Here is a 57,671-nt window from a genome sequence, read left to right as displayed (position 1 = left end):
AATTGCCCAAACTGCTGACCGGATTATTCACATTGAAGACGGGCAGGTGGTCTAAAATGAAAATGATCAATTCGGTGGCTTGGGCCAACACTAAATATCACCGCAGTAAAAACCTGCTTTCCGGAATTGCTATTATTTTGACTACGTTGCTGGTTTTTTTGATTTTGACAATGGGTTTAGGGGTTGTGCATACCCAAAACGCAGCGGTCAATGAAGTTTTCCCCACCTTCCATGCCATGTTCCGCGGCTTCTCAGAGGAGAAAAAGGATCAGCTGGCGCAGCATGCTGCCTTGGAAACGTATGGCTTGCGTCAAGATGTCGGACGATCAACGCTAGGTGATACCCAGGTCGTTATGCTTTACATGGATCAAAATGCTTTGGACCTAAACAAAGTAGTCATGGATGGACGGGCGCCAGAAAAAGAAAACGAAGCGGCTCTTTCAACATCCACCCTAAAAGCCTACGGTTATGAGGGAGCGAAAATAGGTGATAGTGTTCTCCTACCTTTTCAACCATATACGAAAGATGGAACGGGGATCGAAGAGCAGCAAACCTTTACGATTTCCGGTTTAATTGAAGAGACAGGAACTTCTAATAATGCTAAACAAAAAGTCTACTCCATGATGGTATCAAAATCATTTATGGAAACATATATTCCAGTTGATCAGCGGGATTATCGGGTGCTTCTGCGCCTGACACCAGAAGAAGCCCGAACAACTGATGGCATTGAAGCAGCCACCAAGGAAATCGGCAAAAGCTTTGACGTACTGGAAAGTGATATTGTGACAAATGATGACTATTTGTTTGCCAATTACACCGATCCGGCTTTCTATAGTGGGATGGCCATCATCGTGGTCATTATCTCCGTCGCCGGCGCTTTAACGATTTACAGTATTTACTATGTGTCCTTAATCAGTAAAGTCCAAGAGTTCGGTAAGCTGAAGGCCCTAGGTGCAACCAAAAAACAAGTGCGTCAAATTGTTTTAAAGGAAAATCTGCTGGTAGCAGCGATTGCGATTCCCGTTGGTTTAGTTATCGGGAGTGCAGGAGTCTTACTGTTTTTTGAAAAATTAGTTGAAGCCTTCGACTTAGGAGGAGACATCCTGACCACTACGATGCGGCAGGTATTGTCTAATGGAGAAGTTCAGCTGATTGTTCCTTGGATCGTGGCATTAAGTATCGGAATTTCCCTTTTGACAGTGATCATCGCTTCTTTAAGACCGATGCGCTTAGCCAGCAAAATTATGCCGATTGAAGCCATCCGTTACACCGGTCAAAATGAAACCAAGCGTAAAAAACGCAAAGGGTTTATCGATCTAAACCTTGAGCGTCTAACCGGTGCCAACTTATCAAGAAACAAAAAGCGAACCATCATAACGATCGTTTCGCTGGGATTAATCGGGATTTTATTTGTGACAGTCTCAACCGTCTTCAATTGTATGGACCCGCAGGATATTGCTCGGCAGGAAATGGCGGAAGACTTCCGGCTGGAGCTGGACACCTGGGGCGGCGATCAGATGGCGCCGGAGCGGGATTGGAATAACCTGCAGCAAAATAATCCATTAACGCCAGAAACCCTCCAGCAAATTGCCGCAATTCCCGGCGTTGAAGAAGTAGACCCTCATATAACCATCCATGGAGAAATCCCTGAATTTAAAGAATTAAATGCAGGGAAATCATTGAATGTTTCCATTGGAGGGATCACTCAGGATCAGATGGATGAAGTGCATGCTAATTTAGACAAAGGCGATGTCACCTATGAAGATTTAGCCGGAAAAGATACTTTAATTGCCTGTGGGTTTATTTCCCATAATTATCCTGAGCTGGAAATTGGTGAAACTGTCGATGTGACTATTTTCGATGGCAACGAAAGCTTCGTCAAAAAGATGACGATTGTTGCAGCGGGTGATTTCCCAAAAAGCCTCGATAATTACAATACTCTCTTGGCCTCGGAAGAAACCATCAAAGGCTTCTCAAACAATAATTTAACTAGCCATGTAGATATCAAGGCGGATCAGGATCAGCTGTCGGAAGTTAAACAACAGCTGGAAGCCATCAAAGCCGAAAGCGAGTTTTATGAATTAGACAGCTTCGAGGATCGGCTGGAAATATGGGAATCAGGCACGTTGATAATGCGAGGTGCCGGCTACGCCATTTTGCTAGTTCTGGCAATTGTCGGGATCATGAATCTAGTTAATACGACAATTGATAGTATCTTAAGTCGAAAAAAAGAGCTGGGGATTATGCAGGCGATCGGCATGTCTAACAGTCAAATGAAGAAGATGCTGCGGCTGGAAGGGATGTTTTACGCTGGTGGGATTGTCCTGCTGGCGGCCGGATTGGGCAGTATCATTGGTTATCTAGTGTTCTTATATGTTGAAGCCGAAGGGATTATGCAGATAAGAACCTACAGTTATCCCTTCCTGCAGGTGATTCTGCTGATCGTTGTCGTCGTCTTCGTTCAGCTGATTTTGACAGCAGCCACCATTCACCTAGTCAATAAAGAAACCGTCATTACCCGGATTCAAGCTTCTGAATAATGGAACACCTTGCCGACTATCTCACTGATAGTCGGTTTTTCGATTTATCTAAGCGGATTTGTGTGGCATAATAAAGAAAAAATCGAGGAGCGTCCTATGCGTTTAGATAAATATTTAGCCGAAGCCGGCCTTGGCAGCCGCAAAGAAGTCAAACAGTACATTAAAAAAGGTCAAGTGACCGTCAATGACCAGGTAGAGAAAAAGGACAAAGCCCAAGTTGATCTTTTGAAGGATGTAGTGGTTTTTGGCGGTGAAGTAATCAAGTATCAAGAATTTTACTATTATTTGTTAAATAAACCGGCTGGTGTCGTTAGTGCCACCGAAGATAAAAAGGAACGAACGGTGATGGATTTATTTGTGGAAGCTGATTATCGCAAAGATTTATTTCCAGTGGGGCGTTTGGATAAGGATACGGAAGGCTTTTTGCTGATTACCAATGATGGACAGCTGGCTCATGAGTTATTGTCCCCTAAAAAACATGTGGAGAAGGAATATTTGGCTCAAGTTAAGGGAATCATGAATGAGCAAGACCAACAAACCTTCATCAATGGAATTCAGATGGATGGGGAGTTTACTTTACCAGCCAAGTTGATGATTGACGAAATCGATAAGGAAAAGCAAATTTCAACAGTGCGGATTGTTTTAAAAGAAGGCAAGTTCCATCAGGTCAAGCGGATGGTGAAGGCTTGCGGTAAAGAAGTGACCTATTTGAAACGAATCCGAATGGGCGGACTAGTTTTACCTGTAGACCTAGCTAAAGGTGATTACCGTGAATTAAGCGGGGAAGAATTGGACCAATTGAAAGCTTCAAAATAATTGTCCGCCGAATGAAGTGCTATACTTAAATAGAGGTGATCGAAAATGGAAATGGATTTGTCTATCACAGAAATCATGCTTCGCTTACTCATTGCCATGGTAATGGGTGGCGCAATCGGTATTGAACGAGAGTACCGCAATCGACCAGCCGGTATTCGAACCCATATCTTGGTTTGTATGGGGGCCACCATCATTGCTTTGATCCAAACTGAAATCGCCAGCAATTCTCTGCGCTATGCGATTGAAAATCCGGAACTGGCCGGTGTTGTTCGCTCCGATGAGGCGCGTCTGATTGCCCAAGTTGTCAGCGGGGTAGGTTTCTTAGGTGCTGGAACGATTATCGTCACCAATCGTTCGATTACCGGATTGACCACCGCAGCTTCCATTTGGGCGGGGGCTGGATTAGGTTTAGCCATCGGAATGGGTTATTATAATATCGCCCTTGCCAGTTTTGTTGGCGTCATGCTGGCATTGACGGTAGTGAAGAAAATTATCAAGGTTCATGCTATCAAAAAACTAGAGATTCGCTTTATCCACCGGGAAGAGACAAAAGAGTTTATCATGAACTACTTCGAAAGCAAAAAGATCGAGGTGGAAAATGTCGACTTCAATGTGGATTTTCGCAATGATTATCGGATTTACACCAACGTCTACACAATTGATCTGCCAAAGGGGTTGTCCTACACCGATGTGATTGAGGATTTGTCTATGTACAAAAATATTACGAAGCTGCGATTGATTAATGTATAAAAAAAGGCATTATGGAGGATTGATAGTCACAATCTTCCATAATGTTTTTTTGCATGGACGGCTTCCATTAACGTTCTGGAGAGGGCCAATTTATTTATTCTAAACCAATCAAGTAATCTTCATCATTCATGGCTTCCACTTGGCCTAGTAAATAGCCGTTCCCAACTTGGGAGAAGAAATCATGGTTGCTGGTGCCAGTTGAGATTCCATTCATTACGATTGGATTCACGTCATCAGCCGTGTCTGGAAATAGTGGGTCCATTCCAAGGTTCATCAAGGCTTTGTTGGCATTGTAACGCAGAAAGGTCTTCACTTCTTCGGTCCAACCGACTTCATCGTACAATTCTTCGGTATAGCGTTCTTCGTTTTCGTACAATTCATACAATAAATCGTACATCCATTCCTTCAAACGTTCTTGTTCTTCAATCGGTTGTTCATTGAAGCCCCGTTGAAATTTGTAACCGATATATGTTCCGTGAACTGATTCGTCGCGGATAATCAGTTTAATAATTTCCGCAACATTTGCCAGCTTGTTGTTTCCTAAATAATAAAGTGGGGTATAGAACCCAGAATAAAATAGGAAGGTTTCTAAAAAGACACTGGCAATTTTTTTCTCAAGCGGCGTACCGTTTTTGTAAATTTCATTGACGCGTTCAGCTTTTTTTTGCAAATAGACATTGGTATTGGTCCATTCAAAGATGTCATCAATTTCTGCTTTGGTATTCAAGGTACTAAAAATTGATGAATAGCTTTTGGCATGAACAGATTCCATGAATTGGATATTGTTCAGAACGGCTTCTTCATGAGGCGTACGAACGTCAGCCCGCAGCTGTTCCATTCCGCTTTCTGATTGAACTGTATCCAAAAGAGTTAAGCCGCCAAAAACATAGCCTACCACTTTTTTCTCCAAATCAGATAGCTTGCGCCAGTCATCCAAATCGTTGGATAAAGGAATCCGAGTATCTAACCAAAATTGCTCCGTCAGCTTCTCCCAGGTGGATTTATCAATCACGTCTTCAATTTCATTCCAGTTAATGGCTTTGTAATAAGTTTCTGCCATGTAGTTTCCTCCTTGATCTTGCTTTATACTGCTAAACATCACGAATCTAGTTGTAGATTCGTGATGTAGGGGTGTTGTTTGCTTACGGTTGTGCTGCTAGTTGTGGAACTTACTGGCAGCTAACTCCGTGTAAAAGAATTGATTTTTCGAAAACCACGAAAAATCAGTCTGATTGTCGAACGCATACCATCCTGCTAGACATGTTCATCAAGGGATGAATGGTATATTTATTATCAGTCTCTTTTACAATACTAAACTGCGAAAAGCAGGACTGGTAATTAAATCACACAACTTTCACATTGGTTTGAACCGATCTCTTCGGCGTCTTCAGTGAAGGTACGTACGTAGTAGATGGATTTGCAACCTTTGTAGAAGGCGTAGTTACGTAAAATGTTCAAGTCACGGGTTGTTTGCTTCGTTTCATTTTTCCATTCATACAAGCCGCGTGGAATTTCAGAACGCATAAACAAAGTTAAGCTCATGCCTTGGTCGATGTGTTGTTGAGCTGTTGCATATACATCAATCACTTTTCGCATATCCATGTCATAAGCAGAAGTGTAGTATGGCAAGGTTTCATTATTCAAGAAAGGCGCTGGATAGTAGATTTTGCCAATTTTCTTTTCTTGACGCTCTTCAATCAAGCGAGTGATTGGGTGCAAGCTAGCACTCGTGTCATTAATATAAGAAATTGAGCCGTTTGGTGCAACAGCTAAACGATTTTGGTGATACAAGCCGTCTTTTTGAATGGCTGCTTTTAGTGCTTCCCAATCTTCTTTGGTTGGCACAAAAATATCCTTGAAGATTTCTTTAACTTTATCAGTTTTTGGCAAGAACTCATTAGTCAAATATTTGTCGAAGTAAGTACCATCGGCATATTTTGATTTTTCAAAGTTATGGAACACTTGCTTGCGTTCTTTGGCAATTTGGTTGCTTTCCATTAAAGTCCAGTAGTTCAATAAGGTAAAGTAAATGTTGGTGAAATCAATGGATTCCTTGGAACCGTAAATCATCTGGTTTTTAGCAAAATAGGTATGCAGACCCATTGCTCCCAAACCAATCGTATGGTTCAAGCTGTTGCCGTTTTGGATCGAAGGAACCACATCAATAGTTGATGCATCGGTAATATAAGTTAAACCGCGAACCATCGTGCGCACAGACTGACCGAAGTCCGGGCTATCCATTAAGTTCACAATATTAGTAGAACCTAAGTTACATGAAATGTCTGTTCCTAACTCATCGTATTCTTGACGATCGTTAATAGCTGATGGTGTTTGGACCTGTAAAATTTCTGAACACAGGTTACTCATTACAATTTTGCCATCAATCGGATTGGCTTTATTCGCCGTATCGATATTGATGATATAAGGGTAACCAGATTCCTGCTGTAATTTAGACAATTCATTTTCAAGATCACGGGCACGAATTTTTTTCTTGCGAATATTTGGGTTTGCGACTAAGTTATCGTACTCTTTGGTGATATCTACGTAAGAATAAGGCACACCGTATTCTTTTTCGATGCCGTAAGGGCTGAACAAATACATATCTTCATTTTTACGGGCCAATTCGTAGAACTTATCTGGTACCGTTACACCTAATGACAATGTTTTTACGCGAATTTTTTCATCGGCATTTTCTTTTTTGGCAGATAAGAAGACTTCAATGTCGGGATGAAACACGTCCAAATAAACCACACCGGCCCCTTGACGTTGACCTAATTGATTAGAATAAGAAAAGCTGTCTTCGAACAATTTCATCACTGGAACCACACCGCTAGCTGCTCCATCATAGCCTTTGATAGGTGCGCCGGCTTCTCGCAAGTTGGATAAGTTAATCCCTACGCCGCCACCGATACGTGACAGCTGCAATGCTGAGTTGATCGAACGGCCAATACTGTTCATGTCATCAGTTACTTGAATTAAGAAACAAGACACCAATTCGCCACGACGTTTTCTGCCGGCATTCAAAAATGATGGGGTAGCTGGCTGGTAACGTTGATGAATCATTTCATCGGCCAAGCGCATTGCCAATTCTTCGTCGCCGTTAGCGAAATACAACGCATTATAAGCCACACGATCTTCATAGCTTTCCAAGTACTCAGTGCCTTCATTGTTTTTCAAAGCATATTGAGAATAGAACTTGTAAGCAGCCATAAAGGATTTAAAGGTAAAATTTTGTTCATCTAAATAGGTAAACAAACGATCAATAAATGCTGGTGAATAGTTAGCAACAAATTCTTCCTCTAAATAATCCTGTTCTAATAGGTAAGAAATTTTTTCCTGCACCGTGGCAAACTTGTGAGTGTTCGGCTCCACATTTTCTTTAAAGAAAGCATCTAGGGCTTCCTTGTCCTTGTTCAACGGGATTTGTCCATTGACGGGACGGTTGATTTCATTATTTAGTTTAAAGTAGCTTACGTCTCCTATGTCTTTTAGGCTCATTTCGTCACATCTTTCCTTATTCATAGTTTTGGACCAATTCTTCTAATGAAAAATTAGTCCATCATTGTCTTGCATCTATTCGTTTAAAAGAAGAAACTTTGCAATCTTCTGACTGCAAAGTTTACAGGTTAAGCTAAGGCTTTTAGTTGATCAGGTCTAAAACCGATGATCGCTGATTGACCGCCAAACACGACTGGCACACTTTGGAATCCTTGATCTTTCAAGAAATCTAATGCCGCTGGCTCATTATCAATATTTACTTCTTCAAAGGGAATGCTATTGTCAGATAAATAACGTTTTGTCATTTTACACTGCATACAATTATTTTTCGAATATACTTTAACCATAAAAAGGCCTCCTTTTTTCTACACTTCTTAGTATAAAAGATGTACCAGAAAAGTCAATCATAAGATACTACATCTTGTGCCGGTGGGAAGTCCATACACAATAGTTTGTGTTTTTTGGAAAAGCGTGAAAACGCCATATTTCAGAGATTATAGTCACTTTAAACAAAGAATGAGGTCAGTCAATGTTTTTTTACTAAGTGAAAAAAATTTAGAATAACTAGTTCTGAATATTCATAACTATAAAATCGCTAATTTGTCAACTGAAATGCTCAAGATTTTATTGACTTCTAATGACAATAATTGTATTCTAAATGAGAAAGATTATCATTATTAATGAAAACAAGTGGAGGGCGCCATGACAACGTTAGCAGAAACCCCGTTAAATAAAGTTGTACAAATTGAAAACATTCAGCTGGATGCTGAGTTGAAACGCCGTATGCAAGATTTAGGCATGACTGTCGGAACGAAAGTGGCGGTTGTGAATCATTCGGATGATAATAGTATTGTTTTATTACATAATGCTCGAGTTGCCTTGGATCAGTCTTTATTGATGAAGATAGTTGTGAATGAAGTAATAGAAGAACAGCGAGCTTGGGTATCGTTAGACCAGCTGGCTGTAGGCGATACTGGACAAATTGTGACGGTTCATGGTACTGGTGCAGTGAAGCGCCGTTTAATGGATATGGGTTTGACTAAGGGAACTGAGGTAAAAGTAGTAAAATTAGCTCCTCTCGGTGATCCGATGGAAATTCGAGTTCGCGGATATGAATTAAGCTTACGGAAAAATGAATCTGAGATGGTTGTTGTAGCTAGGGAGGCGAGATAGATGGCAGAATTGCATATTGCTTTAGCCGGAAATCCCAATAGTGGGAAGACCAGTACCTTTAACATCTTAACCGGTACCAATCAGTTTGTAGGAAACTGGCCCGGAGTAACAGTAGAACGTAAAGAAGGAAAGTACAAAAAGCAACAAGAAATAATTATTGATGACCTGCCCGGTATTTATTCTTTATCACCCTACTCACCCGAAGAAGTGGTGGCGCGGGACTATTTATTATCAAATATACCGGATGCCATTTTAAATATTGTCGATGGCACCAATCTAGAACGAAATCTTTATTTAACGACCCAGCTGATTGAAACAGGAATTCCGGTAGTCGTTGCTGTTAACATGATGGACCTGGTTAAAAAAGATGGCAAACAGATTAACCTCGAAAAACTGTCTTATGCTTTGGGCGTTCCTGTAATTGGCATCAGTGCACTGAAAAATTGGGGGCTGGATAAAGCGGTGGAACAAGCGATTGAATCTGCTAAGAATCCACAAGAAGAACTAACTTTCCCTCATTATGATAAACGAGTAGAGGCAGCCTTAAGTGAAATTACCAACGTCTTAGGCAATACGGTTTTAGAAAAATACAGTCGTTGGTACAGTGTAAAACTGTTTGAACGAGATGTTCGAGCTCAGGATGAATTAGCCCTAAGCAGTATCCAACAAAAAGAAATCGAAGAAACAATCAAAATCACGGAACGAATCATCGGTGATGATGCTGAAACCATTATCATTAATGAACGTTATGATTTTATTACGCATTTAAGAGCTTTATGTATGGTAGATAATGAAGAGTTTAAACTTTCACTATCGGATAAAATTGACCGCATTGTGACCAATCGTTTCTTGGCGTTACCAATTTTCGCTTTTGTAATGTGGTTAATTTACTACATTTCCATCCAAACGATCGGGGTTATGGGAACAGATTGGGTCAACGATGTTCTATTCGGCGAAGCTGTGCCGAACTTTGTTGGCAATGTCTTGGCATCATGGAATGTCGCCGATTGGATGCAAAGCTTGATCTTAGACGGAATTATTGCCGGTGTCGGAGCTGTTTTAGGTTTCTTACCACAATTAATGGTCTTGTTCTTCTGTTTAGCTTTGTTGGAAGACTGCGGCTATATGGCTCGGATCGCTTTTGTGATGGACCGGATTTTCCGTAAATTTGGTTTGTCAGGTAAATCGTTTATTCCCATGTTGATTGCCACTGGTTGTGGTGTCCCTGGGGTAATGGCGAGTCGTACGATCGAAAACGAAAAGGATCGTCGCATGACGGCGATGTTAACGACTTTCATGCCTTGTTCAGCGAAATTACCGATCATTGCGTTAGTTGCGGGTGCTTTCTTCCCTAATAGCAGCTGGGTAGCACCATCGGCTTACTTTATTGGGATGGGTGCCATTGTGTTATCAGGGATCGCCTTGAAGAAAACTAAATTATTCGCTGGGGATCCAGCACCATTCATCATGGAATTACCGTTGTACCATATGCCAAGAATTAGCAATACGTTGCGCTATACGTATGATCATAGTAAAGCCTTTGTTAAACGGGCAGGGACAATTATCTTTGTTTCTAGTATTATTATCTGGTTTATTTCCAGCTATAACTTCTCATTACAATCAGTGGATGAGAATGATAGTATCTTAGCCTTTCTAGGCGGAATAATTGCGCCGATCTTTGCGCCATTAGGCTGGGGAGACTGGCGGGGCGCTGTGGCAGCCATTACTGGTTTAGTCGCGAAGGAAAATGTTATCGGCACCTTTGGTATTTTGTACCGACATGCTGAAGTAGCTGAAGATGGTGTAGAAATATGGACAGCATTACGTGCTGCCTATACACCAGTTGCCGGCTATTCGTTCTTAGTATTCAATCTACTGTGTGCGCCTTGTTTTGCTGCTATGGGTGCGATTCACCGAGAAATGGGTGATATGAAGTGGACGGTTCGCGCGATTGCTTACCAATGTGGACTTGCTTATGTCGTCAGCTTCATTATTTATCAAATCGGTCATGTGATCTTTGAAGGTGGAAATATCGGTTTTGGAGTGGTTCTTGCTGTTGCTTTAGTTGTTGTGCTGTTATACTTCATAGTAAGAAGACCAGTTAATCGCACACCAATTGTGACGATTGAACACATCAAAGAGGTGAAAGAAGAATGGCAACCTTAGTCCTATCCGTATTGATTTTTGGCAGTGCCGGTGTCATTGTGTATCGTAAAATAAAAAATGGCAGTTCCTGCGAAGAGTGCACTTGCAGCTGTCCAGTCAAAAGTGAACAAGAGAAGTAATGCTCTATGCCGCAGCGAGAAAAAAATCTCCTGCGGCTTTTTATTTTGCTATATATAATAGTAGAAAAGGTGACTATCATATATTTCTGCTAAAAACCATGACTCGTTATGTTTAGTTGTGGCTTTTTTCATTTTATCGGTAAGTAAATAGTTACTTCATTCTCCGCTGGATCAGTCGTGTTTGGGTCAGTCACGTATAATTCGATCGCCGGACCGACTACTTGCAGATGCTGTTCTTCAACCCACTGACTTAACTGCATATAAACTTCCGTCAGCCGTTCATAATGTCCTTTGTAATGAAGCTTTGCGCAAGGACGGGAGAGTAATTCGTAGGTTTTATCATTCGGATCCGCTACTGGGACACCAAACTCCATGTCATAGTGATCCGGTGTATACTCTGGACTATGATAGATGGACAGAGGTGGACCAATAGGAATCATGCCATCTTGAGCAATTGTCTCGAAAACTTCTGTCATCAGCACGCTGAAATCCTGTACATTCAATACACGGCGGACGGAAAAAATGGTCATTTGCGGACTATCTACGCATTCAATTTGCTCTTGATGTTGCCTATAAAGTTCGCCATCTGACAAAGCAGACAAATCTTTCTCAATCAACGTCTGCAAAGAAGTATAGGTAAGAATTTTTTCGTCAATTTCAGCCTGCTTTCGTTCCAAGGTGACCTTTAGTTGTGCAGGATCAGCTAGGATCTTTTTAATCTCATCTAATGAACATTCATAGTTTCTTAGCTTTTGAATCAGGAAAACGGTCGCCATCTGATTACTACGATAGTAGCGATAACCATTATGTGGATCGATGGCTGCCGGTTTTAGCAGTTGAATTTCATCGTAATAACGAAGTGTTTTAGTAGTGATTTGAGCAATTTTTGAAAATTGACTAATGGTTAACATGAGGGTTCCTCATTTCTTTCTTAGTTGGCTTTTTCATTATACAGCTTCCAGCTACAGGAAGGTCAAGAGGTACTTTTTTCAAAAGAGTCATGAGCAAATGGTCTGATCCCCACATGATTCAGTGGTAAGATAAGAAGAGAGAACGAAATGATTTTGGTCTACTCGAAAAATAGTTTAGTAGAATAGGCCTTTACTATAAAACAAAATGAGGGAGCGATTTGATGGATTTTGATGTATTATTTCTTGGTAGCGGGCAAGGGGCTTGGAATGGTGCTATTCCAATGGCAAAAGCTGGATTGAAAGTCGGGGTAATTGAAGAAGGTTTATTTGGCGGGGTATGTACTAACCGAGGCTGTAATGCGAAAATTACGTTAGATCGTCCAGTTGAACTGCTGCGTCAAGTTGAGCAGTTGAAAGGGCGCGGTTTTGATCGCTTACCTAGTTTGAACTGGCATGATTTAATGGCGCATAAGCATGAAGTCATTGATTCTTTAGCTGAAGGCAATAAGCAAAAATTGGAAAATGCTGGAGTGCAAACAATTATCGGTCGGGGAACCTTCGTGGATAGTCATACGATCGAAGTTGCAGGTAAAGATTATACCGCAGATAAAATTGTCATTGTTACCGGGCAATTACCTCATCGCTTGGCTATTCCTGGGAATGAGCTGTTTCATGACAGCACTGACTTTTTAGTGATGGAAGAAATGCCGGAACGAATGACCTTTATCGGTGGCGGTTATATTGCAATGGAATTTGCTACAGTTGCTAATGCATTCGGTAGTGATGTCACAGTGATTTTACGAGGAACGAAAGTATTACGAGATTTTCACCAGCCGTATGTAGAAGAAGTAGTCAAGGATTTGAAGCGCCGTGGGGTAAAATTTCAATTTGATGTCACGCTGGAATCTGCTGAGAAAACCGAGCAAGGCATTGTTTTACACGGTAAGGAAGGTTATCGACATACTACGGATTATGTATTAGATGCCACTGGTCGTATTCCCCAAACGCAGAACATGAATTTTGAAGGTATTGGTTTAGAATTTGATCCGATCAAGGGAATTTCTGTCAACGATCATTTAGAAACCAACGTTAAAGATGTATATGCCACGGGCGATATTTTAGATAAAGCACAACCCAAAATTACGCCAGTAGCAGCGTACGAATCCCAATATTTAGCCCATTTATTTACGGGAGATACCGACCAGGCAATCGCTTATCCGCCCATTGCCTACAATGTCTTTACTTCTCCAAGAATCGCCTCAGCTGGAGTGACACCAGAAGAAGCGCAGGCAAATCCAGACGAGTACACAGTGACTGCTGTCGATTATGTGGGCAAAGATTGGTTCCACCAAGTAGGTAACGATGACATTAATAAGATCACCTTTGTTTACAACAAAGAAGGCTATATGGTGGGAGTAACCAATGTCGGTAATGACGCAGTAGAAACAGTGAATGGTCTGTTAGATGTCATGAATGCTAAAATGAAAGCACCGGAGCAAGAAGAATTGATTTATATTTTCCCAAGTATTGCTCATTCTTATATGAAGTATATTTAAAATTAGCTTGTTGAAAGGTGAAAATAAACGGCTCCTAAAAACATCTGTTATTTGTAGGTTATTCTTGATATAATGGAGAAAAGTTTCGTAGGAGGTTGTTTATTGAAGAAAGAACGCTGGCTCACCTTTGCGGATGTTGCCTTTTTCATTGGTGCGTTAGTTGTTGTATTGATGGCTCGCCATTTTATTTTTACCCCGATTGAGGTTATCGGTGCCTCGATGAATCCCAATTTAGAAGACAGTGAACGTCTTTTTGGATTAAAGGTGGGGGAGATTAAGCGCCAAGATATTGTTTCCTTCCGTGCACCTGATGCAGAAGATAAAAATTATATCAAACGGGTCATTGGCTTGCCTGGGGATGTAGTGACCTATGAAGCAGACCAACTGTACATTAACGGCGAAAAAGTGGCAGAGCCTTACTTGGATCATTTCAAGGCAGAAATGCCAGCGGGACTTCAGCTAACCGAGGACTTCACCGCTACTGTACCAGAGGAAACTTATTTTGTTATGGGAGATAATCGCCAGAATTCCAAAGATAGTCGGATGATCGGTGCCATTGACCAAGATGAGATCATTGCCAATGCTAAATTGAAATTTTGGCCGCTAAATAAACTTGGAACAATTGAATAAACGAAAAAAATAGCAGACCAAATGCGGTCTGCTATTTTTGTTATTACGTCTCTTAATGATTCAGACTACTACTTTGAACAAAGAATTGTGAATGTTCATAGTGATAAATCGTTCGTGAGAAGTCAAAGGGGGTACCCGAAGATAAATAGAACAGCTCTTCAGTAAACAAGCCGGGATCTCCAGGTTTCAATTCAAGCAAGCTGCTATTAGCTTCGTCGAGTTTGATCACATGCAGGTATTTGTCAGAAAAACCGATCGTCAATTTCAGGGCTTCATTCAAATAGTTAAAAATGGAACTCACCGCAATTTCTTCATTCAAATAAGTCACGATATCAATTTTAAAGAACGATTCTTCTACACACAGAATTTGTTCATTAATGTAACGAATCCGTTTGACACGATAAACTTCTTCACCTTCCTGGCAAAGCAGACTCTCCTTTACTTCCAAATCAGGCAACACTTTTTCTAAAGACAAGACCTTGGCGGTAATGTCAAAATGATCTAGGTTAGTAGTGAAGCCTTGGTTTTCAATCATGCTGATATAGCCCAAACGATTTCGCCTTCGGACAAAAACCCCGCTGCCTTGAATCTGATAAATTGCCCCGCGACCTTCTAAAATGTTCAGTGCCTTAACAATCGTACTTTTACTTACGCCATATTTACGAATTAATTCTTCAAACTTAGGCAGCTTTGTTCCTTGTTGTAAATCATCTTCAACGATAGTTTTTTCAATATCCGCCGCAATCTCCATGTATTTCAGCATTTTACAATCTCCCCGTTCATTTTTCTTCTATATTATAATACCACAACAAAATAATATTTTACAGGTCTTGACAAATTGTGCATTCACAATTACACTATGAGTGTACAATAAAAGACGGAGGTTGTTTAAGTGAGTAAAGTAAGAGATTATTCGAAATTGGCCCAAGATATTATCGATATCATTGGTACAGACAAAATTGCAAACGTTACCCGGTGTGCTACTAGACTGCGTTTGGTATTAACAGAGATTCCCGAAGATGCGAAGGAAAAAATTTCGCAACTGCCAGGTGTCATTTCGGTCGTTATCAACAATGGTCAATTCCAAATCGTAATCGGTACACATGTGGGGGACGTGTACGATGCTGTTATGCAATTAGTGGATATAGATGCAGATTCTGGAGTAGAAGAACCTAAGGGTAGTATTCTAAATCGAATTATTGCAACGATGTCAGCAGTATTCGCACCATTTATTTATATATTAGCAGCAGCTGGTATTTTGCAAGGTGTACTTATTTTAATTAATTTAGCTTTTCCAGCTTTTGCAACCACTGATACTTATCGCGTGTTCAGCTTTATTTCATGGGCACCATTTACCTTCTTACCGATTTTTATTGCCATTACGGCTTCAAAACACTTTAAAGTAAATATGTACATTGCGGTTGCTTGTGCGATGGCATTGGTTTCACCTGACTGGGCAACCATGGCCGCTGAAATTGCTGGCGGACAAAGCCTAACTTTCATGGGAATTCCATTGTCAGAAACAACGTATACTTCATCAGTATTACCACCACTTATCTTGGTTTGGCTGTTGTCTTACTTAGAAAAAGGGATTGAAAAGATTTTACCTGCTGTAGTTAAACCGTTGTTTACACCGTTATTATGCCTAGTAATTATGGTTCCTTTAACTATTCTAATATTAGGTCCAGCATCATCAATGACGGCAACTGCAATTGCTAATGGATATAACTTCTTAGTATCGGTCGCTCCAGCATTAGCCGGCGCAATTATCGGGGGCTTCTGGCAAGTAGTCGTAATCTTCGGGGTTCACTGGGGAATTACCCCAATGGTTCTAGCTAACTACGAAATGTATGGTCGGGATTCTTTCCAAGCGTTCCAAACGATTGCCGTAGTTGCACAGGTTGGTGCGGTACTAGGGGTATTCTTGAAAGCTAAAAGCAAAGAATTAAAAAATGTTTCTTTATCTGCTTTTATTACTGGGATCTTCGGGATTACTGAACCAGCTATTTACGGCGTAACTTTACGTTTCAAAAAACCATTTATCTTTGGTTGTATTTCAGGAGCAATCGGCGCAATTGTTGCTAGTTTCTTCCAACCTTACTACTTTGCGTATGCTGGTCTGCCAGGAGTGTTAACGATCGTTAATGGTATTGACAGCAGTGTTCCCACTTCATTTATCGGAATTGCGATTGGTTGCGGGATTGCTATCGTTGGACCAGTAGTCTTAACGCAAATCTTTGGTTTTGGTGAAACAATTGAAGAAGATGTAAAAATGAGTCAAGAAATTGAACAAGATACAACCGTTCCTAATACACTGATTTCTCACCTAGTCTGTGCACCACTAAAAGGCGAAGTAATTAGCTTAAAAGATGTGCCGGATGAAGTATTTGCTAGTGGTGCAATGGGTAACGGAATTGCGATCAAACCAACTGATAATAAAGTATATGCACCTTTTGATGGCGTAGTTACCAGCTTATTTGCTTCAAAACATGCGATTGGTTTAACTTCAGACGAAGGCGTTGAAGTATTAATCCACGTTGGCTTAGATACTGTAAACCTTGAAGGCAAACCATTTAATTGCTTAATTGAACAAGATCAAACCGTTAAAAAAGGCGATGTGTTGATGGAAATTGATTTAGCTGCCATTGAAGAAGCGGGCTATTCAACCATTACACCGATCATCATTACAAATACAGCAACTTATGAATCAGTAGCAGAAGAACAACTAGGCAGCGTATCATTTGGCGATGCCGTACTGAAAATAAACTAAACTAAACTTTGGAGGAACAACATGAATAAAGACTTTTTATGGGGCGGCGCATTAGCCGCTCACCAATTTGAGGGCGGCTGGGATGCAGACGGCAAAGGAGCAAGCGTAATCGACGTGATGACTGCTGGTGCTCACGGTGTACCAAGAGAAATTACGGAAACAATTGAAGAAGGCAAATTTTATCCCAACCATGAAGCGATTGATTTTTATAACCGCTACAAAGACGATGTGAAATTATTTGCGGAAATGGGTTTAAAATGTTTACGTACTTCAATTGCCTGGACACGCATTTTCCCTATGGGTGATGAAGAAACACCAAATGAAGCAGGTCTACAGTTTTACGATGACTTATTCGATGAATTATTAGCAAACGGCATTGAACCAATTATTACGTTGTCTCACTTTGAATTGCCTTTGCATTTAGCTCGCGAATACGGTGGTTTCCGCAACCGCAAAGTGATCGACTTCTTTGAAAAATTTGCCATTACTTGTTTTGATCGTTACAAAGACAAAGTAAAATACTGGATGACCTTCAACGAAATCAACAACCAAATGGATACGAATAATCCGATTTTCTTATGGACTAACTCGGGCGTTATTGTTGAAGAAGGCGAAAACGCCAAAGAAGTAATGTACCAAGTAGCCCATAATGAATTAGTAGCTAGTGCCAAAGCAGTCATTGCCGGCAAGAAAATCAACCCTGATTTTGAAATCGGCTGTATGATTTCTCATGTGCCAATTTATCCTTATTCATGTAACCCAGCAGATATTATGGCAGCTGAAGAAGCAATGCACCAACGTTTCTTCTTTGCTGATGTTCATGTTCGCGGCTACTACCCAACCTATGCGTTGAAAGAATTCAAGCGTGAAGGTTATCAAATCGACATTCGCGATGAGGACTTGGAAGTATTAAAAGAGGGAACCGTTGATTACATTGGTTTCAGCTACTACATGTCAACAGTTGTTAAAGCGGATGTCAACAACAATAATTTGGATAACGTAGTCAATGGCGGCCTACCAAACGGGGTGGAAAATCCTTATATCGAAAGCAGCGATTGGGGCTGGGCGATTGATCCAGAAGGTCTGCGCTATACCATGAATCGTTTGTACGATCGTTACCAATTGCCACTGTTTATCGTAGAAAACGGCTTTGGTGCCATCGATCAAGTAGAAGAAGATCATTCAATTCATGATCAAAATCGGATCGATTACTTAACTAAGCATATTGAAGCGTTGAAAAAAGCTGTCGATTATGACGGGGTTGAATTGTTAGGCTACACACCTTGGGGCATCATCGACTTAGTATCCTTCACCACCGGCGAAATGAAAAAACGCTACGGCATGATCTACGTTGATCGTGATAACGAAGGCAACGGAACGATGGAACGCTACAAAAAAGATTCTTTTGACTGGTACAAACAAGTCATCGAATCAAATGGAGAAAAACTATAAATTTGTTTACAGGATGGGACTTTCTAAGGAAGGTTCCATTTTTTTGTGCGGCTCATAGCAAAAAAAGAATACTGATGCTGAGGAGGAAGGTTATTAGACAAAAAGGAGTCATCACCATGCGTTCCTTCTTACTGTTGGTTAAAAAAGCATTCGAAAAAATCGCAAAAAATAGAAATATAGTAGCTACGATTATAACGTTTCTGTCCAAACTCGTCAGCCCTGTTAAGTTCAGAAAGCCTCCATAATTCAGGTAGCAGATACCAATGACACTCCAAACAGTAACGAATAGTACACTGATTATTCTCATAGAATAAGGGAGCACGACATGTTTCCCACCCAGCACATATTCACCCAAGGGAAAACCGGAGACTAGCAGTAAATGAAGCAGTGCGTTGGCGAAAAAACCGACCGCTGCAACCAAACTAAGAAATGCTAACATAACTATTTTCCTCCTTTACTGATTTTTTTCAGTATATAATAGGTAGAAACCAAGTACAATTACGCACAAATAAGTAAGATACTAACCGGGGGGTAAGCAAGTGGGCACAGAAAAAAACAATCACTGTATAGTAGAGGATCATGGGTTTGAGCAGCTTGAGCAGATCTTAGCTGTTATTGGAGGTAAGTGGAAAATTCAAATTATCTACCATTTGGGCCAAAAGCACACGCTACGCTACGGACAGTTGAAAAGGCTACTACCAGAAATCAGCCATAAGGTGCTGTCCGCTCAATTGAAGGATTTAGAAAAAAGTGGATTAATTCAGCGGATTGAATACCTAGAGATTCCTCTGCGGGTAGAATACCTGCTGACCGAATCAGGAGTCGGGCTTATTCCTGTTTATGAAGCAATGAGTAAGTGGTGTGAAGAAAACAGCAGCTTACTGCAAAATCCATAGATAAAAAACCAGACTCAAATTTCAAGTCCGGTTTTTATTTATCTTTGTTTAGTAAGTTGGCATTTTTGCTTCGTAAGCGGTAATGGCATCTTCATGTGCCAATGTAATTGCGATATCATCCAAGCCGTTAACTAATTTATGCTTCCAAGTTGGATCAATCGGAAATTCATAGCTAGCTGTTGGTGTCACAATTGTTTGATTAGGCAAATCAATCGTGATTTCTGCATCAGCAGGTAATTCACTCAATTCTTTTCGAGCATCAGCCGGCATACGAATCGGCAGTAAACCGTTTTTCAATGCGTTCATATAGAAAATATCGCTGTAGCTGCCAGCTATTACTGCATGGAAGCCATAATCCTGCAAAGCCCAAGCTGCATGTTCTCGTGATGATCCTGAACCAAAGTTTTCGCCAGAAACTAAAATGGTCGCAGCTTTGCGTTCTGGTGCATTTAAGATAAAGTCAGGATTCAATGAACGATCATCCAAATAGCGCCATTCATCAAACAAATGCTTGCCGAAGCCTTTTTTATCCACTTGTTTCAAGTAATTTTTCGGAATAATTTGATCAGTATCAATATTATCCTGCATAAAAGGAACCGTTGTCCCGGTATAAACAGTAAATTTCTCCATTAGATTGCCTCCTTGCGAATGTCAACAAAAGTTCCGTTCAAGGCAGCTAGTGCCGCCATTGCCGGACTGCATAGATGAGTACGTGCGTCTTTTCCTTGGCGACCTTTGAAATTCCGATTAGATGTTGATGCACAGTGAACACCAGGTGGTACACGGTCAGGGTTCATTCCTAGACACATTGAGCAGCCAGGCTCCCGCCAATCAAAGCCAGCCTCGATAAAGATTTTATCCAAGCCGATTTTTTCCGCTGCTTTACGTACTGGACGTGAACCGGGCACGACAATGGCTGTAACATTTTCGTTAACCTTTTTACCTTCAACGATTCGAGCTGCTTCCTGCAAATCAGAAAGACGACCGTTCGTACAAGAGCCGATAAAGACATAACCGATTTCGATATCAGATGGTTTTTGACCTGGCTTCAAATCCATATATTCATAGGCTTTTTTGTATTCTTCAGTTTTAGGCTCTGGGAAGGTGCCGTCAACTGGTACACCCATTTCTGGATTGGTTCCCCACGTAACGAAAGGCACTAATTCATCTGCATCCAAAGTCAAAATCGTATCGTATTTTGCATCTTCATCAGTGTACAATTCTTTCCAGTCGTTAATTGCCGCTTCCATATCCTTCGGCGCATATTCGCGACCTTCGACATAAGCGAAGGTTTTTTCATCTGGAGCAATCAAGCCAATTTTTGCACCGCCTTCAATCGACATATTACAAATTGTCATGCGTTCTTCCATTGATAGTGAACGAATCGTTTCGCCGTAAAATTCGGCTGCATAGCCAACGCCAAAGTCTGTTCCATATTTTGCGATCAAAGCCAAGATAATATCTTTTGCATAGACGCCTTTAGGCAATTCGCCGGTAACCTTGACACCCATGTTTTTAGGTTTGTCTTGCCATAGTGATTGGGTAGCAAAAACGTGTTCCACTTCACTTGTACCAATCCCGAATGCCAACGCACCGAAAGCCCCGTGAGTAGCGGTATGAGAATCCCCGCAGACAATCGTTTTGCCTGGTTGAGTCAGACCAGTTTCCGGTCCAACCATATGAACAATCCCCTGACGGTCGCTGCCGTTATCACAAAGCGTTACGCCAAATTCTTCACAGTTTTCTCTCAACGTATCGATTTGTTTTTTCGCTACTAGATCGGTAAAGTTAAAAATATCGACAGTTGGTGTATTGTGGTCCATTGTTGCAAAGGTACGATCTGGTCTGCGCAATTGACGACCTGCCTCGCGAATGCCCGCAAAGGCTTGTGGAGAAGTCACCTCATGAATCAAATGCAGATCGATATAAAGCAGTTGTGGAGCACCTTCTTCGCCGTAAACCACGTGGCGGTTCCATAGTTTGTCAAATAGTGTTTGTGCCATAATTAGGCTCCCTTCATTTCTGTTAAAACAGCTTGTGTAAATTCTTCAGTTGAAGCAGTCCCGCCTAAGTCACCAGTAAAGATGCCTTTTTTCAAAACAGCATCACAGGCTGCTTCAATGGTTTGTGCCGCTTTTTCTTCTTGAAATGATTGACGCAGCATCAAAGCTACGGACAAAATCATTGAGATCGGATTAGCAATCCCTTTACCGGCAATATCTGGTGCCGATCCGTGAATTGGTTCGTACAAGGATGGTCCCTCAGAGCTGTGGCTAGCACTTGGCAGAACACCTAGTGAACCAGGCAAGACAGAGGCTTCGTCGCTTAGGATGTCACCAAATAGGTTCTCTGTAACAATTACGTCAAAGCTGCTAGGAGCTTGAATCAATTTCATAGCCGCAGAATCAACATATTGATGTTCTAATGTACAATCTGGATAATCCTTTGCTACTTCTTCTGCTACTGAACGCCATAATTTGCTAGTTGCTAGCACGTTGGCTTTATCGACAGAAGTGACTTTCTTGCTGCGGGTTTGAGCAATTTCAAACCCTTTGCGTAAGATCCGCTCGATTTCAAATTTTTGATAACGATTGGTATCATAAGCTTCCTCTGTACCTAGTTCTCTTGGTTCACCAAAGTAAATTCCGCTAGTCAACTCGCGAACGATGACTAAATCTGTTCCATTAATAATCTCTGGTTTTAACGGTGAAAGATGAAGCAACGCCTCGGAAACAGTTACCGGACGAATGTTAGCAAAAAGATTTAATGCTTTACGTAGTGCCAGCAAGCCTTTTTCTGGTGTTTCCGGCCCTTTTTCCCATTTAGGGCCACCAATTGCACCTAACAAAATTGCGTCGGCTGTTTCACAGGCTTTTAAAGTATCCTCTGGTAAAGGCTGACCGGTTAAATCAATCGCTGCTCCACCAAAAGGCTGTTCTGCGATTTCAAAGCTTTCGTTTGTTAATGCTTCAGCAGCGGCTAATACTTTTAAACCGCTAGCCATAATTTCTGGTCCGATGCCGTCACCGGCTAATGCTACAATTTTCTTCGTCATTTCGTTACTCCTGTTCTTTCATTTGATTGCTTGCTTGAATATAAGCTTTGGCCGAAGCCTGTAATACATCAAAATCAATGCCGATTCCTCGGAAGATTCGATTGGTTTTAGGATCATTTAAGGTTACCCGTACTTCGGCTTGCGCGTCTTCACCGCCAGTGATTGCTTGAATTTCATACTGCGCTAAATCTGGACTTTGTTGGAACAATTCATCAATGGCATTGTAAATTGCTTGAATACTACCAGAACCGATCTTAGAAGCGACTTTCGTCTGGCCTTGTGCATCAATAATTGAAACAATTGCTCCTTGATAGCCGCCGGAGCTGTACTGTACTTGGACATTGGCCAATTTGCAGGTTTCGCTTTCTTCCCGTGATTGGTCAGTCAGTAGGGCAATCAAGTCTTGATCGGTAATTTGTTTCTTCTTGTCAGCCAGATCTTTGAAGCGAATGAAGGATGTTTTGATTTCTTCATCCGACAATTGATAACCTAGTTCTTTCAATTTCTCTACAAACGCATGGCGACCTGAGAGTTTGCCAAGCGGCAGTGAATTTTGACTAACACCCACCAAAGTAGGGGTGATAATTTCATAGGTTTCCGGATTTTTCAACACGCCATCTTGGTGAATTCCTGATTCGTGAGCAAAAGCATTGTCGCCGATGATCGCTTTATTTCTTGGTACCGGAATACCAGACAAACGTGATACTAGATCACTAGTCCGTTTGGTTTCGTTCAACACAATGTTGGATTCACAATCGTAGAAATCTTTACGAATATGCAGAGCCAATGCCACTTCTTCCAAAGCCGTGTTACCCGCTCGTTCACCGATTCCGTTCACTGCGCCTTCCACACGGTTCGCCCCGTTCTCAATGGCAGCTAGCGCATTAGCAGTTGCCATCCCCAAGTCATCATGACAATGAGAAGAGAAGGTGATCTCCTGATCGCTCTTAATGTTTTCGATCAAATATTTGAAAATTCCGCCGTATTCGGTTGGATTCGAATAACCAACAGTATCTGGTACGTTGATGATGGTTGCTCCAGCATCAATGGCTGTTTGCACAGCTTCTAATAGGAAGTCTCGATCGGTACGGGAAGCATCCTCAGGTGAAAACTGAACTTTTTCAAAAAGTGTTCGCGCATAGCCAACGTGCTCTTTAATAGAAGCAATGACTTCTTCTTTAGTCATTTTCAATTTGTATTCCATATGCACATTACTAGTTGCTAGGAAAGTATGGATTTGTGGGTCCACCGCATCCTTTAATGCTTCATAAGCTCGATCGATATCTTTTTTCTGACAACGTGCTAGTCCCACAACAGTCATCCGCTTTGCACTTTCAGCAATTGCTTTGACGGCTTCAAAATCTCCTTGTGATGCGATCGGAAAACCTGCTTCGATCACGTCGATGCCCCATTTTTCTAACTGCATGGCAATTTGAATTTTTTCCTTTGTATTAAAATTGACGCCGGGTGTTTGTTCACCATCTCGCAGGGTGGTATCAAAAAATTGAATCTTTCTCATTTTTATCCGCTCCTTTTAACAAAAAATAGGTATAAAAAAAGCACTCCATCTAAGAAGAACCTTTTTCTTCTCGATGCAATGCGAATAGGGACTCTCTTTTAATTGCTTAAAGAGTCCCTGTTATAATAATAAGTTGTTAAAGTTGTTTGTTGTATATGTCATGGTATTCACCTATCAGTTGTCAATATTTTTTGTTGATAAAAGCATATAAAAGATTCCTTACAAAGTCAATAGATTTATGAAAAAAAGATTAAATTTCCATGATCGGATACATTTATCCAAATATCTTTTTCGGTGTTCAAAGGGACCAAATAGATGACTTAGGCTCTAACTAATGAACTTGTTTACAAACGAAGGGGGATTGGCAAGAGTATTGCTATTGTCAAAGAAAGATATTCAGTAAGTATCTACTATGAGATATGCCATCAAAGCTGTAAAAGCTGCTTTTTCGCACTTTTCTGTTAGTGGAAGTGAAGCAGCTCTTTCGGAAATGATCCGAGTAATCGTAAAAATATGAGCAGTTATTTACGGATTATTCGCGTATTTCTCGGAGTTGAATACTTCTGTTACAATCTCAATCTTATGTTCGCGGCAATAAAGATTTCATCAGCGAAAACTGCTGATCAATTTGGACCTCGCTAATATCACCGATTAGTGCTAAAACACTTAATCCTTCGATGACGAACATGAAGTTTTCTGCCAACTGACCTAATGGTTGGGCTAGTAAGACGCCTTGCTGAACACCTAACTCTAGAATTTCGGAGATCGTTTCTTTGGTAGCGCCCATTTGTGCCTGCTGAAACTCACGATCCTCATCTGATTTATGGGTGAAGTAATACTCGTACATAGCCCGCAGCATACTATCATTAATTGTATTTAACAAACGTTCTTTGTGGCTGTTGAAGTAACTGTCCAACAGTTCATCAAAAGGCTGATTCTCTTTAATGGATGAGCGAATGGAATCAAATTTTCGGCTGTTGCGCCGCTTTACTGTCTCAATAAAAATCTCATCTACTGAGTCAAAATATAAGTAAATTCCACCACGACTAATTCCGCATTCATCAATAATATCCTTCATAGTGACATCAATTAAGCCTTTTTTCGCGAATACTTTTCGGGCACTTTTTAAGATAGCTTCACGTTTTTGACGTTTACGCTCTTCATTTGAATTGTTTTTCATGGGTCACCTCGGTAATCAATTAATGACACAGGTGTCATTTTTATGTATAATCATTCCAATGACACGAGTGTCATCGAAACTAACTTAGGAGTGAAAAAAATGAATACTAAAAATAAAACGTATCGGCTAACGATTCGTGCTATATTAACTGCTTTGATTATGTTACAAGCAATGGTTCCTTTTTTAGGCTTTATCCCACTAGGAATCACTGATTTAACCATTATTCATATCACAGTTATTATTGCGGCTGTTGTGTTAGGGACAAAAGATGGTATGTTTATCGGTCTGGTCTGGGGCATCTTTACAGTTATCCGAGCATTTACCTCGCCAACTAATCCGTTAGATACGCTCGTTTTTACCAACCCAATTGTATCCGTTCTACCCAGAGTAATGGTTGGACTAGTAGCAGGGGCTTTATTTACTTGGCTTTATAAAAAATATCATAAATTAACGTTGGCAACGATTATCGCAGCCGTTTTTGGTTCTTTAACAAATACGGTTTTAGTATTGTCACTCATGGGTTTATTATACACTAACAGCGTAGCCGATGCCTATGGTGTAAATCCTTCTGGGCTGATCAAAGTACTAGGAACATTGATTTTTACTAATGGAGTTGCTGAAATGATCGGAGCTGCAATTATTACTCCTTTGATCGTTCGTGCGCTATTTGCAGCGACGCATCTAAGTCCTGATAATCGAAATTAGTTAGAATAGGCTTGTTATTTTAAAAATATTTTCACTTGTGGTAGATAGTTGTATTCTGACTAGGAAATCACTAAAGTATCAGGTTCTATGCAAAAAATAAAAGTATAACTATACTGAAAAAATAGACCACTGAGCAGCCGGTTGCTCATTAATAAAATGAACAACAGATAACCTGAAAAGAACAAACGTTATTCAAAATGTGTTTGTTCTTTTATTTTTTTAGTGTTGACAAGCTAAATCCAATGATGGTATTCTTACCTCGGAAAAACGAATAACTTGATTTGTTAGGTGAGGCTCCTATACAAACACAGGCTACTGCCCAAAAATGTCGAGAGACGCCAATGGGTAGAACAGGAATTGTCGATTACAAGGCTTTTCTTAAGGTAGCTAAAAGCGCTGCTTTTTACGTTGTATAGTGCCAAAACTCAACGACTAGATCGCAATGGGCTTTTTTTTGTGCTTATTTCAGACCTTTCGCTGAGTTTTTGGCGAAAGGTCTTTTTGTGTCGCTTGCAAGTTTTTCCAAAAAAACACTAAACAGAGGAGGAAACATCATGGTAAAACAGTGTTCACACTAACTAATTGGAACAGTCAAGATTACTGGAAAGGAATTACCCTACGCAATGAGCTCTTGATGAAAAGCGCTGGCAAACCAGTACTGACTTATGCACCACTTCAAGAAAAAGAAGATCTGCACCTGATTGTAAGGATCGATGGAAAAGTAGTCGCTACCGCACTGCTACATCCTGTTAATACCCAAATTGCTCAGATCAAACAAGTGGCTGTCTCTGAAAAATGCCAAGGATTAGGCATCGGGCGGAAGTTGCTTGATTACGCTGAAAAAGTGGCCCAAAACTTAGGATTTACCCTTGTCTTTTTAACAGGACGTAAGCAAGCATGGCATTTTTATGAAAAATTAGGTTATGACAGCCTTGCAGAAACGTATTTCGACCATGCAGTAGAACTGAAAGTATTTAAGAAGAAACTAGCAGTAACAAAATCAAAGGAGATGAAAACAAATGGACGACAGTAGCTCGGATCAACAGAGACTTTGGAAAGAAAAGCATAGGCAAATAGCAAAAGACTATTGTCTATTTGTTTTTAGCTAACTCGTTTGAGAACCTTCTTTTCACTGTCTCGACTTAAGGAGGCAATAATATGAAAATCATCCTAGAAAACGCTGTGTTCTTTGGACTAGGCACAGTCATCTGGTATGCGATGATCGGAAAGAAGGTACAAAAAATGGAAAAACAAATTAAAAATCCAACAATCGTAAACTACGAACAAATGGCAAAAAGCACCGTAGAAAATATGTGGGAGCACTTCAAAACACCTAGAAGAGGTCTTTCGGAAGTTCAAGTAGGAATGCTAAGGGAGCAATACGGTGACAACAAAATTACTTATGGCAAGAAAACACCCTTGATTGTAGAAGTAATCAAGGCGTACATTACACCATTCACCCTTGTATTGATCGCATTAGGAATTGTTTCTTTTATCACTGAATTTATTTTGGCAGCACCGGGAGATAAAGACCTGTTCGGTGTGGCAGTTATTTCTATTATGGTAATTCTTAGTGGGACAATGACCTTGATTCAATCGGTGCGATCCAACCAGGCAGCTGAAAAATTGAAATCAATGGTTAAAGTGACTGCAACAGTGAAGCGAAACAATCGGTTTAGTGAAATTCCAATGGAAGAAATCGTTTGTGGCGATATCGTAAAATTATCAGCAGGTGATATGATTCCAGCGGACATTCGACTGATTCAAACTAAGGACTTATTTATATCGCAGTCAGCATTAACCGGTGAAAGCTACCCAGTAGAAAAAACAGCCGAACAAACAACAGCCAGCTATGACACTGAAACTAGCTACGAAAATCTAGTCTTTATGGGCAGTAATGTCATTAGTGGAACTGCTGAAGGAGTAGTGGTCTCAACAGGAAACCAAACACTATTTGGTCATGTCGCCAAAGACTTAGCGGGCGAACCAGTAAAAACGAGTTTTGAACTAGGCATTCAAAAAACCTCTTTCTTACTAATTAAGTTTATGTCTTTGATGGCACCCGCTGTTATTGTAATCAATGGCTTCACAAAAGGGGACTGGATGGAAGCGTGTCTGTTTGGCTTATCAGTCGCTGTAGGTCTAACACCAGAAATACTGCCAATGATCGTTACTACCAACTTAGTTAAAGGCGCTTCTGGTATGGCAAAAAATGGAACGATTATCAAGAATTTGAATTCAATCCAAAATTTCGGTGCCATCGACGTGCTATGTACCGATAAAACTGGCACCTTAACCCAAGACAAAATTATCTTAGAATATCATCTTGATTGTGAAGGGAAAGAGAATGATCGTGTCTTACGTCATGCTTACCTAAATAGCTATTATCAAACTGGCTTAAAAAACTTATTGGACATTGCAATTATTGATGCGTCCAAAGAAACACTCAACACTGGCAAAATTCAATACCGTAAAGTCGACGAAATTCCTTTTGATTTCGAACGCCGCCGCATGAGTGTAGTGGTGGAGGATGCTCAAGGCAAGACGCAAATGATCACAAAAGGAGCCATTGAAGAAATGTTGGAAATCTCCAGTTATGTAGATTTTCACAAAGAGGTCATTCCCTTGACTGAAGAAGTCCGTGTAGAAATACTGGAGAAAGTAAAGGAGTTAAATTCAGATGGCTTGCGCGTTCTGGGCGTCGCACAAAAGACTAACCCAAGTGTCGTGGGAGAATTTTCCGTTCAAGATGAACAAGACATGGTGCTAATTGGCTACTTAGCTTTTCTTGATCCACCAAAAGAAACCACTAAGCAAGCCTTAGAAGCGTTGAAAAAACATGGCGTTGGCGTCAAAGTTTTAACGGGTGACAATGCGTTGGTTACTGAATCCGTCTGCAAACAAGTCGGGTTAGAGGCAGAAGTATTAGTCAGCGGGGAAGAAATTGCTCGTATGCCTGACTCAGAGTTATTAAAAGTAATTGAAGCCTTCAACATTTTTGTTAAACTAAATCCACAGCAAAAAGCTCGAATCACTCGCTTACTAAGAGAAAACGGACATACTGTTGGCTTCTTAGGAGATGGAATTAATGATGCACCAGCAATGAAAGCTTCAGACGTCGGTATTTCTGTGGACACCGCTGTTGATATCGCCAAAGAATCTGCTGATGTCATTTTGTTGGAAAAGGATTTAATGGTTTTAGAACGGGGAATTGTTTCTGGTCGTGAAACATTTGGGAATATTATGAAGTATATCAAAGCAACCGCCAGTTCCAACTTTGGTAATATGTTTTCTGTCTTAGTTGCCAGCATCTTCTTACCATTTCTACCAATGATGCCGCTGCAACTGCTGATTCTAAACTTGATTTACGATGTTTCCTGCATGTCAATTCCTTGGGATCGGATGGACAAAGACTACTTAGATAAACCAAAACGCTGGGAAGCTTCTAGTATCGGCAAATTCATGGTCTGGCTAGGACCAACCAGTTCAATCTTTGATATTACAACTTATCTATTGATGTACTTTATCATTTGTCCTGCGGTAGTCGGCGGAAGTTACCATAGCTTGACACCAACACAACAAGTTGCTTTCATCGCTTTGTTTAATGCTGGCTGGTTCGTTGAATCACTATGGACACAAACCTTAGTCCTGCACGCTTTGCGGACGCCCAAAGTTCCATTCTTACAAAGCCGTGCGTCATTCGTATTGACAGTGATTACCGGATTAGGTATTGCAGTGGGATCTTTCTTGCCATTTACAGCATTAGGCAGAAGCTTTGGATTGAGCGCATTGCCAGTTAACTTCTGGCTATGGTTAATGGTTACGATTGTCTGCTACCTCATGCTCGTGACAATGATCAAAAAAGTTTATATTCAAAAGTATCGCGAACTATTATAATAGTAGAAACACGGATCATGCTTCATGTGATCCGTGTTTTATAAGTTATAAGGAGTGAGAAAATGTTTGTTCACCATGTTTGTATTCAGACCAATACCTATCAAGAATCGCTTGCCTTTTATCAAAATTTAGGCTTTGAATTAGTCCGAGAAAGTTCTAATTTTCACGGCCGCAGCTTTAATACTTGGCTGGTTCTATCCAATTTTTATATCGAACTCCAAACCGGGAAAGAGACGCTGTATACTCATGATCCCAAAACAGCAGAAGGGCTTGCTCATTTTTGCTTATGGGTTGAAAATTTACCCGCTTACCTAAATGAAAAAAATTTTCCAGATGAACTGTATTTGAAAAAAGAAAAAGTTTATACAGTTGAAAATGGACAGCTAACCAAACTCCACGCACCAGAAGGAACCATCGTAGAAATACGGAATAATCCTGGAATATAAAAAAACTAGTGGCTGTGACATAAAACGTCACAGCCACTGAAAACCGCATAATCGGTGTAACTGTAGTAGCTTAATTCTCGGAGCTGAACACTTCTGTTACAACCTCTAATTCATTTAGTGAGCCCGTCTTTTTCTATATACAATGATGGAACCTGCCAAGATGATGATAATACCGCCAGCTACTGCTAAGTAAATAGTATTTTCTTCTCCTGTTTTAGGATACTCTTTCTTAGTTCTTGCTGGCGCATCAGGTTTCTTCGTAACGACTGGTGCTGGCTCTGGTTTTGGATCTGGAACAACTTTTGGATCTGGTTTAGGTTCTTCAGTAGGTTGCTGGATTGGTGGATTTCCGACTGAAGACGCTTCAAGCCATTTCACAACGCCGTTGAACAAACTGCCATAATCATCAATTAAGCTTTGTTGAACAGGTGCTAAATGATTCAAAACATGTACCCAAGTTTCTTTAGAATGTTTGCTTAAGTTAGCAAATCCATTACCATTAGGATAAAGAACTTGAACATAGTTGTACAACTGATCAATGTTTGCGATTAGCTCAGCACAGGTAGTATACTGATTAGGGTTAAAAGCTAGTGCTTGTTCGGCAGCTTCCCAAGAAATCACTTTATCTTTATAAACCATTCGTAATACTCTTACATAACTACTAAGATCCATTCCTATAACATCATAGTTATAACGTTCGAATAATTTCCATGCGCTAGTCAATTGCTCATCCGTATAGCCTGCTAGTTCTGTTGCAGTTATTCCATAATCTGGGTTAGCCAATAGGTCACGGATAACTGCTGGAGTATATTCTTTTGGTTTTTCATCTGGTGGGGTAGTGTCTTCGGTTTTCTCTTTTGGCTCCTCAGAAACTTGAGAACCAGTCGAATTTGTTGTTGAATCTGCTGTTAAATCATTTGTATCTTCGCCAGCTTTATTAGTGTCTTCAGTTACAGTACTATCAATCGTTTTATCCGGAGTGACGGAATCCTTCGTATTAGTGTCAACCGTTTGTTCTTGAGTAGCTGCAGTTGGATCAGATACAGACGTGGAAGTTTCGGCAAACGTAGCTAGTGGAAAGTTCAATACCAACAAACTCAACAAAATACCCTTCAAAACACCCTTTTTCATCTTAATCACTCCTTGTAATCTTTCTGTAATATAATTGTAACATATGAAATCTAATTGTAAAGTAGAGAAATAGATTTTTTCAATAATTTTTTTGAATTTAAATCTTTTGATTGAGAAGCTACAGCTTATATGAATAGAACAAAAAACGAGTGGCAACGTAGCTTGTAAAAGCATCGTACCACTCATTTTTTGTATTAATCTAAAATTTGAACTGCTACGCCAAGAGTATTCGGTCCGGTATGCACCGATAAGGCGGGTGAAATAGGTCCAAAGTAAATATTCTCAACTTTTGGAAAGGTATCTTTCAACCGTTGCTTCATTTTAATGGCATTCTCCATGGCATCCGCATGAGCCACTGCAAGGTTAAAGTGATTATGCCCCTTTACTAAACCTTCGATAATCTGAATTGTTTTATCAAAGCTCTTGTTTAAGCCACGAATTTTCGCCACAGTGTAATAAATCCCATCATCATTACAAGAAATGATGGGTTTCAATTTCAAGGCACTACCTAGAAGGGAAGCAACTAAACCAATCCGACCGCCCCGCTGCAAATACTCTAAAGTATCTACATTAAAGAAGACTTTAGTTTTTGGTAGGCATGCTTCTACACCAGCAATGACTTCTTCAAAAGATTTTCCTTGCTGCACTAAATCTGCCGCCAAGATAACGGAAAAGCCAGCCGCAATTCCGATATTTTTGGTATCTATACCGTGGAAGGTTAAACCATCGTAATCTTCAGATAGCACTCTTAATGCGTTGAATGTTCCACTAAGTCCGCTGGAAATCGTAATGATGATTACATGGGTAAAGCCTTGTTCTTTGATGTCGTCAAACACTTTCGTAATCATCTCACCATTAGGCAAAGAAGTCTTAGGTAATTCTTCTTTTAATAGAGGGAAAATATTATCTGAGCTAACCTCCAAGCGATCTAACAGTTCTTTATCTGAAAAAATAATTCGTAAAGGAACCATGAAAATCGGCGCACTATCAACCACTTCTTGCGGCGTGTCCGTTCCTGAATCTACTAAAATTGCAATTTTTTCTTTAGTCATCTTCTTTTTTCTCCAATTCAATGATTTTTTCCACCAGCAGTTTACTTGCAAAAGACGCGACAGCATTTTCTACTGCCAAGTAACGAGGATTAGTTTGTCTAGCAGTCACAGTAGCATTCTCACCGGCTAGAACCAACTCAGCAACATATTGCAGCGATTCCTCTTGTTTTTGACAAAAATTATTGTAAGCCATTTTTGGTTCGTCGATAGTTAACTGCATGATAATTAAATGCTTAATATCCGGAATCGTTAACACTTGCTTGATCAATGTAATGGCGATTAAATAAGCTAAGTGATTCTTGTTGTATCGTTTTTTGACAGGTGGCGGGACTAGTTTGAGTTTTACATAGTTATTTACCATGGCACTGGATAGCAAATGATGCTTCTCCGGCTCGATGATAGGAGACAAATAACGATCAATCAGGGTAATCACCTGGTCCATATACAATTCTAATTCGGGAAGTTCTTCCCAACGTGGCAAGCGAACTTCCTTTAATGACTGTGCCCACTGCTTCAGTTCTGCAATTTCTTCCATCTATGTCTAGCTCCCTTCCTCTTCATTTTAACAAAATTAACGTGATTATACAATGTAGTTACCGAAACTAGATAACTTATCTTAAAAATTATATAAAATTGTTTTGAGGAAAATTCGAAATAATTTGCAACGAACGGTCTTGCAGAAAATAGCGTAAAATTTGTAAAGTCAGTCCTCAACTTTATCGCCAGTACACCCTTTCACCAACGCAAAAAAAACCATAAAAATTTCAGCAACTGTTTATTGCATTTTATTGGTTGAAGTGCTAAACTATCTAAGTATTAAAGATTTGGGCTGTTAGCTCAGTTGGTAGAGCAGCTGACTCTTAATCAGCGGGTCGCGGGTTCGAGCCCCTCACAGCCCATTGGGTGCCAAACCCACGGAACAGGTAGACGTTGGTGCGAAAGCATTTCGAAAACGTTTAGGCTGTTCCTTTTTTTATTGTCTTATTAGGCAGTCCTGTTCTAGGGCTGCCTTTTTCTATTGTTCGTCCAATTGTTCCTGACTATCTGTGGTACAATCTTACTAAATTATAGGAAGAAAGTAGCTTGATTGAAATGAAGAAAAAAATTTTGATTGTTGAGGATGATCCACAGATCAGTAAATTGCTGCAGATCAGTATGCAGAAGATTAATTTGGATGCTGTTGCTGCTTATTCGGGATCGGAAGGCTTGTTGCAGCTTCAGTTGCAGGAGTATGACTTGATCTTGCTAGATTTGATGTTACCTGGAGTATCGGGAGAAGAGTTAATTGTAAAAATAAGAGAAACGAGTAAGGTGCCGATTATTGTCATTTCTGCCAAGCAGGAAATTGACGAAAAAGTCCAAGTATTGAAAATGGGTGCGGATGATTACATCACCAAACCATTCCATCAAGAAGAAGTGGCTGCCCGGGTTGAAGTTCAATTGCGTAAAGCGGAACGGTCAAATACGACTGATTGTCTAAGCTGGCGGAAGTTAGCCGTCAATCGCGATAAGATCGAGGCTAGTTTTAACGGACACGAGTTGCATGTAACCAATGCCGAGTTCGATATTCTTTGTTTATTGATGGAACGACCTGAGCATGCGTTTTCCAAAAGCGAGATCTATGAAGCGATCTGGAAAGGAACCTATCTGGGTGACGACAACACCATCAGTGTACACATCTCCAATCTACGAAAAAAAATTGCTCTCTACACCGAAGAAGAATATATCAAGACCATTTGGGGGATTGGATTTATGCTGGTCTAAGCAGCTTTACGATTTCTTTATGGTTTGCTTAAGGCTTTTTAATCGGGAAAAAGTTAAAGTTAAACCAAGGAGATGAGGAAATGGACAAAGTAATTCAAACCTATCAATTAACTAAAAAATTCAAAAAAAGTATGGCTGTTGATCAGTTGAATTTCTCCCTTTACGAAGGAGAAATCTGTGCCTTGATTGGGAAAAACGGCGCAGGGAAATCGACCTTTTTCAAGATGCTGGCGGGTCAAGTACTTCCCACCTTTGGGAAGATCGAACTATTTGGCAAAGCAGAAAAAGAGCTTGCAGAAGCTAAAAAACGGATGAGCTTCATTATTGAAGAACCAGAATTTTTTCCAGATTTTACAGCTGAGCAAAACATGGAGTATTTCCGCTTGCAACGAGGGATTCCCGAAAAGAGACGGATTGACGAAGTCTTAGCAATCGTTGGGTTGAAGAAAAACGAAAAAGTCTTTGCCGAATACTCAATGGGGATGCGTCAACGTTTAGGCTTAGCACTTTGTTTGCTTTCTAGTCCTGACTGTTTAGTTTTGGATGAGCCCATCAATGGCTTGGATGCTCAAGGAATTAACGAAATTCGCCGCCTGTTGCTAAAGCTAAATCAAGAAAAACAAATCACCATTTTGATTTCCAGTCATATTTTAAGTGAGCTGCAGTTGCTAGCTACCCGGTTTGTGTTTATTAATCAGGGGAAAATAGTTGAGGACGTGAGTCGCGAAGAATTAATGAAAAAGAGTAAAAAGCAAATTAAGGTAAAAGTTGACAAACCCGCACAAGCTGCCGAACTGTTAGAGCGTTCTTATCCTGACATTATATTTAGCGTAGTTCCTGGAAATTACTTGCTGATTCAAAATCATATAGAAGATAGCGCCGAGATTAATCGTTTGATGATTGGTTATGGAATTAAGGTCTTCGAATTTCAAGTAGAGCGCTTAAATCTAGAGGATTACTTCTTGGATCTCGTGGAGGTGATGGATAAATGATGAATTACTTAATCAGCGAAAACTACCGAATACAACGCGTGAAAAGAACTTATGCGATTAGTTTTTTATGTTTGTTTGCAGTGATTGCTGCTGCTTTGGTCTTGAAATTTTCTGCCCAAATGGATCCGAATTTCCGTTACGGAACGGCCTCCTTTTACTATTCAAACCTGCTAGCGATGAATTTACTTTTAATTGCTATCAGCTTTCTATTCAGTAATGTAAGTAATAATAATATGGAAATGATGAAGTATTCGATTTCTTTTGGCATTTCGCGGCAAACGATCTTTTGGGGAAAGCTGGTAGTATCTTTGACGTATTTCACCTTACTATGTGCGATCTGCTTAGCTGCTATGCTTATTTTCGGGCAATCCTTACTACCCTATGAAGCAGATACCCTTTCGAATTTTCTAAAAGGTGTAGCCAATATGATTCCTCTAATCTTAAGTGCCTATGTGTTGGGGTATATTTTGGGAATGAATAAACAACCCAGTGCCATCAATATTCTCATTCTGCTGGTCATCTATGGTGTTTCTGGAGACATTGTTCGTGCAGCGCTCCACCCATTTCCGAGTTTGGCAGCAGTATATAGACTGTTTCCATCGACGTTATTTACTGACAATTTATTGGATTTTATGAACCAGTCCATTCATATTCGCTGGGAATGCTGGGCGGTTGGTCTAGCAATCACTATCGGAAGTTTAATTTGGGGCTTATCCTCATTTAGTAAACGAGATATCTAAAAGAAAGGGGTGAGCAGATGATTGTAGGTTTTCTAGTAGTTGCGGTGATCGGTTTAATCGGTTGTGGGCTTCGCTTATATTTCTATCGAAGGAATGTGAAAAAGTTGAATCAACAGCTTGATCGGATTATTGAAAATTTTGGGACTAATGAACAGCTAAAACCGACGCTGACTAATGATGAGCTAACCGACTTTACTAAGAACATTAATCGTTTGATCACCCTTTACAAACAAGAACAGCAACAAGCGAAAAGACAAAATCGTGAGCTGAAACAAGAGATCACCAATATTTCCCATGATTTTAGAACCCCCTTGACTTCTATCAAAGGATTTTCAGATTTGTTGCAAGACAGTACTTTGTCAGAAGCCGAGCGTCAAGATTACTTGTCAGTCATCCAGCAAAAGGTCAATGCCCTTACGATGGTCACGGATGTCTTTTATGAGATCTCGCAGATCGAATCTGCTGATTATGTGTTAAACCCTGAAAAAGTTATATTAGAACCTTTACTGTTGGAGTCACTGATGCCGTTTTATCGTGACTTTGAGAAAAAGCAATTGCAGGTGACCATCAAAGAAGAACATCTGCACACCCCTATAATGCTTGATCCGCGAAGTACCAAGCGGATCCTATTCAACTTAATACAAAATGGTCTGCGCTATGCCGAAAGTTCATTTACGATTGAAGTCTTGCGTGAAGAGGAATATCTGGTTTTGCAGACAACCAATGATGTCCTGCTGTTTCAGCAACAAGACATCGAACGGATTTTTGAACGAACCTATACGGTCGATCAAAGCCGCGAAAAAGGGCAGACTGGACTGGGGCTTTATATCGTCAAACAGTTAGCCGAAAAGCAAGGCGGGAAAGTAGCCGCCAGTTATCAAGAGCACTTCTTTACTATTAAAGTATATTTTCCACTTTAAAAGCGTGAGTATTCTTACGCTTTTTTCTGCGCAATGATACTTCTTATCTATTACCACTTCTAACTTCAGATGTAAATAAGATATAAAATCCGCTTGTTTTTTCAACCTTATAACTTTTTAACACCACCAAAATTCACTTGTTTAATCAAATTATCCATCTTCCTTTAAAGGAAACGGTTGAATTATATATTTATGTATTATTTAATTTTTTAACAGACTTTTAATAGTTAGTAAATGGATTAAGAGTTTTTTAAAAGTCTTACGTTTTTATCTGATGATCCAAAATAACAAAAAATGTTTTGATTTAGCTATTTAATATAGAAGGAATTTATCAGTTTGAGTATCTTTCTCTCATCTTTTTAGAATAGCTATTCATGTAACCAAAGGTAAATTCATCATTTTATCCTAATGTTCTCTAATCGAAATTCCACATAAAGTATTCTCATTTAGTAGACAACAGTGTGCTATTTTCAACTCCGTTATATAAAAACTTAATTTTTTTGTTAGGAAATAACAAGGTGAATGAAATCTGACTTTTGGAAATGACTCATCGATAAATAGTTATTTTTTAAATCTTTTTTTCTTGTTTAAATGAGGTTTTAAGTTACACATAAGTGTTGTTGTATAGTTATATTTAGAGTGATAGTTTTACGGTATTCTTTTGCCGATGAGCCTGTATTTCGTCAAAAATTAATGAATTTCATAACCTTATGAAAAATAAAATTTTACTGTAAATAATAATGATGATTATAATGTAAATGCAATCATTTAGGAAACCATCCTATATTTTTTTCAGAGAGAAAAAACGTTCGCAAGGCATAAACAATAGTAAATCAAGTTTTGGAGCTCTTGAAAAAAATATTTTTTTTGGACTGGTAATTGAGAAGGAAGGAGTTGTTTGGGTAGTGGACATATGGAAATTACACTTATTGCTCCAATTTAATGTGGTTTTCATATGAAAAGATGGTTTCTAGAGGAGTGCAAAAGTATGTGCGATAAAGGAGGAGGTTAATGAAACGATCCAACTGGGGAAAAGCTGTTGTTTTTTTTGCGTTGTTCTCACTTAGCTTAATCACGACTACCGGATATGCCCAAGAGATTAAATCTGCGGATGACATGATAAGCATTAAGTTTACTGGAGTTTATGAAGAGCTAGGTAAGCCTGTACCATCCCCTCCAACTGGAGATGTGAATGATGAGAATCTCGTAGCGAAATTACCGTCCACCGGAACTGGCACAGCTGCAAAGAGAACAGGAGTACTGCCGCAGACGAATGATCTGATTGGAAACAGGTTTACTCAATTAGGTATTTTGCTGCTAATATTTGCCATTTACGGCAGATATAGGTATCGCCAAAGTAAGAAGTTTCAAGACCAACTAGAAACATGAGTGAAGAGGGAATTTTAATGAAAATGATTCGCTGGGCGACAATAGCCACATTAACAACGATGGCTTTGGCTGGCGGGATCAACGCATTTGCGGAGGAAGCAAGAGTTGCTAAGACAACAGGACAAGTAAGTTTTGTACCTGATGATGGCGACATTATTGTAGAACCGCCAATTGTTGATCCACCGATTGATCCCATTGATCCCATTGTTCCTGGTGCGACAGGACCACTGTCAATTGCATATGCACCAACGATTGATTTTGGCGAACAGGTAATTTCGAATCAGGACACGATCTATAACATGAAGGCAGAAATGCAAAGTGCCGATAACGGCACACGCAAGATTCCTTATGTATCTTTTGCTCAAGTGCAAGATAGACGCGGAAGTAATGAGGGGTGGAACCTAACCCTTTCGTTGAGCCCGTTTAAATCAGAGACGCAAAACAATGAGCTGCGTGGAGCGAAGCTAATTTTTGCTTCTTCTGAGCTGAACTATAGCGGAAGCGAAACGAATAATGCACCTACCCCACATGCACCTGGCATGACGGTGGAAGCAGATGGCTCATTAAGTAATATTCTGACCGCGCCAAAAGGCAAAGGTGCCGGAACCTCATCTGTTATCTGGGGAGATCAAGCAAAACTGAATAAGCAGTTCGCAGAAGGGGCCAAAGTCGTTGAAAATGAGGCGATCCAATTATTTATCCCTGGAGTGACCGCAAAAGATGCTGCGACTTACACAGCAACATTAACTTGGAATTTATCGGCGGCTGTTAGTATCTCAGGTGAGACTGTAACCGTCCGCTAAGAATTCAACTTTATAACTACACTATTTGAAAGAAGGAAAAACATTGAAAAGATTAAACAGCATGAAACTTATCCGTTTAGCAACAGTAGCAACACTTGGTTCATCATTAGTAGCAGGAAGCGTAAGTACCTTCGCTGCGGAAAACCGTACTGGTACGACAGATAATGAAGTGACATTTATTGAAGGGGACGATGGCGGCGGCGGTACAGTCGAACCACCAGTTGAACCACCAATCGAACCAATTGATCCAATTGATCCAATTGATCCAGGTGCAGATGGTCCTTTGAACTTAATGTATGTACCGAAAAAAATGGACTTCGGTTCAGTTGGCATTTCTGCTACAGATGCAGTTTACAACATGATTGCTGAAGAGATTACGGGTAGTGGCGGTACAGTTTCAGCACCATATGTATCATTTGCCCAAGTTAAAGATACTCGAGGAACTCATGAAGGTTGGGATCTGAAGGTCGAATTGTCTAACTTCACTACTGGTTCAGGCGCTTCAGCAAAAACTTTGGCAGGTGCCCAAGTTAAACTATCTGATCCTGTAATTGATCATGCAGGAACCTCTGCACCGACTGCTAGCACCGTAACAATTGAGCCTGGGTCTAAAGTTTCAGTAATGAGTGCAGCAGATGGACAAGGTGCCGGAACTTCTTCAGTTATATGGGGCGATCAAACACAGCTTACAGATGATGCTGCAGACCCAGATATCGATGTTGTGGAGAATGAGGCTATTCAATTACTAGTACCAGCAAGCGCAACTCCAGAAGCTGCTAAATATACGGCAACCATGACATGGGAATTGAGTTCTACAGCAGGTGTAGGCGGCGAAACACTTCCACAATAGCAAGAAGCGTTTTAGTTTCGAATGCTGATTAAATACGAAGGCGGGAGTGAATAGCTCTCGCCTTTTTGAAAGGAGAGCCTGAATGAACCAAGAAACAACTAGCCGAAAGAGGCAGTTGCTAGCAGTTTTATTCGCTTTGATGACCCTCATTTCGCTAATTCCAATTCAGGTTTTTGCAGAGGAAGAGGCAGAAGGAAATTCTGAATTCAACTTCCATGTGAAACCGGTCTTACCTCAGAGTCAATTAGAAGGTGGAGCTAATGCCTATTTTGATTTGAATCTAGGAGCCGGTCAATCGGATAACTTAGGTTTAGAGCTAAACAACCATACTGACAAGCCGATAGAGATAGAAATTAGTGCTCACACCGCATTTACTAATGTAAATGGCGTGGTGGAGTATGGAAAAGACGATGAAGACCCCGATCCCACCTTGCCGGGTTCTCTTAAGGAACTGATTCAGGCACCAGGGACTGTCACGCTGGAAGCCAATGAAACACGGATAGTTGATCTTCCAATAACCATGCCGGAAGAAGAATTTACTGGTGTGCTAGCTGGCGGGATCAAGTTAAAAGAGGTAAAAAATGATAATGAGGAAGAAGAGGAAGACACAGGTCTTGCTATCAAGAATGACTTTGCCTTTGTCATCGGGGTAGTTGCCAGCAACAATCGGTCAGCGACTGATCCGGGTTTAGAATTATTAGATGTCTTTGCCGATCAGCTCAATTATCGAAATGTCTTTAGTGCAACAATTCAGAACTATACGTCAACCTTCGTCAATCGGTTGGAAGTGGAAGCGACCATTCGTGAAGAAGGTTCAAGTGAAGTACTATATGAAACTACGCAAGAAGGCATGCAAATGGCACCCAACTCCCATTTCAATTTTCCGATTCCTTTAGAAGGCGCTCGTTTCAGAAGCGGTACCTACGTGTTGAATATGACTGCTCGATCAGGAGATGAGGAGTGGTCTTGGGAAAAGACCTTTGAAGTCACTGCGGATGAAGCGCGTCGTTTGAACCGAGAAGACGTAACCATTGATAACTCTATTAACTGGTGGATGATAGCTGCCATCAGTGCGCTGGTTCTATTGATTGTGGTTGTCGGCTATTTCGTTTACCGAAATAAGAAGTCTGAAACAAAAAAATAGGGGGCAACGAGGTGAAGAATGGAGTAAAAAAGTTATTCGTTTTAAGTAGTATAGCAGTGGTTAGTCTAGGAAGTGTCTTAGGATCTGTCTCAGCTGTTTATGCCGTAAGTAACACGCCGGTTTTGACTCAAGATAGCTCAGGACTTTTAAAAGACTCACTGATTCCATCAAATCCTGTTATCAATGAAACGGTAGTAAGCACACCAGCTTATCAGTTTGAACTAACAAAGATGACGGGTACGGTGAATGAACCGCTGAGCATTCAATTTTCCAGTACTCAAGAAACCAAAGAAGTCACGATTAAACTTGCCAAGGAATTGTCAGTGGTCGACGATAACTTGCCAGAAGGTGTTTCATTAGCAGCGACTGAGCAAGAAGATGAATGGCAGGTTCAATCACAACAAGCCCAGACTTCTTTTGAGATTCCTGTGATTGCCGAGACTGCAGGGAGCTATGGCGTATCTGTGGAAGGTGAAGCCGAAGCAACGGTGGAAATTAGTGAAGCAGCTGTGGAAGAGGAGCCGGAGGTAAGTTCTGAAGAAACCGTGGCGAGTGAAGAGCAACCTACGGAATCAGAAGAAACAGTAACTGAAGAAAGTGAGACCATTAGTCAAGAAGCTGATTTCACTAGTGGTAAAACAGTAGAAGTTACAAGCATGAATCAATTTTTACCAGCCTTCAATGATCCTGAGGTTTCGATTATTTCGCTTAAAACCGATGTAGAATTTAATAACTATAGTGGTACATTAAGCGCTCGCAGTAAATCTTTGCTCATTCGCGGGAACGGATACCGCATTAAGTTTGATAGGGAGGCGGCCTTTAAATTAGGTTCCGCAGCGGAAGGATCTGTTTTTCGTTTGGAAAACATCACATTTGAAAAACCTTCTTATACTGCGTTGGTGACTACAGAAGTAGCAGAAAATAAGAACTGGACAGTTGAATTTGAAGACATCGATGCATCAGATGAAGTGAAGAGTCCCTATGCTCTTGTTAATCTTCCTTATGGGAAGGTAGCTTTTACAGGAGGGACCAACGTTCTTCATAATACGGTAAAAGATAGTAGTAATATGATGAAGGTAAAAGAAATTTCAGCAACTAATCATGCAAAAGTTGATATTAAACGGGCTAATTCGACAATCTTTCTTTATGAAGAAAGTATTGCGAATGCCAAATTAACGATAGAAGACAATGCTGAAATGAAGCTAGTGGCTGATGGTAGTGAGATGAATACATTATATTGGCTTGGCCCTAATCCGGAATTGAATATACGAACTGGCGGAAAATTAGATGTGACTGGAGGAGGGTATACACCATCTATTGCCCTTGACGCAAGAAATAATGCCATTTCAATGGTTGGATCTTCACCTAAAGTAAACATTCATTCTGGCGGTTCATTGACGGTCTTTACTACTCATGGTAAACGCTCTTTGAACCTCGTAGGTGAAAATGCACAAGTATCTATCGATAATGCAGAAGTAACATTGAACAATGATGAACTACCTGCTCTTAGATTAGAAGGTTCACAAGCTACTTTGAGTATAAAGGATAGCGAAGCTTCAATTACCTCAGCAAGAACGGTGACAAGAGGTGGAGGCGTCACTATAAATGGAACTTCAGCAAAAATGGAAATGGAAAATAGTCATCTAAAGATAGATACAGAAAAAGATTCAAATGCTGTATCAGTCACCGGTTCTAACGCTGCTCTTTCATTAAACAATAGTAGTGAACTTGAGATAGTTAATAAAAATGGAGTCGATGCTTCAAACGTTGTGATTGGTAATAGTGATGTCAATCCTAAATTAACGATTAATGGTGGGTCAAAGCTGTCGGTTGATTCCGCTTCTTCATCAACTCTCTTAAGCTATGGTGTCCGTTTGAGTGGTTCTACACCTAAAGTAGAAGTTACTGACAATTCAATACTTGATGTGAAGTCTAGATCGGGTCTTAAGTATGGTCTAGCTTTACCAGGAAGTAACGGACAAGTTCTGGTTTCAAAAGGTTCCAAGCTAGGTGTAGAAACAGCATCAGGTATCGGAATTTCTACTGGAGCCAACATGGTCTTTGAAAATAATGGTGAATTCGAAGTGAATGCCACCAATAGTGCTGGGATTATCACAGGAAACACGGCAAAGATTACAACTAACGAAGGCTCAAGCTTTAAAGTTAGCGGAATAGGGAGTTCGGCAACTAGAGGTGCGATTCAAAGTGGATCGACATTAGATGTTGAATTCAATCGTCCCAAATTAGTAGATATACGCAATACCCGAGCTGGAGGAGGTTATATCTTTCAGTCTTCAGGGGGGACTCTTACTGCTACCAATACTAATCTATCAGTTTGGAAAAAGAATACCAACCTAGATGGTGATCCATACTTGAGTATACCTGCTTTGAATTATTCCTTTAGTGGAGCAAATTTCAATACTTTAGCAAGTTCCAGCCGTCCTGATGCTTTGAATACGACTACATTAGGTAGTGATGGTTTGACTGGTTATTCTAGGATGAGTTCTGACAATTCTCTTATCTATGCGATTGCTGATGAACTGCGGGTACCAACAACTGCAGATAAGAAAATCTACGGACACGTAAGTCTACCAGCTGGTTCAGAGGACATTCTTCGTTCAGCTGAGACGGATGAAGTGACCGTGACGGTCGAAGTGGAGCCAAAGACGGGTTCTAAGAAGACCTATACGACTAAAACGGTCGGACATTCCAATGAAAACCCAGGTATTAGTATTTACGGTGAAGAACCTAAAGGCGGGCTTTTTGAAGTCGTGTTAGACGATTTACTAGAAGCAGGCAGTAAGGTTCGAATTTCTAAGGTTGAATTAACAGAAGGTGAAGTAACCGAGGGCTATGAGAATCAGATTAAAACCAAAACGGTAGAAGCTTTCGCCATTATTCCGCCAGAACCCGTGAAAGACTTAACACCTGTTTCAAAATTAAGTACCAGTATTGAAGGAAAAACAGAAAATAAAAACGTGCTGCTCACAGCTACTCACAACGGCAAGGCTATCGATACGTCGAAAGTTACAATTGACAGCAATGGGAAATTCTCAATACCTTTAACTGGTTTGAACTTGAAAAAAGGTGACGTCATTCAAGTTTTCACGCGGGATAAAGCAGGTAATGCAAGTAGCGCAGGGGTTGTTGATGTACCTGCGACAAATAATGCAACGGGGAATATCCAACCTGCAGCAGATCTTGTTTACCACGATACGACGTTCAAAGCGGCTCCTACTATTACAGTAAGCTCTTATCTTTTAGCGACTGCTGATGAGCTTCGAGTCCCAACAAACGCAGACAAAAAGATTTACGGACACGTGAGCATGTCAACGGATGAGAGCGGTTCGGAACAAACACGCGATGCCGAAACTGACGAAGTAACCGTTACAGTAGAAGTGGAAAAGGCAAACGGTTCTAAGAAAGAGTACACAGCAAAAACAGTAGGAAATCCAGGGATCAGTATTTATGGAGAACCAGCCCGTGCGGGTCTCTTCGAAATTAGCTTGGATGACTATTTGGAGGCTGAGGCTAAAGTTCGTGTGAAAAAGGTTGAACTAACCAAAGGTGACTCAGGAATAGACCACAAAATTAACACGGATACAGTGAACGTCTTTCCAATCGTCCCACCGAAGCCAGTAGAATTTGCTTCAACCAATGTCCCAAGAAACAGTACAAGCATTCAAGGTCATACGGATAATAAAGAGGTAGACATCACCGCTACTCTCAATGGGAAAGCAATTGATACATCTAAGGTTTCGATTGACAAGAATGGCGACTTTACCATTTCTTTGGCAGGGTTGACGTTGAAAGAAAATGACCAAATTCAAGTATTTTCGCGAGATCATGCGGGTAGTGCTGCCGGTAAAATTACTGACGTGCCGGCAACAAATAATGCAACGGGTAATATTCAACCAGCAACAGAACTTGCTTATCACGATGCAACGTTCCAGCCGGCAACGATTCTAATCGTTGAAGGAATAACGGTGGTCACGGCAGATGAACTGCGAGTGCCAACCAATGCAGACAAGAAGATTTATGGACATGTAAGTGTTGCAACTGACTCCGGCGGTACTCATTCAGCAGGTCAAGATGAAGTAAATGTAACTGTCGAAGTAGAAAAGCCAAATGGTTCTAAGAAAGAGTACACGGCAAAGACAGTGGGAAGTCCAGGGATCAGTATCTATGGAGAACCAGCGCAAGCAGGTCTCTTCGAAATTAAGTTAGATGATTACTTAGAAGCGGACACTAAAGTTCGTATCAAAAAAGTTGAATTAACTAGCGGTGATCCTTCAGCAGAGTATTTAATTAACACGAATACGGTGAATGTCTTTCCAATTGTTCCACCGAAGCCAGTAGAATTTGCTTCAACCAATATTCCAAGAAACAGTACAAGTATTCAAGGTCATACGGATAATAAAGAAGTCGATATCACTGCTACTCTCAACGGGGAAGCAATCGATACATCCGAGGTTGTGATTGATCAGAATGGCGATTTTACCATTTCTTTGGCAGGGTTGACGTTGAAAGAAAATGACAAAATCCAAGTGTTTTCACGGGATCATGCGGGTAGCGCTGCCGGTAAAATTACTGATGTGCCGGCAACAAATAATGCGACGGGGAATATTCAACCTACAGCGGCACTGACTTATCACGATACAACGTTCCAGCCAGCAACGATTCTAATCGTTGAAGGAATAACGGTGGTTACGGCAGATGAACTGCGAGTGCCAACCAATGCAGACAAGAAGATTTATGGACATGTAACAGTTGAAGTTGGTGCAGACGATGCACGACCTGCTGAAGACAATGAAGTAAAAGTGACTGTCGAAGTAGAGCAACCAAATGGCTCTAAGAAAGAATACACGGCAAATACAGTGGGAAGCCCAGGGATCAGTATTTATGGCGAACCCGCACGAGCAGGTATTTTTGCAATTGAACTAGGCAATTTCTTAGAAGCAGGTTCTAAAGTTCGTATTAAAAAAATTGAATTATCCAACGGCGATCCATCATCAGAGTATCAAATTAATACGGGGATAGCTGAAGTCTTCCCAATTGTTCCACCGAAGCCAGTAGAATTTACTTCAACTAATATACCAAGAAATAGCACGAGTATCCAAGGTCATACAGAGAATAAAGATGTAGATATTACCGCTACCCTTAATGGGACAGCAATTGATACATCTGCGGTTTCGATTGACAGTAATGGTGACTTTACGATTTCTTTAGCAGGATTGAATTTGCAGGAAAACGACAAAATCCAAGTATTTTCACGAGATCATGCGGGTAGCGCTGTCGGTAAAATTATTGATGTACCGGAAACAAATAATGCGATAGGAAATATTCAACCAGCAACGGAACTTGCTTATCATGATACGACCTTCCCAGCAGCAACGATTCTTGTAGTCGAAGGGATCACGGTAGTAACTGCGGACGAATTGTGGGTGCCAACCAATGCAGATAAAAAAATCTATGGACATGTAAACGTCGAAGTAGGTTCTGAAAATGCCCGTCCAGCAGGTCAAGGCGAAGTAAAGGTGACTGTCGAAGTAGAACAACCAAATGGCTCAAAGCAAGAATATAATGCGCAAACAGTGGGGACTCCGGGTATTAGTATTTACGGTGAACCCGCACGGGCAGGTATTTTTGCAATCGAATTAGGTAGTTTCCTAGAGGCAGGTTCTAAAGTTCGTATTACAAAAGTTGAATTGACCAGTGGTGATCCAGCATCAGAGTATCAAATTAATACGGGGATAGCCGAAGTCTTCCCGATTGTTCCGCCGAAACCTGTAGTGATTACATCAGGTGTTGTTTCGAAAACTAGCACGAGTATTGAAGGAACTACTGAAGACAGAAATGTGGATATTACTGCCACCCTCAACGGTGTTGCTATCAATACTTCACAAGTGACGGTAGACAGCAATGGTAAATTCTCAATTCCTCTAGCAGGATTGAATTTGCAAGAAAACGACAAAATTCAAATATTCTCGCGTGATCGCGTGGGAAGTGCTGTGGGTAAAATCGCTCATGTGCCTGCAACGAACAACTCGGTAGGGAATATTCAGCCCGCAACAATGCTTACTTACCATGACGCAACGTTTGATGCTGCGACTAGTGTAATCGTTGATTCTCTGCGCTTAGTAGCTGTAGATGAACTGCGAGTACCAACAACGGCAGATAAGAAAATATACGGACACGTAAGCATTACTGATGGGACAGAACCAACTCGTCCAGCAGGTTCAGGCGAAGTAAAAGCGACAGTAGAAGTAGAAAAAACAAATGGTACTAAGGAAACATATACTGGTATAACAATGGGTAACCCCGGGATCAGTATTTGGGGAGAAAGTCCTCGAAGCGGTCTATTTGAAATTAATTTAAATAGCTACTTAGAGGCCGGTGCCAAGGTTCGCGTTACTAGACTCGAATTTGTTCAAGACGATTCAGGAACGGATTATGATATTTCGATTGCGCCAGTGGTAGTACAGGAAGTTACTCCGCCGACACCTCTGACTCTCATTTACGAGGAAGTTCCACAAGACATTACGGGAGAGAAAATGGTAGCCGTTGTCTATAATCAAGCGGATGTGAACAAGGTATCCGAAGTTGTAGTTACGCTTAATGGTACACCGCTTGCGAGCTCACAGTATAGATATACTAGTTCTACTGGTTTTCTCTACATTAACTTTGGAACGATGACTTTAAATGGTGACGACAAATTCCAAATCTTTTCAAGAGATAAAGCCGGTGCAGCCATGGGTGTTGTTAATCCACCAGTGACGAATAATGCACTTGGGAACACGCAACCTGCGGATAACTATGTTTACCATGATGCTGTATTCTCACCAGCACCAATAATTAAGGTAACTAAAGTAGACGTAGGTATAAGAGATCCGCTAAATCCTGATACACGAGTGAACCCAGAAAATCCGCCAAGTTTGTCGGACACTCAAGGGAATGTGAGTATTGACTTTATTTCTCAATTTAATTTTGGAACAGTTGAGATTAGTAAAGAAGACGCAACCTACAACGCATTGCCACAACGTTTATTGGATGGCAATGGCGAGCAAACGCGTCCGAATTTCTTACAAATATCAGATCTTCGTTCACCAGATGAGTGGTGCCCATGGTATCTTACTGCAACCCTGTCAAGCCAAGGCTTCCGTAGTGAGGATGGCGAGCAGCTTACTGGAGCTGAAATTATTTTGAACAATCAAGAATTGGTAACAACCAGTTCCAACTCGAATGCTTCACCCGCTTTAATCGTGCCTGATGCGAGGTTGAAGCCTGGTAACGCAACTGTACTTTTCTTAACAATGGGTACAGGATCGGGACGAGGGACTTGGATTGATCGCTTTGGAAACGCAGATACTGCAGAAAGCAGTGTGCAATTAGATGTTCCCAAAGGTGCAAATCCTAAAGCTACTAAGTATACTGCAACAGTTGAATGGATTTTAGCGATCACACCCTAGAATTTAACAGCTTAATCACGGATACTTGCAGGTTTGGAGTATCCGTGATCTTTCTAGTAATTTTTACTAAGCTGGATCATTTATGAATAGTCGTGGGGTAAACAAACTCTTTACATAGAAAATCTGCGAAACAAACGAAGCCTAGAATAAAATAGGAGGCAATAAAGTGAAGAAGGAACTACAAAAATTATTAATTTTGAGTAGTGTGTTGGTAATTAGTGTTGGAACTGCACTGGCTTCTACCCTAGCGGTCTATGCTAGTAGTGAGTCCATCGCTTTTACTCAAGATAGTGTAGGGGATTTTGAAGAGGGTGTAGTGATTCCATCAAAGCCTGCAATTGCCGAAGAAAAAGTAGAAGAACCAACCTTTTATTTTAAACAAGCAGCCATGACAGGTGTGGTGAATGAGACAGTGAATATCCTGTTTTCAAGCAGTCAGGAAATAGAGGCTGTCACTGTTGTTATTCCACAGGAACTAACAGTGATCCAAGACGATCTACCAGTGGGGCTTTCACTAGCCGCAGCTGAACAAGAAGGAGAATGGCTCATTCAGTCAGAGCGGGCACGATCATCATTTATGATTCCAGTTGTAGCCCAAGCATCAGGAAGTTATGTTGTCTCAATTGCTGGCGAGACAGATGCTACTTTGACAATAGCTGAAGCAGAACCGGACTTAGAAGAAAGTCCTAAAGAAGTAATCGAGAGTGAAGAAGGTATCACTGAATCGCAAGAAAATATCGTAACAAATGAAGAGAGTGAAAGGGTGAGTCAAGAAGCTGATTTCGTTGGAACTACGGCAGAAGTTTCAACGGCAGCGCAATTAAGCAATGCACTTAGTAATCCAGCCGTGGGAATCATTTCGCTTAAGTCAAATATAACCACGTCTAATTCTGTAGCAAGTATTGATCGCTCGGTGCTAGTTCAAGGGAATGGTCGTACCTTAACTTTTGGTTCTTCTGGCTATTGGAATTTGATTTCGGTAGATTCACCAGCTGTTTTGCGCTTTGAAGATATTGTACTTAAGAGAGACAATGGGAACGTTGCGATTAGTTCTAGTGAACAAAACAGCAGTAACTGGACTTTGGAATTGGAAGAGGTCTCCTCTTCAAACAATGCAGGACCGCGTGTTTTGGCTAATCTTCCTAAGGGAAAAGTTGTTTTTACTGGTGGGAAGAATACTTTCAGTAATCCAGATGCTACCACAACATTTATTACTGCAAAAGAAATCCACGCCACTAATCAAGCTGAAGTATCAATTGCACTTGGCAATTCGACTGTGTTTTTTGCTGCAGCATCAATTGAAGCGCCCAAATTGCAAATTCAAGAGGGTGCTGCAATGTCAATTACTACCACTATAGGTTCGACAAACACGATTGATTTTCGTGGGGCGAAAGCTGAAGTAATCGTACAATCCAATAGTAAATTAACTATAGATTCTACGGGAGCCACGACCGGTTACCCCTCAGATGGGGGACATAATGTGCTTGTATTACCAGGCGACTCTTCGAAAATACTCATTCAAGGGGAGAGTTCTTTTTCCAGCTCGGGCACTAATCTTAAGAAAGCACTACGCTTGTCAGGAAGTAATGCCGAAGTAATTGTTGAAGATTCCAATTTTAAATTGTCATCAGGATCAAAAGCAGCGCTTGAGATGCAGGGTGACAATTCGATATTCAAATTAAAAAACAGCGATTGTTCAATCACGACAATAACGGGAAATGGCATTAGATTCGATGATGGTGCGAGCCCTCAAATCGTTGCAAACCAAAGTAAATTGGAAGTAATTACTACAAATGCGTACAACACTTCTTCAGCTGTAGCACTTCTAGGAGCTGATGCATCATTTGTACTAGAAAATGAAAGTGAATTTCAGGTGTCTAAAAAATATGCTGATGGAGCGCCATTCAATGTACAAATTGGGGATGATAAAAATCCCAGCTTTAAGGTAACTGGAGGATCAAAAGTTTCAATTAAAGTACCAAGTACATCGGGAGCCGCAGTTGCTAGTCTAATTTATTTAAATGGTGCTTCTGGCCGATTAGAAGTTTCGAATGATTCTGAAATGAATCTCCAAACTACCTCAGGTAATAATCGCGGAATAATGTTCAGTGGAGGGAATGGTAATTTGTCAGTATCGCAAGGTTCGAAAATTGATGTGCAGACAGGTGCAGCTAATGGGATTGATCTATCTGGAACTGGACATAAAATTAAGATAAGCGATCATTCTGAAGTGAATATAAAAAATAATTGGACCACAGAAGCAGACAGAAATGCAGGTCTGTATATAGGAAAGCAAGGCACAAGCAATGGGGAGATTTTAGTGACAGGAAACAGCACTCTAGATATAGCGTCCAATTTATCTAGTGCCTTTGTTGCTGAAGGGACTCATAATAATTTCAATGTATCAGAGGAGAGCTTTCTCAAAATGCGCTGTGGAGCGACTACAGGAGCGGATGGATCTAATGGTACCGCTCGAGCAACATTCAGATTTCTGAATTCAGGCCAAAGTTCATTTACGATTGATGACAGTGAGTTGCTAATTGAAAAAGACGGTGGGAATGCCTCCGGTTTTCGTATGTTGGGGGATGATAACCATATTTATGTATTAAATAAAGGAAAACTTGATGTTGATGTGACCGGAAATGGAACGCCGAATGATGGAAACAAAAATGCTGGTAATCAAGGGATACACTTGACTAGTGGTAACAATACCTCCTTTGAAGTTACTGATCCGGGTTCCGAAGTAAGAATTAATGCTCACAATGGTCCTGCAATTGATTTAGGCGGTACGGGGAAAGTTGTAGCCAGCAATGGCGGCTATTTTGAAGCGAGTGGAAAAACGGCTACAGCAAGTGGCGGCATATTTAGAGCGAATGAACTGGAAGTTGAATTTGATAACCCGTTATTCATGAATTTTCGTAACAATCGTTCTGGAGGAGGAAATATCTTTAATGTAGGAAATGATTCCGTCCTAAAGGCTATAAACAGTGATCTAACGGTTTGGAAAAAGGGGTCCAATTTAGACGGCGATCCAGATTTGAACTTCACTTATTTAGCGGACTATTCGTTCACCGGGACAAATTTTAATACGTTAGCCTCAGCAAATCCGTCCGACATACTAACAACAGAGACATTTGGGTCAGCAGGCTTCACCACGTATTCTCGGATGAGTTCTAATAATGCACGTTGGGCAATTGCAGATGAATTACGCATACCAACTAATGCAGATAAGAAACTTTATGGACGTGTGAGTGTTCCCGTTGGTCTATATGATTCTCGTCCTGCTTGGGATGACGAAGCAACAGTTACGGTAGAAGTTGAGAAAAAGAATGGTGACAAGAAACAATATACGGCTAAAACAAAAGGGCATACCAACGAAGAAGAAGGTATTAGTATTTATGGTGAAGCACCTCGTGGGGGACTCTTTGAAATTGAGCTGGCTGACTATTTGGAAGCTGGAGCAAAGGTTCGAATTGTAGAAGCTGAATTGACTAGTGGCGAATTAAGCGCTGGACATACGAATTTAATTTTGACAGATACAGTTGAAGTTTTTCCAATTACCCCACCGAAACCGGTTCAGTTCTCTTCTTCTACGGTTTCAAAATACAGTAAAAGTATTCAAGGTTCTTCTGAAAATACTGATGTAGAAATTACTGCTACCTTCAATGGAACAGCTATTGATACGTCAAGTGTAGCAGTGGATGCTAACGGAAAATTCAGGGTATCTTTAGCTGGGTTAACGTTGGAAGAAGATGATGTGATTCAGGTATTTTCACGGGATCGCTTTGGGGATGCTTTGGAAGCAGGAATTACTGACAGACCTACTACAAACAACGGAACTGGAAATATTCAGCCGGCTACCCCACTTAGTTATCATGATGCAACATTTGAGGAGGCAACTAAACTGACGGTTATTGAGGGACCGATTAGCCCAGTTGATCCGCTAGACCCTGATGAAAGTGTGGATCCAGTGAATCCACCAGCGTTACCGGACGATCAAGGGGCAGTAAGTATCAATTTCATTTCGCAATTTGATTTTGGTGAAGTACCAATTAGTGCAAGTGGCAAGAATTACAATGCATTACCACAGCGATTGTTAAATACAGATGGAACAGTCGGTGAGCAAGAACGACCGAACTATGTCCAAGTATCAGATTTACGTTCGACGAATGATCGGGGCGGTTGGGAACTTTCGGCGACTTTAGCAGAAAGTGGGTTCCGCAATGGGGACAACGAAGAACTTCGAGGAGCACAAATTCATTTGAAGAATCAAGAGCTGGTTACTCCTAGTTCGAATTTGGCAAGCCAATCACCCGCCTTGAAAAATAACGTTGCCGTATTAACCCCTGGTTCGAAACAGACATTAGTCGAAGCAGGTAAAACGCAAGGTGAAGGAACTTGGGTTAATCGTTTTGGAAATGCCCAAAATGCCGAAAGTAGTGTGCAACTAGAAATTCCTTCAGGAGCAAACCCGAAAGCTGCCGCTTATCAGGCAACCATCGAATGGGAACTGACCATCGTTCCTGGTAATTAACGAAAATTATCACGGGTACTCATAGTTTTGAAGTATCCGTGGTATTTCTTTGCATAAAAATAGCGCTATCAAGGTATTTTGTTCAGATCAAAGATTAGTTATAAAGACGAACGTTATTTATTTAAAGTAGTAAATACTTATGGTTATATTTGCAAAAACTTATCCTTTGTAAGTTACACTGTTTTTTCTGAAATGATGTTTATTTCTATATAATGTGAATAAAAATTACGTTGTATAGCTAATGTATAAGGCAGTGTGCGTGTCTCTTAACTAGATGGAAGGTTATTTGCGTATCTTACTGTAGCAGAATCATTGATCGAAAGTCGCAAGGTTGAAGAAGGCAACAGACAGGAAAGAGAGGACGATCTATTAATGAATGAACTTCATCTAAAGTTTGTAAGTACTAAAAAGACGCTGCGGGCATTGAAAATTTTGAACACGTTTGAACGTAAAGCACTCAGCAGCTCCCAACATTTATCGTCTATCACACAGAGTACGATGAGGACGGTCTTAAAGGATGTACAGGAATTAAAGGAATACTTTGGCGATACGATTGATCTCCAGTCGACGAACTCCGGGTTTCTTTTTGAAATTATCCAAACGGGGGAATATATTGAATTAAAGCGGGCAATGCTGAATCACGAGCCGTTGTTTCAGCTAATGAAAAATATTTTGTCTCAAGAGATATTTTCACTGACCAAAACGGCCGATAATCTGCATCTTTCTGAATCTTCGCTGGCAAGGTATATTAACGATATCCGGCCGGTTTTAAAGGCTTACTCACTCACAATCACGACGAGAAGAATCGTTGACATCCAAGGTGATGAGATAAATATTCGTCACTTTTTCCAAGACTTCTTCTATGAGTCAGAAATTACTCCACATACCCTTTTCCCAAGTGCAAACGTTAGTGCTGTCACACTCGAGCTCCAAGAAAAAAATTTTTTTGATAAATACGTTTCTGGGACAGTCAGTGAATTTAATTATACCTTATATATCATGCTGGAGCGTTTCCGCAAGAAAAGGAAAGTGGTGCTTTCACCCGAACTATATGACACTTTTGCGGGGGAAATTGATCCGACCTTTTTTGAAGTCATGGAACAGACCATTGCTAAACACCTTAGTATTAAGGTAACAAAGGATGAAATAATATTTATTTACATAAAGCTGCTTTGTAAACGATCAGTCCTAAATATCGAAACAGAAAGAGCGTTTTGTCGCAAGTTCAATCACTGTTCAACCATTGATTTGATAGTAGAAAATTTTACAAGATTGTTAAATCCACCTGCAGGTACAGTGGAGAGTTGCAACGTTTTTTTGGAATCTTTTTTTACAAGTATCTGGATTCATCGTGCCTTTTCACCGATCTTAAATACTGTTTCAGACGGACATGTTAAATACGTGAAAAGTAAATATGTGAAAGAATGGGCTCTTAGCAAGGCTTTTTTGGAAAGGGAGTTTTCACGTTCAGAGAACATGACAATGCGAGAAATTGAAGGTATTGCTACGTCATTGACCCTCTTTGTGGAATCCATGAAAGATCTCTATTGGCGAAGGAATCGAAACATTGCCTTTTTTTTAGAAGGCAATCATTTTTTCAGGCAAAGTATTCAAACAAAAGTAATGAAATACATGCGTCGTTACCAAAACCTTTATTTTCTGGAATCTACAGAGTTGAATGATGTTTACTTGAAAGAGCATGACATTGATATCGTAATAACCAATTATCGAGAATTTCCACTGGAGGGGCTGGAAAAGACAGGTATTACACCTCTGAGATTCAACTCCATTCCTTCGGCAGATGATTGGAATCGTTTGTTGGAACTGATCAATCCACGGATTATCAAAGATTTTTCGTTGATCGATCCTAATAGTAAACTTGACTTAAATATAAAGTAATTGTTGCGTGGTAGTGGGAGTTGCTAGCAAAAAAGATTATAAATGGGGGATAGTCATATGCACCGAATTCTAGTGCTTACGAAAAATCTTTTGAATGAACAAAAGCTGCAGGAAGACATTCAACGTCTGGATCATGAGGTCTATTGTGCCCATTGTGATTTCGATCAAATGAATCAAAAAATTTTTTTGACAAAAATATTCAAGCTATTTTCTATTATTATTATCAGTGAGACTGTTGCAGCCAATCAGAGACCACAGATCCTTGAGGCAATAGATACCCAGCAGACAACCGTCTTTCAAAAAGTAGAACGTCTGCCTCTAGAACAAGAACGAAAACAGCACGAAAGGGTGGGGATTGATGAATGGTTAGCTGTGACTGATCCGATCGAAGTATTAAGAGATAAAATAGACCAATCACCATTAAGTAATTTCTTCACTTCTATCGAAACGCTGGATGAACGAATCGAAGGGACAACTACTTCAGAAAAGCTAAATCGATCTTTTGAAGTAGATAAATTCTTAAGAGGATTGGATCGTTTGTCACGCAAAGAAACAACCGTCTTTTACTATCTAGTATCGATGGGGAACAAGTGCGTTGATCGAGCATCTATCTGTGCACATGTATGGTCAGATGAAATAACAAGTTCACAGCTCTCCTCTTTGTCTAACACAACTAAGCGGATTAGAGAAAAGTTTCGCAATGCGGGGATTCGTGATGACATTATTGTCAGCTACTGGAATCGAGGCTATACATTTACTGATACGTTTTGGCAGTTGATACAACAGACAAAAATAGATAACCAGCTAGCGAAGTAAGTGATAATAAGTTGAAAAGAATATCATTTAAAGCTGTTCTTTGAGTGGCATTAAAAAAGTGGAAGAGTATCTCAAAAAGATAGTCTTCCACTTTTTTATAATTGGTAAGAATTAAACGCATAACAATGGAAGAACCTCTAGCATTGCAGGCTATTCATCCGGTCCTTTTTGTTACAGGTGACACAAACAATCACTAAATCAAATTTTTGGCAATGTGGAAAGCGGAGTGGACAGCGGTTAGAAAATTGCCTGGTTTATCCGCATCACCTACAAGATATACATCATCATATAGCTCGTAAAGTTGGTTAACTAGATCGGAATTCGGCCGAACACCAGCAGAAATCAGCAGGTTATCGTAGGGAACTCGTTCCTGCTCTCCTTGTGACGTGAGTATGATTTCAGAATCTTCAATGGAATGGATAGTTGCATTTAGAATTACTCTAGTGTCGGAGCACGCCATCATACTAGTTATTTTCTGTAAATTATTTGTGTTTAGAACATCGTGAGCAAAGAGTTTCTCTTCTTTTTCTAATAAGGTAACCTTTCCGCCTTTTTGGAGGACATCCAGGGCAGTTTCACAACCGTTCAGACCGCCTCCAATAATTACTACCTTTTCTCCGATAGTCGTATCGTTTAAAAGATAATCCTTGGCAAATAAAATTCGGTCATTATTATCGATACCTGGGATGGGTGGTTTAGTTTGTAAAGCGCCAGTAGCTACAATTATTTTGTCGGGTGCAAATTGGTTCACCGCTTTAACCGTGGCTTCCTTATCCAATACTACTTGAATAGCGTTGCTTCTTTTCTTTACTTGATTGATTAGATATTGCAGGTAAAGGGATACGGATTTTTTAAATACTGGTTTCGCTGCTGCTATGCCGGCACCACCTAATTTATTTCGTCGTTCCCAAATGGTAACATGATGACCTCGATCAGCCGCAGTAATTGCTGCTTGCATGCCTGCGATACCTCCACCGATAATTAAGAGAGTTTGTGGCGATTTTGTTGGAGTAAGCTCGCTGAAGTTTTCGTACCCTGCTCTAGGATTAACCGCACATTCAACTAGCCTTCCTTCTGCTAAACCTAATAAGCATTCATTGCAGCCTATGCAGTATCTAATGTCGTCAAGCTGTCCCTTTTTTACTTTGTTAGGCCAATCTGCATCTGCAATGGATTGTTTGCCTAAAGAGATATAATCAACCAGTCCATTTTCAACAGCCGCTTTAGCTATAGCAGGATCGTCCAGCTTACCATCACAGGAAACGGGTACACTAACAACCTGTTTTACGGTATTCGCTGCTTCAATTTTACTTCCAAAGTCATCATACACAGTTGGTATGGGTTTATACCAATGTTCGAAAGATCCAATATCCACTTGAAATTCACAAACCCCAGCTTTTTCCAAAATTTTGGCGATTTTTAGTCCTTCTTCGACTGTTCGACCGCCTTCGATTAAGTGGGTGAGTGTGAGTTTGAACATAATTGGGAAATCTTTGCCGCATTTTTCTTGAACTTGTTTGATGAGGTTAAGAGGGAAACGCATACGATTTTCAAGGCTTCCGCCGTATTCATCCATTCGTGTGTTCCATAAGGAGGTCATAAATTGGTCAATCAAATAGCCACCGTAACCTTGAATCATAATGCCATCACAGCCTGCAGCTTTGGCCCATTTTGCAGAATTACCAAAGCTTTCTTCTAGGTCATGAATTTGTTCAATAGAAAGGGGCTTACATAACATGTCTGGGAAAAAAGTACCTGGAACAGCACTAGCCGCATACGGAGGATTGTTGGGGTCGGAAAAAGCCATTCGACCTATTCCAGCGCTTAATTGAATGACTACTTTGGCATCATATGCGTGAATAGATTCTGCGACTCTTTGAAGGCGTTCTACCATTGGTTGACTGTCCAATACATTGCATGGTTTGGGCTCGTATTTTGTAGAACAAGTCGTCGCCCCCAGAATGACTAGACTAAAGCCGCCCTTAGCACGATCCTCATAGTATTGTCTTGACTGCTCAGAAAAGCCTCCATCAGGATCGGTGCCCGTTCCCATTGGACTCATAAAAATCCGATTTTTCAATTTTATTCC

At 40.6% G+C, this 57,671-nt stretch carries 43 protein-coding genes, 1 tRNA gene and 1 riboswitch (2 of these 45 only partly in view); of the genes, 29 read left to right on the top strand and 15 right to left on the bottom strand.

The window, feature by feature from the left end:
* The 4 genes from IGI42_RS05275 to IGI42_RS05260 form a co-directional block, all read left to right on the top strand.
* Positions 1 to 55, top strand: partial view of an ABC transporter ATP-binding protein gene (locus tag IGI42_RS05275; RefSeq protein WP_430748880.1) — the final stretch only. Its footprint begins 605 nt before the window's first position; 55 of the gene's 660 nt are visible here — the last part of the coding sequence; its start codon lies beyond the left edge, outside the window; it ends in the stop codon at positions 53 to 55.
* A gap of 1 nt (position 56) precedes the next feature.
* The gene (locus IGI42_RS05270) at positions 57 to 2,540 is read left to right on the top strand and encodes an ABC transporter permease (protein WP_438714753.1); all 2,484 of its coding nucleotides are present in this window, start codon (positions 57 to 59) and stop codon (positions 2,538 to 2,540) included.
* 96 nt (positions 2,541 to 2,636) lie between these two features.
* Positions 2,637 to 3,356, top strand: a complete 720-nt coding sequence (locus IGI42_RS05265; protein WP_438714751.1) for a pseudouridine synthase — start codon at positions 2,637 to 2,639, stop codon at positions 3,354 to 3,356.
* Between the two features lie 45 nt (positions 3,357 to 3,401).
* Entirely contained in the window at positions 3,402 to 4,106 is a 705-nt protein-coding gene (locus tag IGI42_RS05260) for an MgtC/SapB family protein (RefSeq protein ID WP_438714749.1), read from the top strand.
* Positions 4,107 to 4,200: 94 nt separating this feature from the next.
* Here IGI42_RS05260 and nrdF read toward each other — a convergent pair whose 3' ends face one another.
* The 3 genes from nrdF to nrdH all read right to left on the bottom strand — a co-directional run bounded on the left by nrdF (position 4,201) and on the right by nrdH (position 7,951).
* Positions 4,201 to 5,166: a class 1b ribonucleoside-diphosphate reductase subunit beta gene (nrdF, locus tag IGI42_RS05255; RefSeq protein WP_438714747.1), complete on the bottom strand. Its 966-nt coding sequence runs from the start codon at positions 5,164 to 5,166 to the stop codon at positions 4,201 to 4,203.
* Between the two features lie 278 nt (positions 5,167 to 5,444).
* Positions 5,445 to 7,604: a class 1b ribonucleoside-diphosphate reductase subunit alpha gene (gene nrdE / locus IGI42_RS05250; protein ID WP_438714745.1), complete on the bottom strand. Its 2,160-nt coding sequence runs from the start codon at positions 7,602 to 7,604 to the stop codon at positions 5,445 to 5,447.
* 128 nt (positions 7,605 to 7,732) lie between these two features.
* Positions 7,733 to 7,951: a glutaredoxin-like protein NrdH gene (gene nrdH / locus IGI42_RS05245; RefSeq protein ID WP_207671941.1), complete on the bottom strand. Its 219-nt coding sequence runs from the start codon at positions 7,949 to 7,951 to the stop codon at positions 7,733 to 7,735.
* Between the two features lie 355 nt (positions 7,952 to 8,306).
* On the opposite strand from nrdH, the gene IGI42_RS05240 reads away from it, so the two are divergent.
* Genes IGI42_RS05240 through IGI42_RS05230 form a run of 3 tightly spaced genes read left to right on the top strand, consistent with a single transcriptional unit; the run spans position 8,307 to position 11,062 of the window.
* Positions 8,307 to 8,777 carry a FeoA family protein gene (locus tag IGI42_RS05240; protein ID WP_438714743.1) on the top strand — a complete coding sequence of 157 codons (471 nt, stop codon included), beginning with the start codon at positions 8,307 to 8,309 and terminating at the stop codon, positions 8,775 to 8,777.
* A complete protein-coding gene (gene feoB / locus IGI42_RS05235) occupies positions 8,778 to 10,943 on the top strand; it encodes a ferrous iron transport protein B (protein WP_438714741.1) in 2,166 nt (721 codons plus the stop codon).
* Positions 10,931 to 11,062, top strand: coding sequence for a FeoB-associated Cys-rich membrane protein (locus IGI42_RS05230; RefSeq protein ID WP_438714739.1), 132 nt, complete (start codon positions 10,931 to 10,933; stop codon positions 11,060 to 11,062). Before feoB ends, IGI42_RS05230 begins: the two co-directional genes overlap by 13 nt.
* A gap of 128 nt (positions 11,063 to 11,190) precedes the next feature.
* Here the strand turns inward: IGI42_RS05230 and IGI42_RS05225 are convergent, their stop codons facing one another.
* Positions 11,191 to 11,973 (bottom strand): MerR family transcriptional regulator, encoded by a 783-nt coding sequence (locus tag IGI42_RS05225; protein ID WP_438714737.1) that lies wholly within the window; start codon positions 11,971 to 11,973, stop codon positions 11,191 to 11,193.
* 221 nt (positions 11,974 to 12,194) lie between these two features.
* On the opposite strand from IGI42_RS05225, the gene IGI42_RS05220 reads away from it, so the two are divergent.
* On the top strand, positions 12,195 to 13,529 hold the full coding sequence (locus tag IGI42_RS05220) for a dihydrolipoyl dehydrogenase family protein (RefSeq protein ID WP_438714736.1): 1,335 nt from the start codon (positions 12,195 to 12,197) through the stop codon (positions 13,527 to 13,529).
* A 102-nt stretch (positions 13,530 to 13,631) separates the two neighbouring features.
* Complete coding sequence (lepB, locus tag IGI42_RS05215) at positions 13,632 to 14,159, top strand: signal peptidase I (protein WP_438714734.1); 528 nt, start codon at positions 13,632 to 13,634, stop codon at positions 14,157 to 14,159.
* Positions 14,160 to 14,211: 52 nt separating this feature from the next.
* Here lepB and IGI42_RS05210 read toward each other — a convergent pair whose 3' ends face one another.
* Positions 14,212 to 14,922, bottom strand: coding sequence for a GntR family transcriptional regulator (locus IGI42_RS05210; RefSeq protein WP_438714732.1), 711 nt, complete (start codon positions 14,920 to 14,922; stop codon positions 14,212 to 14,214).
* A gap of 129 nt (positions 14,923 to 15,051) precedes the next feature.
* Here IGI42_RS05210 and IGI42_RS05205 point away from each other — a divergent pair, with 129 nt between their 5' ends.
* On the top strand, positions 15,052 to 16,929 hold the full coding sequence (locus tag IGI42_RS05205; protein ID WP_438714730.1) for a beta-glucoside-specific PTS transporter subunit IIABC: 1,878 nt from the start codon (positions 15,052 to 15,054) through the stop codon (positions 16,927 to 16,929).
* Between the two features lie 21 nt (positions 16,930 to 16,950).
* The gene (locus tag IGI42_RS05200) at positions 16,951 to 18,381 is read left to right on the top strand and encodes a 6-phospho-beta-glucosidase (RefSeq protein WP_438714728.1); all 1,431 of its coding nucleotides are present in this window, start codon (positions 16,951 to 16,953) and stop codon (positions 18,379 to 18,381) included.
* 52 nt (positions 18,382 to 18,433) lie between these two features.
* Here the strand turns inward: IGI42_RS05200 and IGI42_RS05195 are convergent, their stop codons facing one another.
* A complete protein-coding gene (locus IGI42_RS05195) occupies positions 18,434 to 18,820 on the bottom strand; it encodes a hypothetical protein (protein ID WP_438714726.1) in 387 nt (128 codons plus the stop codon).
* A 100-nt stretch (positions 18,821 to 18,920) separates the two neighbouring features.
* On the opposite strand from IGI42_RS05195, the gene IGI42_RS05190 reads away from it, so the two are divergent.
* Positions 18,921 to 19,277, top strand: a complete 357-nt coding sequence (locus tag IGI42_RS05190; RefSeq protein ID WP_438714724.1) for a winged helix-turn-helix transcriptional regulator — start codon at positions 18,921 to 18,923, stop codon at positions 19,275 to 19,277.
* Positions 19,278 to 19,325: 48 nt separating this feature from the next.
* On the opposite strand, the gene leuD is transcribed toward IGI42_RS05190, so the two are convergent.
* The 5 genes from leuD to IGI42_RS05165 form a co-directional block, all read right to left on the bottom strand.
* The gene (leuD, locus tag IGI42_RS05185) at positions 19,326 to 19,907 is read right to left on the bottom strand and encodes a 3-isopropylmalate dehydratase small subunit (RefSeq protein ID WP_438714722.1); all 582 of its coding nucleotides are present in this window, start codon (positions 19,905 to 19,907) and stop codon (positions 19,326 to 19,328) included.
* Positions 19,907 to 21,280 carry a 3-isopropylmalate dehydratase large subunit gene (leuC, locus tag IGI42_RS05180; protein WP_438714720.1) on the bottom strand — a complete coding sequence of 458 codons (1,374 nt, stop codon included), beginning with the start codon at positions 21,278 to 21,280 and terminating at the stop codon, positions 19,907 to 19,909. The genes leuD and leuC overlap by 1 nt, the downstream gene beginning before the upstream one ends.
* A 2-nt stretch (positions 21,281 to 21,282) precedes the next feature.
* Positions 21,283 to 22,332, bottom strand: coding sequence for a 3-isopropylmalate dehydrogenase (gene leuB / locus IGI42_RS05175; RefSeq protein ID WP_438714718.1), 1,050 nt, complete (start codon positions 22,330 to 22,332; stop codon positions 21,283 to 21,285).
* Positions 22,333 to 22,336: 4 nt separating this feature from the next.
* Positions 22,337 to 23,851: a 2-isopropylmalate synthase gene (locus IGI42_RS05170; RefSeq protein WP_438714716.1), complete on the bottom strand. Its 1,515-nt coding sequence runs from the start codon at positions 23,849 to 23,851 to the stop codon at positions 22,337 to 22,339.
* 580 nt (positions 23,852 to 24,431) lie between these two features.
* Positions 24,432 to 25,031: a TetR/AcrR family transcriptional regulator gene (locus tag IGI42_RS05165; RefSeq protein WP_438714714.1), complete on the bottom strand. Its 600-nt coding sequence runs from the start codon at positions 25,029 to 25,031 to the stop codon at positions 24,432 to 24,434.
* Between the two features lie 99 nt (positions 25,032 to 25,130).
* Here IGI42_RS05165 and IGI42_RS05160 point away from each other — a divergent pair, with 99 nt between their 5' ends.
* The 4 genes from IGI42_RS05160 to IGI42_RS05145 all read left to right on the top strand — a co-directional run bounded on the left by IGI42_RS05160 (position 25,131) and on the right by IGI42_RS05145 (position 30,079).
* Positions 25,131 to 25,736, top strand: a complete 606-nt coding sequence (locus IGI42_RS05160; protein ID WP_438714712.1) for an ECF transporter S component — start codon at positions 25,131 to 25,133, stop codon at positions 25,734 to 25,736.
* Positions 25,737 to 26,009: 273 nt separating this feature from the next.
* A riboswitch (M-box (ykoK) riboswitch) is annotated at positions 26,010 to 26,180 on the top strand.
* Positions 26,181 to 26,370: 190 nt separating this feature from the next.
* On the top strand, positions 26,371 to 26,769 hold the full coding sequence (locus tag IGI42_RS05155; protein ID WP_438714710.1) for a GNAT family N-acetyltransferase: 399 nt from the start codon (positions 26,371 to 26,373) through the stop codon (positions 26,767 to 26,769).
* 209 nt (positions 26,770 to 26,978) lie between these two features.
* A complete protein-coding gene (gene mgtA, locus IGI42_RS05150; protein ID WP_438717013.1) occupies positions 26,979 to 29,633 on the top strand; it encodes a magnesium-translocating P-type ATPase in 2,655 nt (884 codons plus the stop codon).
* A gap of 62 nt (positions 29,634 to 29,695) precedes the next feature.
* Positions 29,696 to 30,079 (top strand): VOC family protein, encoded by a 384-nt coding sequence (locus IGI42_RS05145; RefSeq protein WP_438714708.1) that lies wholly within the window; start codon positions 29,696 to 29,698, stop codon positions 30,077 to 30,079.
* A gap of 114 nt (positions 30,080 to 30,193) precedes the next feature.
* Here the strand turns inward: IGI42_RS05145 and IGI42_RS05140 are convergent, their stop codons facing one another.
* From IGI42_RS05140 to IGI42_RS05130, 3 genes are all read right to left on the bottom strand, one after another.
* Positions 30,194 to 31,210 (bottom strand): LPXTG cell wall anchor domain-containing protein, encoded by a 1,017-nt coding sequence (locus tag IGI42_RS05140; RefSeq protein ID WP_438714706.1) that lies wholly within the window; start codon positions 31,208 to 31,210, stop codon positions 30,194 to 30,196.
* A gap of 194 nt (positions 31,211 to 31,404) precedes the next feature.
* Entirely contained in the window at positions 31,405 to 32,262 is an 858-nt protein-coding gene (locus IGI42_RS05135) for a DegV family protein (protein WP_438714704.1), read from the bottom strand.
* Complete coding sequence (locus tag IGI42_RS05130) at positions 32,255 to 32,797, bottom strand: DUF1836 domain-containing protein (RefSeq protein WP_438714702.1); 543 nt, start codon at positions 32,795 to 32,797, stop codon at positions 32,255 to 32,257. Before IGI42_RS05130 ends, IGI42_RS05135 begins: the two co-directional genes overlap by 8 nt.
* A gap of 291 nt (positions 32,798 to 33,088) precedes the next feature.
* On the opposite strand from IGI42_RS05130, the gene IGI42_RS05125 reads away from it, so the two are divergent.
* The 13 genes from IGI42_RS05125 (at position 33,089) to IGI42_RS05065 (ending at position 55,582) form a co-directional block, all read left to right on the top strand.
* Positions 33,089 to 33,161: transfer RNA gene (locus IGI42_RS05125), tRNA-Lys, on the top strand.
* Positions 33,162 to 33,354: 193 nt separating this feature from the next.
* The gene (locus IGI42_RS05120; protein WP_438714700.1) at positions 33,355 to 34,026 is read left to right on the top strand and encodes a response regulator transcription factor; all 672 of its coding nucleotides are present in this window, start codon (positions 33,355 to 33,357) and stop codon (positions 34,024 to 34,026) included.
* An 80-nt stretch (positions 34,027 to 34,106) separates the two neighbouring features.
* Positions 34,107 to 35,018 carry an ATP-binding cassette domain-containing protein gene (locus IGI42_RS05115; RefSeq protein ID WP_438714698.1) on the top strand — a complete coding sequence of 304 codons (912 nt, stop codon included), beginning with the start codon at positions 34,107 to 34,109 and terminating at the stop codon, positions 35,016 to 35,018.
* On the top strand, positions 35,015 to 35,758 hold the full coding sequence (locus tag IGI42_RS05110; protein ID WP_438714696.1) for a hypothetical protein: 744 nt from the start codon (positions 35,015 to 35,017) through the stop codon (positions 35,756 to 35,758). The genes IGI42_RS05115 and IGI42_RS05110 overlap by 4 nt, the downstream gene beginning before the upstream one ends.
* A 17-nt stretch (positions 35,759 to 35,775) precedes the next feature.
* Entirely contained in the window at positions 35,776 to 36,678 is a 903-nt protein-coding gene (locus IGI42_RS05105) for a sensor histidine kinase (RefSeq protein ID WP_438714694.1), read from the top strand.
* A 1,011-nt stretch (positions 36,679 to 37,689) separates the two neighbouring features.
* Positions 37,690 to 38,067 carry a hypothetical protein gene (locus IGI42_RS05100; protein ID WP_438714692.1) on the top strand — a complete coding sequence of 126 codons (378 nt, stop codon included), beginning with the start codon at positions 37,690 to 37,692 and terminating at the stop codon, positions 38,065 to 38,067.
* 17 nt (positions 38,068 to 38,084) lie between these two features.
* Entirely contained in the window at positions 38,085 to 38,870 is a 786-nt protein-coding gene (locus tag IGI42_RS05095; protein ID WP_438714690.1) for a WxL domain-containing protein, read from the top strand.
* 43 nt (positions 38,871 to 38,913) lie between these two features.
* Entirely contained in the window at positions 38,914 to 39,720 is an 807-nt protein-coding gene (locus IGI42_RS05090; RefSeq protein ID WP_438714688.1) for a WxL domain-containing protein, read from the top strand.
* An 82-nt stretch (positions 39,721 to 39,802) separates the two neighbouring features.
* A complete protein-coding gene (locus IGI42_RS05085; protein ID WP_438714686.1) occupies positions 39,803 to 40,864 on the top strand; it encodes a DUF916 and DUF3324 domain-containing protein in 1,062 nt (353 codons plus the stop codon).
* An 11-nt stretch (positions 40,865 to 40,875) separates the two neighbouring features.
* Entirely contained in the window at positions 40,876 to 48,333 is a 7,458-nt protein-coding gene (locus IGI42_RS05080) for a WxL domain-containing protein (RefSeq protein WP_438714684.1), read from the top strand.
* A gap of 166 nt (positions 48,334 to 48,499) precedes the next feature.
* Positions 48,500 to 52,867: a WxL domain-containing protein gene (locus IGI42_RS05075; protein WP_438714682.1), complete on the top strand. Its 4,368-nt coding sequence runs from the start codon at positions 48,500 to 48,502 to the stop codon at positions 52,865 to 52,867.
* Positions 52,868 to 53,239: 372 nt separating this feature from the next.
* Positions 53,240 to 54,766, top strand: a complete 1,527-nt coding sequence (locus IGI42_RS05070; RefSeq protein ID WP_438714680.1) for a helix-turn-helix domain-containing protein — start codon at positions 53,240 to 53,242, stop codon at positions 54,764 to 54,766.
* Between the two features lie 57 nt (positions 54,767 to 54,823).
* Positions 54,824 to 55,582, top strand: a complete 759-nt coding sequence (locus IGI42_RS05065) for a helix-turn-helix domain-containing protein (protein ID WP_438714678.1) — start codon at positions 54,824 to 54,826, stop codon at positions 55,580 to 55,582.
* A gap of 193 nt (positions 55,583 to 55,775) precedes the next feature.
* On the opposite strand, the gene IGI42_RS05060 is transcribed toward IGI42_RS05065, so the two are convergent.
* On the bottom strand, positions 55,776 to 57,671 hold the 3' portion of the coding sequence (locus IGI42_RS05060; protein ID WP_438714676.1) for an FAD-dependent oxidoreductase. 30 nt of this gene lie beyond the right edge of the window; only the last 1,896 of its 1,926 coding nucleotides appear in the window; its start codon lies beyond the right edge, outside the window; it ends in the stop codon at positions 55,776 to 55,778.

This window comes from Enterococcus sp. AZ109, from assembly GCF_051714625.1.
Taxonomy (GTDB): domain Bacteria; phylum Bacillota; class Bacilli; order Lactobacillales; family Enterococcaceae; genus Enterococcus_A.
Note: the sequence above shows the minus strand (reverse complement) of the source record. Positions and strands in the feature narration are given on the sequence as shown.

Excerpts from the sequence above, each read along its gene's own strand:
- IGI42_RS05270 (WP_438714753.1), top strand. The coding sequence starts at position 57 with ATGAAAATGATCAATTCGGTGGCTTGGGCCAACACTAAATATCACCGC.
- IGI42_RS05265 (WP_438714751.1), top strand. The coding sequence starts at position 2,637 with ATGCGTTTAGATAAATATTTAGCCGAAGCCGGCCTTGGCAGCCGCAAA.
- IGI42_RS05260 (WP_438714749.1), top strand. The coding sequence starts at position 3,402 with ATGGAAATGGATTTGTCTATCACAGAAATCATGCTTCGCTTACTCATT.
- nrdF (WP_438714747.1), bottom strand. The coding sequence starts at position 5,166 with ATGGCAGAAACTTATTACAAAGCCATTAACTGGAATGAAATTGAAGAC.
- nrdE (WP_438714745.1), bottom strand. The coding sequence starts at position 7,604 with ATGAGCCTAAAAGACATAGGAGACGTAAGCTACTTTAAACTAAATAAT.
- nrdH (WP_207671941.1), bottom strand. The coding sequence starts at position 7,951 with ATGGTTAAAGTATATTCGAAAAATAATTGTATGCAGTGTAAAATGACA.
- IGI42_RS05240 (WP_438714743.1), top strand. The coding sequence starts at position 8,307 with ATGACAACGTTAGCAGAAACCCCGTTAAATAAAGTTGTACAAATTGAA.
- feoB (WP_438714741.1), top strand. The coding sequence starts at position 8,778 with ATGGCAGAATTGCATATTGCTTTAGCCGGAAATCCCAATAGTGGGAAG.
- IGI42_RS05230 (WP_438714739.1), top strand. The coding sequence starts at position 10,931 with ATGGCAACCTTAGTCCTATCCGTATTGATTTTTGGCAGTGCCGGTGTC.
- IGI42_RS05225 (WP_438714737.1), bottom strand. The coding sequence starts at position 11,973 with ATGTTAACCATTAGTCAATTTTCAAAAATTGCTCAAATCACTACTAAA.
- IGI42_RS05220 (WP_438714736.1), top strand. The coding sequence starts at position 12,195 with ATGGATTTTGATGTATTATTTCTTGGTAGCGGGCAAGGGGCTTGGAAT.
- IGI42_RS05210 (WP_438714732.1), bottom strand. The coding sequence starts at position 14,922 with ATGCTGAAATACATGGAGATTGCGGCGGATATTGAAAAAACTATCGTT.
- IGI42_RS05200 (WP_438714728.1), top strand. The coding sequence starts at position 16,951 with ATGAATAAAGACTTTTTATGGGGCGGCGCATTAGCCGCTCACCAATTT.
- IGI42_RS05195 (WP_438714726.1), bottom strand. The coding sequence starts at position 18,820 with ATGTTAGCATTTCTTAGTTTGGTTGCAGCGGTCGGTTTTTTCGCCAAC.
- leuD (WP_438714722.1), bottom strand. The coding sequence starts at position 19,907 with ATGGAGAAATTTACTGTTTATACCGGGACAACGGTTCCTTTTATGCAG.
- leuC (WP_438714720.1), bottom strand. The coding sequence starts at position 21,280 with ATGGCACAAACACTATTTGACAAACTATGGAACCGCCACGTGGTTTAC.
- leuB (WP_438714718.1), bottom strand. The coding sequence starts at position 22,332 with ATGACGAAGAAAATTGTAGCATTAGCCGGTGACGGCATCGGACCAGAA.
- IGI42_RS05170 (WP_438714716.1), bottom strand. The coding sequence starts at position 23,851 with ATGAGAAAGATTCAATTTTTTGATACCACCCTGCGAGATGGTGAACAA.
- IGI42_RS05165 (WP_438714714.1), bottom strand. The coding sequence starts at position 25,031 with ATGAAAAACAATTCAAATGAAGAGCGTAAACGTCAAAAACGTGAAGCT.
- IGI42_RS05160 (WP_438714712.1), top strand. The coding sequence starts at position 25,131 with ATGAATACTAAAAATAAAACGTATCGGCTAACGATTCGTGCTATATTA.
- IGI42_RS05155 (WP_438714710.1), top strand. The coding sequence starts at position 26,371 with ATGAAAAGCGCTGGCAAACCAGTACTGACTTATGCACCACTTCAAGAA.
- mgtA (WP_438717013.1), top strand. The coding sequence starts at position 26,979 with ATGGAAAAACAAATTAAAAATCCAACAATCGTAAACTACGAACAAATG.
- IGI42_RS05145 (WP_438714708.1), top strand. The coding sequence starts at position 29,696 with ATGTTTGTTCACCATGTTTGTATTCAGACCAATACCTATCAAGAATCG.
- IGI42_RS05140 (WP_438714706.1), bottom strand. The coding sequence starts at position 31,210 with ATGAAAAAGGGTGTTTTGAAGGGTATTTTGTTGAGTTTGTTGGTATTG.
- IGI42_RS05135 (WP_438714704.1), bottom strand. The coding sequence starts at position 32,262 with ATGACTAAAGAAAAAATTGCAATTTTAGTAGATTCAGGAACGGACACG.
- IGI42_RS05130 (WP_438714702.1), bottom strand. The coding sequence starts at position 32,797 with ATGGAAGAAATTGCAGAACTGAAGCAGTGGGCACAGTCATTAAAGGAA.
- IGI42_RS05120 (WP_438714700.1), top strand. The coding sequence starts at position 33,355 with ATGAAGAAAAAAATTTTGATTGTTGAGGATGATCCACAGATCAGTAAA.
- IGI42_RS05115 (WP_438714698.1), top strand. The coding sequence starts at position 34,107 with ATGGACAAAGTAATTCAAACCTATCAATTAACTAAAAAATTCAAAAAA.
- IGI42_RS05110 (WP_438714696.1), top strand. The coding sequence starts at position 35,015 with ATGATGAATTACTTAATCAGCGAAAACTACCGAATACAACGCGTGAAA.
- IGI42_RS05105 (WP_438714694.1), top strand. The coding sequence starts at position 35,776 with ATGATTGTAGGTTTTCTAGTAGTTGCGGTGATCGGTTTAATCGGTTGT.
- IGI42_RS05100 (WP_438714692.1), top strand. The coding sequence starts at position 37,690 with ATGAAACGATCCAACTGGGGAAAAGCTGTTGTTTTTTTTGCGTTGTTC.
- IGI42_RS05095 (WP_438714690.1), top strand. The coding sequence starts at position 38,085 with ATGAAAATGATTCGCTGGGCGACAATAGCCACATTAACAACGATGGCT.
- IGI42_RS05085 (WP_438714686.1), top strand. The coding sequence starts at position 39,803 with ATGAACCAAGAAACAACTAGCCGAAAGAGGCAGTTGCTAGCAGTTTTA.
- IGI42_RS05070 (WP_438714680.1), top strand. The coding sequence starts at position 53,240 with ATGAATGAACTTCATCTAAAGTTTGTAAGTACTAAAAAGACGCTGCGG.
- IGI42_RS05065 (WP_438714678.1), top strand. The coding sequence starts at position 54,824 with ATGCACCGAATTCTAGTGCTTACGAAAAATCTTTTGAATGAACAAAAG.